General features: G+C 72.0%; 55 protein-coding genes and 1 pseudogene (1 of these 56 cut by a window edge). 22 read left to right on the top strand and 34 right to left on the bottom strand.

Annotated features, from left to right (window positions below; all coding sequences use genetic code 11):
• A protein-coding gene (locus tag AB0E14_RS27570) for a winged helix DNA-binding domain-containing protein (protein ID WP_362423652.1) crosses the window boundary here: on the top strand, positions 1-903 show its 3' portion. It extends 273 nt beyond the left edge of the window; only the last 903 of its 1,176 coding nucleotides appear in the window; its start codon lies off the left edge, out of view; it ends in the stop codon at positions 901-903.
• 106 nt (positions 904-1,009) lie between these two features.
• Here the strand turns inward: AB0E14_RS27570 and AB0E14_RS27565 are convergent, their stop codons facing one another.
• Positions 1,010-2,521: a DUF2079 domain-containing protein gene (locus AB0E14_RS27565; protein ID WP_362423649.1), complete on the bottom strand. Its 1,512-nt coding sequence runs from the start codon at positions 2,519-2,521 to the stop codon at positions 1,010-1,012.
• A gap of 25 nt (positions 2,522-2,546) precedes the next feature.
• Positions 2,547-3,362, bottom strand: coding sequence for an A24 family peptidase (locus AB0E14_RS27560; RefSeq protein ID WP_362423646.1), 816 nt, complete (start codon positions 3,360-3,362; stop codon positions 2,547-2,549).
• A gap of 39 nt (positions 3,363-3,401) precedes the next feature.
• On the opposite strand from AB0E14_RS27560, the gene AB0E14_RS27555 reads away from it, so the two are divergent.
• Positions 3,402-3,821, top strand: coding sequence for a DUF192 domain-containing protein (locus tag AB0E14_RS27555; RefSeq protein ID WP_362423643.1), 420 nt, complete (start codon positions 3,402-3,404; stop codon positions 3,819-3,821).
• 19 nt (positions 3,822-3,840) lie between these two features.
• Here AB0E14_RS27555 and AB0E14_RS27550 read toward each other — a convergent pair whose 3' ends face one another.
• Both AB0E14_RS27550 and AB0E14_RS27545 read right to left on the bottom strand, forming a co-directional pair.
• Positions 3,841-4,992 carry a hypothetical protein gene (locus AB0E14_RS27550; RefSeq protein ID WP_362423640.1) on the bottom strand — a complete coding sequence of 384 codons (1,152 nt, stop codon included), beginning with the start codon at positions 4,990-4,992 and terminating at the stop codon, positions 3,841-3,843.
• A gap of 218 nt (positions 4,993-5,210) precedes the next feature.
• Positions 5,211-5,576: a hypothetical protein gene (locus tag AB0E14_RS27545; protein ID WP_362423638.1), complete on the bottom strand. Its 366-nt coding sequence runs from the start codon at positions 5,574-5,576 to the stop codon at positions 5,211-5,213.
• Between the two features lie 979 nt (positions 5,577-6,555).
• On the opposite strand from AB0E14_RS27545, the gene AB0E14_RS27540 reads away from it, so the two are divergent.
• From AB0E14_RS27540 to AB0E14_RS27530, 3 genes are all read left to right on the top strand, one after another.
• Positions 6,556-7,029: a hypothetical protein gene (locus tag AB0E14_RS27540; RefSeq protein WP_362423635.1), complete on the top strand. Its 474-nt coding sequence runs from the start codon at positions 6,556-6,558 to the stop codon at positions 7,027-7,029.
• Between the two features lie 462 nt (positions 7,030-7,491).
• Entirely contained in the window at positions 7,492-7,968 is a 477-nt protein-coding gene (locus AB0E14_RS27535; protein WP_362423632.1) for an HIT family protein, read from the top strand.
• 156 nt (positions 7,969-8,124) lie between these two features.
• Positions 8,125-8,664, top strand: coding sequence for a GNAT family N-acetyltransferase (locus AB0E14_RS27530; RefSeq protein ID WP_362423629.1), 540 nt, complete (start codon positions 8,125-8,127; stop codon positions 8,662-8,664).
• A gap of 432 nt (positions 8,665-9,096) precedes the next feature.
• Here AB0E14_RS27530 and AB0E14_RS27525 read toward each other — a convergent pair whose 3' ends face one another.
• The 13 genes and pseudogenes from AB0E14_RS27525 to AB0E14_RS27465 all read right to left on the bottom strand — a co-directional run.
• Positions 9,097-9,702, bottom strand: a complete 606-nt coding sequence (locus AB0E14_RS27525; RefSeq protein ID WP_362423626.1) for an OmpA family protein — start codon at positions 9,700-9,702, stop codon at positions 9,097-9,099.
• A gap of 11 nt (positions 9,703-9,713) precedes the next feature.
• Positions 9,714-10,292, bottom strand: a complete 579-nt coding sequence (locus AB0E14_RS27520; protein ID WP_362423623.1) for a hypothetical protein — start codon at positions 10,290-10,292, stop codon at positions 9,714-9,716.
• Positions 10,293-10,312: 20 nt separating this feature from the next.
• A complete protein-coding gene (locus tag AB0E14_RS27515) occupies positions 10,313-10,987 on the bottom strand; it encodes a pilus assembly protein TadG-related protein (RefSeq protein ID WP_362423620.1) in 675 nt (224 codons plus the stop codon).
• Positions 10,987-11,202, bottom strand: a complete 216-nt coding sequence (locus AB0E14_RS27510) for a Flp family type IVb pilin (protein WP_362423617.1) — start codon at positions 11,200-11,202, stop codon at positions 10,987-10,989. The genes AB0E14_RS27515 and AB0E14_RS27510 overlap by 1 nt, the downstream gene beginning before the upstream one ends.
• Positions 11,203-11,352: 150 nt before the next feature.
• Positions 11,353-12,054, bottom strand: coding sequence for a response regulator transcription factor (locus AB0E14_RS27505; protein WP_362423615.1), 702 nt, complete (start codon positions 12,052-12,054; stop codon positions 11,353-11,355).
• Between the two features lie 12 nt (positions 12,055-12,066).
• On the bottom strand, positions 12,067-12,954 hold the full coding sequence (locus AB0E14_RS27500; RefSeq protein ID WP_362423612.1) for a DUF5936 domain-containing protein: 888 nt from the start codon (positions 12,952-12,954) through the stop codon (positions 12,067-12,069).
• Between the two features lie 22 nt (positions 12,955-12,976).
• Positions 12,977-13,918, bottom strand: coding sequence for a type II secretion system F family protein (locus AB0E14_RS27495; RefSeq protein WP_362423609.1), 942 nt, complete (start codon positions 13,916-13,918; stop codon positions 12,977-12,979).
• A gap of 16 nt (positions 13,919-13,934) precedes the next feature.
• Complete coding sequence (locus tag AB0E14_RS27490; protein ID WP_362423605.1) at positions 13,935-15,278, bottom strand: CpaF family protein; 1,344 nt, start codon at positions 15,276-15,278, stop codon at positions 13,935-13,937.
• A gap of 5 nt (positions 15,279-15,283) precedes the next feature.
• Entirely contained in the window at positions 15,284-15,634 is a 351-nt protein-coding gene (locus AB0E14_RS27485) for a TadE/TadG family type IV pilus assembly protein (RefSeq protein ID WP_362423602.1), read from the bottom strand.
• Between the two features lie 167 nt (positions 15,635-15,801).
• Positions 15,802-16,134, bottom strand: a complete 333-nt coding sequence (locus AB0E14_RS27480) for a pilus assembly protein (protein ID WP_362423599.1) — start codon at positions 16,132-16,134, stop codon at positions 15,802-15,804.
• A 48-nt stretch (positions 16,135-16,182) separates the two neighbouring features.
• Positions 16,183-17,478: a P-loop NTPase gene (locus AB0E14_RS27475; protein WP_362423596.1), complete on the bottom strand. Its 1,296-nt coding sequence runs from the start codon at positions 17,476-17,478 to the stop codon at positions 16,183-16,185.
• Between the two features lie 7 nt (positions 17,479-17,485).
• Entirely contained in the window at positions 17,486-18,202 is a 717-nt protein-coding gene (gene cpaB, locus AB0E14_RS27470) for a Flp pilus assembly protein CpaB (RefSeq protein ID WP_362423593.1), read from the bottom strand.
• A 430-nt stretch (positions 18,203-18,632) separates the two neighbouring features.
• Positions 18,633-19,442, bottom strand: a pseudogene (locus AB0E14_RS27465) (hypothetical protein); the annotation flags it as partial.
• A gap of 420 nt (positions 19,443-19,862) precedes the next feature.
• Here AB0E14_RS27465 and AB0E14_RS27460 point away from each other — a divergent pair.
• On the top strand, positions 19,863-21,557 hold the full coding sequence (locus AB0E14_RS27460) for a glycoside hydrolase family 18 protein (protein ID WP_362423590.1): 1,695 nt from the start codon (positions 19,863-19,865) through the stop codon (positions 21,555-21,557).
• A gap of 74 nt (positions 21,558-21,631) precedes the next feature.
• Here the strand turns inward: AB0E14_RS27460 and AB0E14_RS27455 are convergent, their stop codons facing one another.
• On the bottom strand, positions 21,632-22,894 hold the full coding sequence (locus tag AB0E14_RS27455) for a serine/threonine-protein kinase (protein ID WP_362423587.1): 1,263 nt from the start codon (positions 22,892-22,894) through the stop codon (positions 21,632-21,634).
• A gap of 264 nt (positions 22,895-23,158) precedes the next feature.
• Between AB0E14_RS27455 and AB0E14_RS27450 the strand changes: the two genes are divergently transcribed.
• Complete coding sequence (locus AB0E14_RS27450; RefSeq protein ID WP_362423584.1) at positions 23,159-24,496, top strand: M14 family metallopeptidase; 1,338 nt, start codon at positions 23,159-23,161, stop codon at positions 24,494-24,496.
• Positions 24,497-24,570: 74 nt separating this feature from the next.
• On the opposite strand, the gene AB0E14_RS27445 is transcribed toward AB0E14_RS27450, so the two are convergent.
• The 4 genes from AB0E14_RS27445 to AB0E14_RS27430 all read right to left on the bottom strand — a co-directional run bounded on the left by AB0E14_RS27445 (position 24,571) and on the right by AB0E14_RS27430 (position 28,591).
• A complete protein-coding gene (locus AB0E14_RS27445; RefSeq protein ID WP_362423580.1) occupies positions 24,571-26,037 on the bottom strand; it encodes a gluconate:H+ symporter in 1,467 nt (488 codons plus the stop codon).
• A 162-nt stretch (positions 26,038-26,199) separates the two neighbouring features.
• Positions 26,200-26,610 carry a RidA family protein gene (locus AB0E14_RS27440; protein WP_362423577.1) on the bottom strand — a complete coding sequence of 137 codons (411 nt, stop codon included), beginning with the start codon at positions 26,608-26,610 and terminating at the stop codon, positions 26,200-26,202.
• Positions 26,607-27,368 carry an IclR family transcriptional regulator gene (locus AB0E14_RS27435; RefSeq protein ID WP_362423573.1) on the bottom strand — a complete coding sequence of 254 codons (762 nt, stop codon included), beginning with the start codon at positions 27,366-27,368 and terminating at the stop codon, positions 26,607-26,609. Before AB0E14_RS27435 ends, AB0E14_RS27440 begins: the two co-directional genes overlap by 4 nt.
• Entirely contained in the window at positions 27,365-28,591 is a 1,227-nt protein-coding gene (locus AB0E14_RS27430; RefSeq protein ID WP_362423571.1) for a sugar kinase, read from the bottom strand. The genes AB0E14_RS27435 and AB0E14_RS27430 overlap by 4 nt, the downstream gene beginning before the upstream one ends.
• A 167-nt stretch (positions 28,592-28,758) precedes the next feature.
• Between AB0E14_RS27430 and AB0E14_RS27425 the strand changes: the two genes are divergently transcribed.
• A complete protein-coding gene (locus tag AB0E14_RS27425; protein ID WP_362423569.1) occupies positions 28,759-30,057 on the top strand; it encodes an amino acid deaminase in 1,299 nt (432 codons plus the stop codon).
• Between the two features lie 14 nt (positions 30,058-30,071).
• Entirely contained in the window at positions 30,072-31,697 is a 1,626-nt protein-coding gene (locus AB0E14_RS27420) for a D-aminoacylase (protein WP_362423567.1), read from the top strand.
• Positions 31,698-32,221: 524 nt separating this feature from the next.
• On the opposite strand, the gene mptB is transcribed toward AB0E14_RS27420, so the two are convergent.
• Together mptB and AB0E14_RS27410 are read right to left on the bottom strand one after the other, a co-directional pair.
• A complete protein-coding gene (gene mptB, locus AB0E14_RS27415) occupies positions 32,222-33,850 on the bottom strand; it encodes a polyprenol phosphomannose-dependent alpha 1,6 mannosyltransferase MptB (RefSeq protein WP_362423658.1) in 1,629 nt (542 codons plus the stop codon).
• A 53-nt stretch (positions 33,851-33,903) separates the two neighbouring features.
• Entirely contained in the window at positions 33,904-34,365 is a 462-nt protein-coding gene (locus AB0E14_RS27410) for a hypothetical protein (RefSeq protein WP_362423564.1), read from the bottom strand.
• 232 nt (positions 34,366-34,597) lie between these two features.
• Here AB0E14_RS27410 and AB0E14_RS27405 point away from each other — a divergent pair, with 232 nt between their 5' ends.
• Both AB0E14_RS27405 and AB0E14_RS27400 read left to right on the top strand, forming a co-directional pair.
• Complete coding sequence (locus tag AB0E14_RS27405; RefSeq protein ID WP_362423561.1) at positions 34,598-35,809, top strand: pyridoxal phosphate-dependent aminotransferase; 1,212 nt, start codon at positions 34,598-34,600, stop codon at positions 35,807-35,809.
• Positions 35,810-35,988: 179 nt separating this feature from the next.
• Positions 35,989-36,384: a hypothetical protein gene (locus tag AB0E14_RS27400; protein ID WP_362423558.1), complete on the top strand. Its 396-nt coding sequence runs from the start codon at positions 35,989-35,991 to the stop codon at positions 36,382-36,384.
• Between the two features lie 62 nt (positions 36,385-36,446).
• Here AB0E14_RS27400 and AB0E14_RS27395 read toward each other — a convergent pair whose 3' ends face one another.
• On the bottom strand, positions 36,447-36,851 hold the full coding sequence (locus tag AB0E14_RS27395) for a hypothetical protein (RefSeq protein ID WP_362423555.1): 405 nt from the start codon (positions 36,849-36,851) through the stop codon (positions 36,447-36,449).
• A 167-nt stretch (positions 36,852-37,018) separates the two neighbouring features.
• Here AB0E14_RS27395 and AB0E14_RS27390 point away from each other — a divergent pair, with 167 nt between their 5' ends.
• The 5 genes from AB0E14_RS27390 to AB0E14_RS27370 all read left to right on the top strand — a co-directional run bounded on the left by AB0E14_RS27390 (position 37,019) and on the right by AB0E14_RS27370 (position 42,601).
• Positions 37,019-38,140: a hypothetical protein gene (locus AB0E14_RS27390; protein WP_362423552.1), complete on the top strand. Its 1,122-nt coding sequence runs from the start codon at positions 37,019-37,021 to the stop codon at positions 38,138-38,140.
• The gene (locus AB0E14_RS27385) at positions 38,137-39,339 is read left to right on the top strand and encodes a toxic anion resistance protein (protein ID WP_362423549.1); all 1,203 of its coding nucleotides are present in this window, start codon (positions 38,137-38,139) and stop codon (positions 39,337-39,339) included. The genes AB0E14_RS27390 and AB0E14_RS27385 overlap by 4 nt, the downstream gene beginning before the upstream one ends.
• Positions 39,336-40,949 carry a VWA domain-containing protein gene (locus AB0E14_RS27380; RefSeq protein WP_362423546.1) on the top strand — a complete coding sequence of 538 codons (1,614 nt, stop codon included), beginning with the start codon at positions 39,336-39,338 and terminating at the stop codon, positions 40,947-40,949. The genes AB0E14_RS27385 and AB0E14_RS27380 overlap by 4 nt, the downstream gene beginning before the upstream one ends.
• Positions 40,936-41,529 (top strand): hypothetical protein, encoded by a 594-nt coding sequence (locus AB0E14_RS27375; RefSeq protein ID WP_362423543.1) that lies wholly within the window; start codon positions 40,936-40,938, stop codon positions 41,527-41,529. The genes AB0E14_RS27380 and AB0E14_RS27375 overlap by 14 nt, the downstream gene beginning before the upstream one ends.
• 142 nt (positions 41,530-41,671) lie before the next feature.
• Entirely contained in the window at positions 41,672-42,601 is a 930-nt protein-coding gene (locus tag AB0E14_RS27370) for a poly-gamma-glutamate hydrolase family protein (protein ID WP_362423540.1), read from the top strand.
• A 152-nt stretch (positions 42,602-42,753) separates the two neighbouring features.
• Here AB0E14_RS27370 and AB0E14_RS27365 read toward each other — a convergent pair whose 3' ends face one another.
• Entirely contained in the window at positions 42,754-44,580 is a 1,827-nt protein-coding gene (locus AB0E14_RS27365) for a phosphoenolpyruvate carboxykinase (GTP) (RefSeq protein ID WP_362423537.1), read from the bottom strand.
• 193 nt (positions 44,581-44,773) lie between these two features.
• Here AB0E14_RS27365 and AB0E14_RS27360 point away from each other — a divergent pair, with 193 nt between their 5' ends.
• Positions 44,774-45,466: a hemolysin III family protein gene (locus AB0E14_RS27360; RefSeq protein WP_362423534.1), complete on the top strand. Its 693-nt coding sequence runs from the start codon at positions 44,774-44,776 to the stop codon at positions 45,464-45,466.
• Here AB0E14_RS27360 and AB0E14_RS27355 read toward each other — a convergent pair.
• Genes AB0E14_RS27355 through AB0E14_RS27345 form a run of 3 tightly spaced genes read right to left on the bottom strand, consistent with a single transcriptional unit; the run spans position 45,463 to position 47,665 of the window.
• Positions 45,463-46,485, bottom strand: a complete 1,023-nt coding sequence (locus AB0E14_RS27355) for a glycosyl hydrolase (RefSeq protein WP_362423530.1) — start codon at positions 46,483-46,485, stop codon at positions 45,463-45,465. The genes AB0E14_RS27360 and AB0E14_RS27355 overlap by 4 nt on opposite strands.
• A gap of 1 nt (position 46,486) precedes the next feature.
• Complete coding sequence (locus AB0E14_RS27350; protein ID WP_362423527.1) at positions 46,487-47,131, bottom strand: vitamin K epoxide reductase family protein; 645 nt, start codon at positions 47,129-47,131, stop codon at positions 46,487-46,489.
• A 30-nt stretch (positions 47,132-47,161) separates the two neighbouring features.
• Entirely contained in the window at positions 47,162-47,665 is a 504-nt protein-coding gene (locus AB0E14_RS27345) for a DUF5949 family protein (RefSeq protein ID WP_362423524.1), read from the bottom strand.
• 149 nt (positions 47,666-47,814) lie between these two features.
• On the opposite strand from AB0E14_RS27345, the gene AB0E14_RS27340 reads away from it, so the two are divergent.
• Both AB0E14_RS27340 and AB0E14_RS27335 read left to right on the top strand, forming a co-directional pair.
• Positions 47,815-48,231 (top strand): tyrosinase family oxidase copper chaperone, encoded by a 417-nt coding sequence (locus AB0E14_RS27340; RefSeq protein WP_362423521.1) that lies wholly within the window; start codon positions 47,815-47,817, stop codon positions 48,229-48,231.
• Positions 48,215-49,081: a tyrosinase family protein gene (locus AB0E14_RS27335; RefSeq protein WP_362423518.1), complete on the top strand. Its 867-nt coding sequence runs from the start codon at positions 48,215-48,217 to the stop codon at positions 49,079-49,081. Before AB0E14_RS27340 ends, AB0E14_RS27335 begins: the two co-directional genes overlap by 17 nt.
• Positions 49,082-49,138: 57 nt before the next feature.
• On the opposite strand, the gene AB0E14_RS27330 is transcribed toward AB0E14_RS27335, so the two are convergent.
• The 5 genes from AB0E14_RS27330 to AB0E14_RS27310 all read right to left on the bottom strand — a co-directional run bounded on the left by AB0E14_RS27330 (position 49,139) and on the right by AB0E14_RS27310 (position 52,391).
• Positions 49,139-49,408: a chaplin gene (locus AB0E14_RS27330; RefSeq protein WP_362423516.1), complete on the bottom strand. Its 270-nt coding sequence runs from the start codon at positions 49,406-49,408 to the stop codon at positions 49,139-49,141.
• A 302-nt stretch (positions 49,409-49,710) separates the two neighbouring features.
• Positions 49,711-50,223, bottom strand: coding sequence for a hypothetical protein (locus tag AB0E14_RS27325; protein WP_362423513.1), 513 nt, complete (start codon positions 50,221-50,223; stop codon positions 49,711-49,713).
• Between the two features lie 407 nt (positions 50,224-50,630).
• The gene (locus AB0E14_RS27320) at positions 50,631-50,894 is read right to left on the bottom strand and encodes a hypothetical protein (protein ID WP_362423511.1); all 264 of its coding nucleotides are present in this window, start codon (positions 50,892-50,894) and stop codon (positions 50,631-50,633) included.
• Between the two features lie 266 nt (positions 50,895-51,160).
• The gene (locus tag AB0E14_RS27315) at positions 51,161-51,892 is read right to left on the bottom strand and encodes a hypothetical protein (protein ID WP_362423509.1); all 732 of its coding nucleotides are present in this window, start codon (positions 51,890-51,892) and stop codon (positions 51,161-51,163) included.
• Between the two features lie 259 nt (positions 51,893-52,151).
• The gene (locus AB0E14_RS27310) at positions 52,152-52,391 is read right to left on the bottom strand and encodes a chaplin (RefSeq protein ID WP_362423506.1); all 240 of its coding nucleotides are present in this window, start codon (positions 52,389-52,391) and stop codon (positions 52,152-52,154) included.
• A 382-nt stretch (positions 52,392-52,773) separates the two neighbouring features.
• On the opposite strand from AB0E14_RS27310, the gene AB0E14_RS27305 reads away from it, so the two are divergent.
• From AB0E14_RS27305 to AB0E14_RS27295, 3 genes are read left to right on the top strand one after another with little or no spacing between them, the layout of a single operon-like run.
• On the top strand, positions 52,774-53,835 hold the full coding sequence (locus AB0E14_RS27305; RefSeq protein WP_362423503.1) for a DUF3344 domain-containing protein: 1,062 nt from the start codon (positions 52,774-52,776) through the stop codon (positions 53,833-53,835).
• Position 53,836: 1 nt separating this feature from the next.
• Positions 53,837-54,964 carry a glycosyltransferase gene (locus AB0E14_RS27300; protein ID WP_362423500.1) on the top strand — a complete coding sequence of 376 codons (1,128 nt, stop codon included), beginning with the start codon at positions 53,837-53,839 and terminating at the stop codon, positions 54,962-54,964.
• A complete protein-coding gene (locus AB0E14_RS27295) occupies positions 54,961-55,308 on the top strand; it encodes a hypothetical protein (protein WP_362423660.1) in 348 nt (115 codons plus the stop codon). Before AB0E14_RS27300 ends, AB0E14_RS27295 begins: the two co-directional genes overlap by 4 nt.
• Positions 55,309-55,351 lie beyond the last annotated feature (43 nt).

The raw sequence follows: 55,351 nt of genomic DNA, 5'->3' as shown, positions 1-55,351 counted from the left end.
GCCGACCTGCCGATGTGGACCGGCGCCCTGTCCGCCGTCCCCACCGGGGCGAACCCGATGCCGCCGGACGTACGGATGTCGGAGGAACAGACCGAACAGGTCCTGGCGGCCATCGCCGACGCGCTCATGGACACCGAACTCACCGTGGACGAGCTGACCGACGCGATCGTGGCCCGCACCGGCCCCTGGGCGGGCGACCGGGTCATGGAAGCCTTCCAGGACAAGTGGCCGCGCTGGCGGCAGATCACCCACCTGGCGGCCCACCGCGGAGTGCTGTGCTTCGGCCGGGACCGCGGCCGGAAGGTCACGTACACCAACCCGGGGGTGCGCCGGGCGGAGGGGACGGCGGCGCTCGGCGACCTCGTGGAGCGGTATCTGTACGCGTACGGCCCTGCGGTCCCCCGGCACTTCGCCAAGTGGCTCGCGGCGCCGGTCGGCTGGGCCACCGAGCTGTTCGCCTCGCTGGCCGGGGCCGGGCGGATCGAGGAAGTGGAGTTCGAGGGGGCGCCGGGGTGGGTCGTCGCCGGGGACACCGAGTTCCCGGACGAGCGGCCGGCGCGCGGGGTGCGGCTGCTGCCCTACTTCGACGCCTTCACGATCGCCTCCCAGCCGCGCGAGGCGCTCTTCCCCGGGGAGGCGTACGGCCGGGCGCTGGCCGGCGGCCAGGCCGGCAACTATCCGGTGCTCCTGATCGACGGCACGGTGGCGGGCGTCTGGCACCAGCGCCGCTCGGGCAAGCGGATCACGGTGACCGTCGAGCCCCTGAAGACTCTGAAGAACCTGAACCCGCCGAGCGCGACCCGTCTACGGGCCCTGGAGGCCCAGGCCGCCCGCGTCGCCGCGGTCCTCGAGGGCCGGGCGGAGCTGGTGGTGGGCCCGGTGACGGTGGGCCCGCACGCTTGACGGGTGGGTGGGTGCGTGGGGGTGCGTGGGTGGGCGGGTGCTTGGGTGGGTGGGGGTTGCGTGGGTGGGCGGGTGCGTGGGTGGGGAGGGGCGGGGCGGGGTGCGGCTAGGAGGCGGTGCGGCGCAGGAGCGTCACGCCGTCCCGGGCGGCCACCACTTCGTACCCGTGCCTCTCCCGGGCCGCCCGCAGCTCGGCCTCCTGCTGCTCGGCGGGGTAGGGCCAGGGTCCGCTCTTCTGCGGCCAGGCCTCCGGAGGTACGGAGTCGTAGACGATCCACTCGGCCGTCGGCGCGGGCAGCGGGCCGGTCTCCCGACGGTCGAGGCGGGCGTCCACAGGGAACGTGGGAAAGACGACGACCTCGCAGCGCGAGGTGAGCTGAGGGGCCAGCCGGTTGGAGGCGGCGACGGTCGCGCCGTCCGGGACGCGCGCGAGCAGCGCACGGGCGGCCTCGATATGGGGCGTGGTCCGCCAGGTGGTGCGCTGGACGAGCTGGGCCAGCGGGAACGACGGAAGCAGCACGACCGTCACGACGAGAACCGTGGCCAGCGAGGCGCGCACGTTCCGCGCGGACCTCTCCCGCGCGAGGACGTCGATCAGGCCGGCGAGGACGACGGGCATGAGGATCGCGCTGTAGTGGTACGCCGTGCCCCAGTGGAAGGGGTTCTCGGAGACCATCCGCCACGCGAGCGTGGGGACGGCGATCATCGCGAGCGGCGAGCGCAGCGCGAGCAGCGCGGACGGGGCGAAGACCAGGATCAGGGTCAGCGCCTTCACGTCGGGGCGCAGGACGTCGAGCGGCACGTGGGCCAGGGTGGAGAGCAGCGAGCCGTGGCCGTCGGCGAGGTTGCCGCCGTGGGCGTAGTCGCCGCCGGGGTTGAAGGCGGGCAGCAAGAACTTGATCTCGACGAGCGCCCCGAGCAGCCCGACGGCGGCGGTCGTGATCCCGAGCCGCCGGGGCCCCTTGAGCGCGACGTAGACACCGACGGCGGCGACCGTGAGCCCGAGGTCCTCCTTCACGAGCAGGAGCGGCGCGGCCCAGACGACGGCGGCGCGCCAGCGGCGGTGGGCCAGCGCTTCGAGGGAGAAGGCGAGGAGCGGTACGGCGAGGGCGACCTCGTGGAAGTCGAAGGCGGCGGCCGAGGCGATGCCCCAGCTGAGCCCGTACCCGGCGGCGACGGCGTGCGCGGCGCGCACACCGAGCGCCCGCCGGGCCCAGCGCGCCAGGGGGACGACGGCGAGGGCGAGGAGGGCGGACTGGGCGACGAGCAGGCAGAGGGGCGAGGGCCAGAGGCGGTAGAGGGGCGCGAGGGCGGCGAGAAGGGGGTGGAAGTGATCGCCGAGGAGGTTGAAGCCGGGGCCGCGCAACGGGACGACGGGGGCGCGGAGTTCCGCGTAGGCGCGTACGGCCTGCTCGAAGATGCCCAGGTCGTAGCCGGTGGTCCGGAGGAGCTGGTGGCGGCGGACGGCGACGGTCGCGTAGAGCAGGCACAGGCCCGCGGCCCACGCCCAGGGGAGGACGGCGGGACGACGCCGGTACCAGGGGGCGGGGGCCCGCTCCTCCCTGGACGTGTCCGACGCGGCGAGTTCAACGGGCATATTGTCACTGATTGTCCGCATGTGCCGGAATGCTAGGTCGCGAACCTCAAGGGGAGGCGGAGAGCGCGCCGAGGAGCAGCCCCAGCAGCGCCCCACCGATCATGAACGGCCCGAACGGAATCGCCGACTTCCGGCTCCCGCGCCGGACGAGGACGAGACCGAACCCGTACAGCGAGCCGAAGAGGAAGCCCGCGAACGTCCCGGCGAAGAGAACACCCCAGCCGTACCAGCCGAGGGCCGCGCCGAGGGAGAGCGCCAGCTTGACGTCCCCGAAGCCCATCCCGCTCGGCCGGATCAGGTGCAGCACGAAGTAGCCGCCCCCCAGGGCGAGTCCGCCCAGCAGCGCTTGAACCCAGGAACCGGCGTCGTACGGGAGGAGTTCGGCGCCCAGGAGGAGGAGCGGGACGGCGGCGGCGAGCGGGAGCGTGAGCAGGTCGGGCAACCGGCGCACCCGCACGTCGACGGTCGCGAGCAGAACGGCGAACGGCGCGCAGAGCAGCCACACGACAAGCTCGGGCCGGGGCCCGGCCGCGGCGGCGAGCAGGGCGCAGGAAAGGGCGGTGAGGAGGACGGGGGTGAGGGAGGAGGTGAGGGAGGGGGCTAGGGAGGGGGCGGGGGTGAGGCCAGAGGTAGGGGCTGAGGTGGGGGCTGAGGTGGGGAGGGGACGTGGCCGGCGGGGGCAGGCCGGGCAGCCTGGGGCGCCGAGCCAGCCGCGCGCCGGGCCGGCCAGGACGTGACCGGCCTCGCAGGTGTCGCGCCACGGCTCCTCCGGCTCGACCGACAGCCGGTACGCGGCGCGCGGCACCAGCAGCCCGGTCGCGGCACCCCAGAGCGCGGCGACGGCGATCAGCGTGGCGAACACCCGCCGACCCTACCCAGCCGCACCGCTACCGTCTCCCCCATGGGGAGACCGGGGAAGTGGCGTGACGGTACGGGGAGCTTGCTCGTCGGGGACGATCACAGTTCAGGGACCAAGCCGGCCTGCCCGACCCCACCGATCCCACCGATCCCACCGCTCCCATCCATCCCGTTGGAGATCGCGGCCTCCTACCGGGCCCGGCGGCGCGGCCTGCTCGGCCGGGACGGCATCGACGGGGCGATGCTCATCACCCCGACCAACAGCATCCACACCTTCGGCATGCGCTTCGGCCTGGACGTGGCCTACCTGGACCGGGACTTCACCGTCCTCGACGTGGTGACCATGAAGCCCGGACGGCTCGGCATGGTGCGCCCGCGCGCCCGGCACGTGCTGGAGGCGGAGGCGGGGACCATGGCGGGCTGGGGGCTGCGGAAGGGTGTACGCGTAGGAGTACGCGTGTAGGAGTACGCCTACGTGCAGATCACGGAGGTCCAGAACCCAGCAGCGTGAAGGCGCCGTAGGCGCCGGAGGCGAGCGCGAGCCCGGTGAGTACGAGGACCTGGTTGCGGGGCCGGAGCCGTACGAGCGCCACGGCCGGAGGGAGGAGGAGCCCGAACGCGGGCATCATCAGGCGCGGCCGGGAACCGAAGTACGCGGCGCCGATGAGCGAGATCACCACGACCGCGATCGTGTACACGAGGAGCGGCAAGGGCTGCTTCTGCCGTACGCAGAGGGCGATGAGCCAGCCGAGCAGGGTGAGCGCGGCGACCAGACCGAGCGCGGCGAGCGGCGGCAGGCCCCAGATGAACCGGGCGAGGGCGACCCCGCCGTCGATGGAGTTGCCCCAGGCGGCCTGGACGTCGAAGTAGGCGGTGGCGCTGCCCTCGCGGACGCCCACGTAGACGACGTACGCCAGCCAGCCCAGCGGCGCGAGGAGAACACCGGCCGCGATGCGGGCGGGCAGCTTCCGTTCGCGTACGACGGTGACGACCGCCGTGATGCCCAGCGCGGCGATGAGCGCGGCCGCCGTCGGCCGGGTGAGCCCGGCGACCGCGCACAGCGCACCGGCGAGGATCCAGCGCCCGCGCAGCACGGCCAGGATCGACCAGGCGGCGAGAGCGGTGAAGAGCGTCTCTGTGTACGCCATCGACTGGACGAACGCCGTCGGGTACACGCCCCAGAGGACGGCAAGCACGACCCCGGCCCGCTGTCCCGCGACATGCGTGCCGACGGCGTAGATGCCCCAGGCGGCGGCCAGCGAGGCCGTCCAGGAGACAAGCAGCCCGGCGGTCGCCGCGTCGACGGGAAGGACGGCGGACAGGCCTCGTTCGAGCGCGGGGAGGAGGGGGAAGAAGGCGAGGTCGGAGTGGACGCTGCCGTTGGGGAGGGTGACCTGGTGGCCATAGCCGTTCTCCGCGATACGGACGTACCAGACCGAGTCCCAGCGGCCGCTCAACCGGTGCAGCCCGTCCTTGCCGGTCGCGACGGCGGCGAGAGCGAGGATCGCGAGGCCGATGGCGCGAGTGGCGGCGTAGCCGAGGAGCGCGAGGGTGGGGGTGGGGGTGCGCGTGGCGGTGGGGGTGCGCGTGGCGGTGGGGGCGGGCGCTTCGACGGATCGGCGCGCGTCGGGCACGTCGCTTCCATCGGGCTCAACGGGTGGACGGGGCCGGTCTGGGGACATGCGCTCGATTATGTCCGGCGGGCGGAGGGGGTCCGGGAGGGCGGTCCGGGGGGCGGGGGCGAGGGGACCGGGTTCGGGGGGCGGGGTTCGGGGGGCGGGGTTCGGGGGCCGGGTTCGGGGGCGGGGTTCGCGGCGCGGGCCTTCGGGGCGCGGGCCTTCGGGGCGAGCTGTCAGCCGCCGGGGCGGATGCGGACGAACCGTGCCGCCATGACCGGGCCGAGCTCCTGGACGATGGCGTACCCGGGCTCGTGCGGGTACGGCAGGTCGTTGAGGAACGAGGTCACGATGACCTCGTCGACACCGAGCTCACCGCGCGCACTCTGCTCCTCCAGGAAGTCGAGCGTGCGCCGCCAGTCCGCCGCGGCCGGATCCTCCCCGAGGAAGGAGCGCACGCAGTTCTGGACGACGTCCCAGAAGAAGACGTGCGGCAGCACACCGCCCTGGCTGAAGACATGGGACTCGTACGCTCCCCGGAACTCGGGGATATGTGTCACGAGGTCGCTGACCAGCCGAACGCTGGGTGATGTGGTCGTCATCGGCAGTCCACTTCGGTGCGGGCCCTGCGCCCGTTCGCACCAGGATGCGGCATGACGGCAGGAGTTATCCACAGGGGGTGCGAATAATCCCCCGTCCGTGGATCGTTGAGACATGGCGGGAGAGACGGAGGAGTTGGTGAGGGTCGCCCGGGGCGGGGTGCTCCTCACGGTGTGGGCCTACGAAGCGGGGTGGCCGACGGGCGGCGGTCAGATCGGGAGACAGCTGCGCGCGGAGGGCTGGCAGCGCATCTGCCGGGGCGCGTGGGCGGCCCCCGGCAAGGACGTCGACTGGCGCGTCCGCGCCCGCGCCCACCAGCTGCTCCGCCCGGAGCTGGTGTGCAGCCACGGCACGGCGGCGACACTGCACCGGATCGAGGTACTCGGGGGTTGGGGGGAGGGGGTGGGGGTGGGGGGTGGGGACCCCCCGGGAGCAGGTGGCACGCCGGACCGGCCGAACGGCAGGGGCGGCGTGGGTGGGGCGGGTGGCCCGCGTGGACCGGGTGGCTCAGGCGGACTCGGCGGACCGGGTGGACTGGGCCCGGTGGGTGGCCCGGGTGGGCGTGGCGGCCCCGGCGTTAACGGCGGCCGAACCGGCGTCGGTAAGGCTGGCGGCATGGACGGTGCGCGCAGCACGGGCGGTCCGAGCGACGCGAACGGTTCCGGCGTCGCGCACGGTTCAGGCGGCTCTGGAAGTTCTGTAAGGTCTGGCGGCTCTGGCAGATCCGCTGGTTCTGGCGGTTCTGGTGGTTCTGGTGGTTCTGGTGGTTCTGGTGGTTCTGGTGGTTCCGACGGCGCGGATGTCGTCGAGTTCACCGTGAGCCGCCCGCATTCCTCTCGGTCCGTCGAGGGCGTGCGCGTGTACTCCACGGAGTACTTGGCAGATGCGGACTGCGTCATGCGCGCGGGTCTCCGCACGACGGGTCCGGCGCGCACGGTCGGCGATCTCATGCGGAGGTGCGGGACGCGTGAGGCGGCGGTCGTGGTTGCGGACTCGGCGCTGTCCCAGCGCACGGTCCGGGGCGTCCGCCGTGAACCGCTCGTCCACCACGCCCAGCTCGTTGCCGAACTGTCGGCGCCCCGCCCCGGCGCCGCCCTGGCCCGGAGGTGGCTGAAGTTCGCGGACCCGGCGTGCGGTTCTCCGGCGGAGACGGTCGCCCGCCTCCACATGCGCGACGCAGGTCTGCGCCCCGAGTCCCAGCCGCTGCTCGGGTCACGCTCCGGCCGAAGGCTGCGCCCGGACTTCCTGTTCCGGCGGGCTGGCCTGGCCGTCGAGATCGAGGGGTACGCCTACCACGGCACCCGCCAGGCCCACGATCGTGACGTCCGCCGCTACAACGACCTCGCCGACTGCCCGGAGGTACGCCGGGTCCTGCGCTTCACGGCTCAGGACGTCTTCCGTCGCCCGGACGCCGTGGTCGCCACGATCCGCGCGACGCTGGGGCACTTGACGTGAGCGTCCCACGTAAGCCTCTGGCACCGGCCGCCCTCTCTCCGAGCGTGGCGTTCTCCGGCGGGCCCTCAAGGGCGCTCCTTCGTCGCGTCGCTACGCGATGGGCTACGCCCACCCTTGACCGCCCACCTCCGCACGCCCTTTGACACTCGGAGGGCGGCCGGGGTGGGGGCCGGGCGCGGCTGCTCGGTCCGGGGCGCGGCACCGTGGGCGGGTTCGGGTCAGAACTGCGCCAGTGGAATGGGGCGGTGACGGCCGGCTTCGCGTACGACCGTCGGCGGCGGGCTGGACCTCATGCCCCGCTGCCTGGCTTTGTTCATGGGAACGACTTCTGGCTCAGGTCCCGCGATATGTCCACGTTGATCATGGTGAGTGGCGATTGACCCGCCCTGCCGGCCTTCCGGATGGATGCTGCCCGAAACCGATCAGTGGATTCTCAGTAGGACAGTTCTACGATCTCACTCCATGACGGCGCCTGACTGCTACGTATGCGGCAAGGAAGCAGAGTTCGACGACCTTCCACCGCGCGACTGCGTGGCCTACGACCAGCACTGGCGGGTCGTCCACGCCTTCGACACAGCGTTGCCCGGCTGGCTTGTGCTGGTGCCTCGGCGCCACGTCACCGCGGTACACGACCTCACCGACGCTGAGGCGTCCACCCTTGGGGTGTGGCAGGTCAGGCTCTCTCGTGCTCTTCGGGACATGGTCGGGTGCGCCAAGACGTACGTCGTCCAGTTCGCCGAGGCCGAAGGCTTCGGGCACGTGCACTTCCACATCGTTCCGCGCATGGAAGATCTGCGGCCGGAGCATCGTGGGCCGGGGATCTTCGGACTGCTTCGGCGGCCGGAGCAGGAGCGAGTGACGGCTGACGAGGCAGACCGAGTCGCCCACTCACTCCGCACTCGACTTCACGGAGCCGGCCGGCCCCTGCCCGGTGGGTGAAAGCGGGCCGCGGCGACGTGCGCGCAGCGAACTCCCGATGCGAGGGTGGGCGTACGTTGCGGACGGCGCGCCGCACCCCCTCTCTCTTCGAGTAGGTCGCAGATACGGCCGAACTGGGGCGCCTGCACGGTCAGGGGTGGGTGGCATGATCGCGGGATGGCCCCTGTGCTCGCCTTCCAGCAGCTCACGTCTCCCGGCGACGCGACACCGCGGCTGCGGCGCGCGCTCACCGCGTGCTGGGTCGAGGTGACGAATGCGGGTGGAGCGGCGGGCTTTCCCTTTGCTCCCGTCGACGTCGCGACGGTGGCTCCGGCTCTCGATCGCATGGCAGATCTGCTCTCACCCGATACGAGTCGGCTGCTCCTGGTCACCCTGGACGGGGAACTCGGAGGTTGGCTCAATGTCCGTCGCGACGCGTTCGAGCTGATCGCGCACTGGGGCACTGTCCACCATGTTCAGACTCGGACGGCTGTACGCGGGCGGGGCGTCGGACGTGCCCTCATGACGGAGGTGCGCAGGGTCGCCAAGGAGGAGATGGGGCTGGAGCAGTTGCATCTCGCCGCTCGGGGCGGTGTGGGCCTGGAGGGTTTCTACGGGCAGTTCGGGTGGCGGGAGGTCGGTCGGTGGCCCGGCGCTCTGCGGCTCGCCGCCGGCGACGACCGCGATGAGGTCCTCATGCTCCTCGCCCCGCTCTGATCCGCCCGGTCGTCCGCCGCTTGCCGCTGGCCGTTTGCCGCTCATCGGACCGTCACCAGCGGAGTATGAGCTCCTGCAACCCGCCCGGCGTCGCGCGCTGAGCCGGGCCGGGCCACCCCATTCCGCTGCCGCGCCGTTCTGACCCGCAGCCGCTGCACCGCGGCCTGGGCACTGGACGGGCCTCCGCGCGGCCCCCGCCCCGGGCCGCCCTCCGAGTGTCCAAGGGCGACCGGAGGTGGTGGGTCAAGGGTGGAGCGGAGCGGAATCGGCGGAGCCGACGCGACGGAGGAGCGCCCTTGACGCACCGCCGGAGGTTGCCACGCTCGAAACGAGGGCGGCCGGCGCCAGAGACTCGCGTACCTGGCCGGCCGCAGGCAGCCTCTCCTCGCCGAGGCCGTGTCGCATGCCGACGGGCGAAACCGCGCAGTTCCGTCAACTACTCGTCGTTCGGGGGAAGGAGATCTCGACGCGGCGGTTCTTGGTGCGGCCTTCCTCGGTGGCGTTGGACGCGATCGGGTAGTCCTCGCTGTAGCCGCGGATGTCGAAGGTCTTTCCGGGGTCGAGCGTCTTGGCGAGCTCCTGCTGCACGGCGTCGGCGCGCTGTTTGGAGAGCTTGAGCCCGTGTTCGTACGTCCCGAGGTCGTCGGTGAATCCGAAGACGCGGACGCGGCTGGAGTTCTGCTTGTTGATCTCGACGGCGATGGCTGCGATTCGGGCGGTGGCGGCGGGGCCGAGTTTGGCGCTGTCCTTGCCGAAGAGCACCTCGGCCTGCAGGGCGAAGGTGACGTCGACGTTGGTGTCCTCGCGCCGCTGTTCGCCGCCCTCTTCCTCGACGACCTGTTTGATGTCGAGGACCTTGGGCGCGGCGAGGGTGGCTCCGTCGGGCAGCATCAGCTCGGGCGAGTTCGCGTCGATCTCGGGGGGTGGGGAGGCGCTGGAGGTGGAGTTGGGGGGATCGTCGGCGAGGACGGGGCCTGCTCCGGTGGCGTAGAGGAGGAGGGTGAGGGCGGCGAGGGGGGCGAGGCGGCGGGGTGTCATGGCGGCGTCCGTCAGGAGAGTTTGATGGTGCCGGGTTCGAAGGTGGGGAGCTGGAAGGAGACTTCGGTGGTGCCGGCGGGGGGTGAGGGGAACTGCATGAAGACCTCGGTGGAGCTGTCGGCCGCCAGGAGGCTGATACCTGTGGTGGTGAGAGGCCGTCCGTCCGTGTCACGCAGCACGTAGTACCGCTTCTTGCCTACCGCATCCACGAGGGTGGCGCCGCCGAGGGAGCTTCCGTGCTTCAAGACCTCGGTTTCATTTCCACTCGTCTGGGACGAGACGACAGCTGAGGCATCCGATGTGTTCCTCAGGCTGCCCTTGATGGTCAGAAAGCCGCCTGCATCACGCTCCGCCGAACCAACGGTGAGTTCGAGCCCGTTCGGCCCCTTGAGGACCGCCAGCGTCTCGGACGGCTTCTCTGACTGCGGCTGTGTGCTACCCGTGTTCTTCGGCGCCACAGAACTCGCGGAGGACTTGCCCGTCGGGGGCTCGTCGCCGCTGCCGCAACCCGCTACGCCAAGGACCAGGCCGGCCGCGACAGCTCCCACGACCCACCTCCTGAGGGCCTTCGTTGCGTACCGAACACTCATGAACGGGATTCCTTCACTTGTCAGTCGGCCAGTCGCACGGTGAAGAGATCGGCGGCGCTGGGGAGCTCCGGCCGGTCAGGGTCGATCGTCCAGGGAACACCGTCGCATGCGAGACCGACGATGGGTGCGGGTTCCGTGGGTGTGGGTGACGGCTCGGGATTGGGATCCGGGGTCGGTTCCTGTTCCGCAGGCGGGTCGGGTTCGGCGGTTGGTTCGGGAAGCTCGAACGTACAGAGCGGCTCGATCACTGCCTTTGCCGTCGCCCTGGCGTGTCGGTCCTCGGTGCCGGGGACCACCGAGACGCCAATCGCGGCCTGGGTGAGTACTTCCACCCGGAAGCCGTGCTCGCCGGTGGAGAGACGGACGCAACCGTCACCCGAGAGGTTCGCACCGTTCTTGGCAGCGAAGGCAGCCGCACGTTGGCAAGCGACGGCGTCGTCGTATTCCTCCCCCGCGAGGAAGTCTCCCCACTGTGCCGGGTCGAGGATGACTCCAAGCCATCCTGTCCGTAGTTGGTCGCGAGCGTCCTGAGCCGCAGCCAGAGCCGCAGCATCGGCCGCAGTCTGAGCCCCGTTCCGGGTCGCCGCAGCCTGACCGACTACGAAATAGGCGAACGCAAGGAAGAGCAGGCCCGCAACGACGGTGATGTAGACAGGAAAGGCCTGACCCGCATCTCTACGTTCGGGGCCTTGCACTACTTGGTCACGGCAGCGATCTTCGCCGTGATCGCGTCCTTGATCGTCTTGCCGATGTCCGTCCCGCTGATCGCCACCACGATCGCCACGACCACCACGATGATGCCCAGGTACTCGACCGCCGTCTGGCCGCGGTCGTTGGTCGTCCTCGTGCGGGTCCAGGTGTCGAAGTGCAGTTTCGCCTTCGTCGCAGCCTTCAGCATGAGGTCGCTCATGGTCGTCGTCCCCTCCGGATTCGTACATCCCCGTGCCGCTGCCGAGTTCGGCACGGGCACGGTACGTCAACACCACCTCCTCCCCACAGGGCCCGTAGGCCCAAACACGGGCCCAGGGGTTCTTGACGCTGGTTTCGCCGGTGTCGGCCGTCATGAGGCTGCCCTTGTTCCCAGCCAGGCTGCTATGGCTTCGCTTCGCGAGGTGGCGTGGAGTTTGGCGAAGATGCGGTTGATGTGGTTCTTGACGGTCTTCTCGCTGATGAAGCATGTGTCGGCGATCTGCCGGTTGTTGAGGCCCGATGCGATCAGCTCCATCACCTCCCCCTCCCTCACGCTCAATCCAAAGCGTGCCACAGTTGGTTGCAGCTGCGAAGGCGTTAGGGGAAATGTGCGGGGAGTCGAGACAATTGGCCGTACGCCGACGTGTGCAGTCGCACCGCGGACCACGCCGACCAAGGCGTTCGCCGCCGTCGGTGTGAAGCGGGCGCGGCCCGCTCGTACGTCGCGGACCGCCGTGACCAGTTCTTCGGCGGTGAACTCGCCGTGGACCAGGTAGCCGCCCGCTCCCAGGCGGAGGGCCTCTTGGACGATCTCCGTCGCCACGGTGTGGGTGAGCATGAGGACGGGGGCCACGCGCACGAGGTGCGGGAGGGCGGTGAGGCCGTCGACGACGGGCATGCGGACGTCGAGGAGCACGACGTCGGGGCGGGTGCGGCGGGTCTCGTCCATCGCGGTGCGGCCGTCGCGGGCCTCCGCGACGACCCTGATGTCGGGGGTCGCGGCGTCGAGCAGGGCGCGCAGGCCGGCGCGGACGACCGGGTTGTCGTCGGCGACGAGCACTCTGAGCGTCATCGGGTCGTCACCTCACTCCCCCGTGATCGAGCCGAGGTTGGTGCCCGAGCCGAGGAACAGGCCCGCGCCGAGCAGGATCATCGTCGCCGGGACCATGAGCGTGGTGATCACCATCGTGGCCTTGGGGACCGCTTTCGCGGCCTTTCTGCGGGCGTTCTGGGCGTCGGTGCGGCGCATGTCGTTGGCGATCTGTATCAGGGTCTCGACGATCGGCGCACCGAGTTCCTCGCCCTGCTGCAGGGCGGTGACGAACTGGGCGACCTGTTCGCTGTCGTTGCGGCGGCGCAGTTCGTCGAAGGCCTGGCGCCGGCTGACGCCCATGTCCATCTGGCGGAGTGTGATGCGCAGTTCGTCGGCCCAGGGGCCTTCGTACTTCTCCGCGACGCGGTCGAGGGCCTGGCGGAAGCCGAGGCCGGCCGAGACGACGACCGCGAGGACGTCGAGGAAGTCCGGGAGGGTCCGTTCGATCTGGTCCTTGCGGATGCGGATGGCCGACCAGATGCCGACCTCGGTCCAGAACGCGCCGAAGGCGAAGAGCAGCAGCGCGACCAGGACGTCGCCGTCGGAGAGCATGATCAGGCCGCCGAAGCCGCCGAGGAAGCCGTAGACGGCGCGCCGGGCGCCGTACCGGTCGATGGTCAGGCCGCCGGGGTTTCCGGCGAGGTCGATGCGGCGGCGGACGGTGGCGACGCGCTTGGGGCCCATGGCCCGCAGGACGGCGGCTGAGTAGCGCATGCCGAGCCGGTCGACGACGGAGTAGACGGCGCCGGTGCGGGTGGAGCCGATCTCCAGGGCGAGTTGGAGGTCGTCGGGGAGTCTGGCGTCGGCGCGGTAGAGCCGGATGCCGTAGAGGATGCCGGTGACGGACAGGGCGGCGGCCAGTGCGAGGAGGAGGTCCATGGTGAGTTCCGGTTCCGGTCCCTTATACGTCGATCTTCGAGAAGCGGCGGATGATCACGAAGCCGACGACGTAGAGCGCGAACGCGGCGACGACGGCGACCTGGCCGAGGCCCGAACCGGTCATCCGGTCCAGGGCGCCCGGCTGCATGTTGTCGATGAGGAGGAGGGAGCCGATGCCGATCACCGGGACCGCGTACGCCGTGAGATTCACCTGGGACAGTTGCGTACGGACTTCCCTGCGCGTCTCCTTGCGCTCCTCCAGGGTCTCGGTGAGGTTGCGCAGGGAGGAGACGACGGTGCCGCCCGCCTTGTTGGCGAGGACGAGGGTGGTGACGAGGACGACGAGTTCGCGGGACGGGAGGCGTTCGGCGAGTTCGCCGAGCGCGTCGTCGATGGACGTGCCGACGGCGAGTTGCTGGGCGACCTTCTCCAGTTCGTCGCCGGCCGGTGCGTCGAGTTCGTCGGCGGCCATGCTGAGCGCCATGCGCAGGGCGAGTCCGGCCTGGGTGGCGTTGGCGAGGATCCGGGACAGTTCGGGCAGCTGGTTGATGAACTTCTCGATGCGCTTCTGGCGCTGCCAGTTGAGGAAGCCCAGGGCGACCCAGATGCCGACGAGGCCGCAGATGGGGCCGAAGAACGGGGAGAGGACGGCCTGGCCCGCGATCCACAGGGCGAGCACGAGCACCGTCATGGCGGCGACGAACTCGCCCGGTGTCACGTCGAGGCCGGTGGCGGAGATCCGCAGGTCCAGCTTCCGGCCGAACGCGGTGCGCCGTAGCCGCCGGTCGAGGGAGCGGAAGCGGCGCCTGCGCCGGCCGGTGTCCTGCGCCTCGCCGCTCTGGGCGAGCCGGGCGACCAGGGCGGCGCGGTCGGCGGTGCCGCGCGCGTACGTGTGGATGCCGAGCACCCCGAGGACGCAGGCGAGCAGCACGATGCCGGTCACCGGCCACGTCGACGAAAGCATCTGTGTGCCCTCTCTCCTACTGCGCTTCTCGGGTGGTCAGCTGGTCGTCGGACGTGGCGACGCCGAAGGCCTGCGGGACGGGCTGGCCGGCCAGGTAGAGCCGGTCGGCGACGCGGCGCGGCAGCGGGTGGTAGGCGTACGCGCCGTACACCCGGCCGTCGGCGGCGAGCGGCTGGGCGCGGAAGGAGCAGACGGTCGCGAGGGTGAAGCGTTCGCGGCCGCGGGAGGCGAGGACGGCGATCTCGGTGACGCGGCGGGTGCCGTCGGGGTGCCGGGTGAGCTGTACGAGGACGTCGACGGCGCTGTTGATCTGGTCCCTGAGCGCCTCGAAGGGGACTTTGACCTCGGACATCGAGGCGAGGGTCTGGAGTCGCATGAGGGCGTCCTCGGCCGAGTTGGCGTGGACGGTGGCGAGGGAGCCGTCGTGGCCGGTGGACATGGCCTGGAGCATGTCGAGGGTTTCGCCGCCGCGGACCTCGCCGACGATGATGCGGTCGGGGCGCATGCGCAGGGAGTTGCGTACGAGGTCGCGGATGGTGACCGCGCCGCGGCCCTCGATGTTCGGGGGGCGGCTCTCCAGGCGGATGACGTGGGCCTGACGGAGCTGGAGTTCGGCGGAGTCCTCGATGGTGATGACGCGTTCGCCGTCCGGGATCAGTTCGGAGAGGGCGTTGAGGAGGGTGGTCTTTCCGGTGCCGGTGGCTCCGGAGACGATCACGTTGAACTTGGCCTGGACGAGTCCCGCGAGCAGCAGCACCATCTGTTCGTCGAGCGAGCCGAGGCCGACCATCTCGCGGAGCGTGTACGCGCGCGGGAAGCGGCGGATCGTCAGGGTCGCCCCGGTCAGGGAGAGCGGCGGGATGATGACGTTGACGCGTTCACCGGAGGGGAGCCGGGCGTCGACCATCGGGTTGGACTCGTCGACGCGGCGGTTGACGGTGGAGACGATCCGCTCGATGGTCTGCATCAGCTGTTCGTGGGAGGCGAAGCGGAGCGGGAGGAGTTCGACCCGGCCGGCGCGTTCGATGTAGATCTGGTCGGGGCCGTTGACCATGATCTCGGTGATGGAGGCGTCTTCGAGGAGCGGTTCGAGGACGCCGAGGCCGAGGGCCTCGTCGACGACGCGGCGGATCAACTGGGCGCGTTCGGCGGTGGAGAGGACCGGGCCTTCGCGGCTGATGATGTGGCCGAGGACGCGTTCGAGGCGGACGCGCCGTTCGGTGGCGACGAGCGCGGACATCTCGGTGAGGTCGATCTCCTCCAGGAGCTTGGCGCGGAAGGTGGCGACGAGGTGGCCGTCCTCCCTGGCTCCGCCGACGCCGCTGTCGTCGGGGGTGCTGATCCGGGCTCGCAGACTCATGGCGGCTACTCGCCCTCCTCGGGCACGGGCATGGTGGCGCTCTTCGTGATGTTTCCGAAGTCCCAGAAGGGGACGACGGACGGGATGTCCACGGTGACGGTGGCGATGGCCTCGCCGCCGCCCTCGCTCACCCCGACGTCCGCGGTGAGCCAGTCGCTCATCGCCGACCGGCCGGCCGTCTCCGGGGCGACCGTCGCCTCGTCGTGACCCGCTGCCCGGGCCGCGGCGCGGGCGCCCGTACCGGCCTGCTGGGCGGCGTACGCGGCGATGCCGAGCTGGATGCCGGCGAGGGCGACGAGGAGGAGGACGGGGAGGAAGCCGAGGTACTCGACGGCGGCCTGCCCGCGATCGCGCACGCCGTCGCGCCCGCCGTCACGCACTACGTCGCGCCCACCGTCTCGCACTACGTCAGGCACGCGGTCGCGCACGCCGTCACGCACCACGTCACGCACACGGACGCGCACACCGCCACGCACGCGGTCGCGCACGTGGCCCCTTCGTGTGCCGGTGTCCTGTCGTCGGGTCATCCCCCGTTCTCCTTCTCCCATACGGCTCCGGCCTCGCCGGTCACCGAGAACGGGAACGAGACGGTGCCCGGGACGAGGACCGGGACCTTGAGCTTCACCGTCGCCCGGGCCAGGTCTCCCGAACCGGGGCAGCTGACCCGCGCCGACCACGCCTCGCCCACGTGCCGTCTCCCCGCCTCCCCGTAGTCGCCGCCCACCGCGCAGACGCGGGCGGCCTCGTCGGCCGCGTTGGCCGCGAGCGTGAAGGTGTAGCCGACCAGGACGCACTGCCAGAGCAGGACGAGCGTGATCAGGATGAGCGGGACCATGCCGAGGAACTCGACGGCCACCTGCCCCCTGTCGTCGCCCCTCCACGTGCGCCTCGACGCCGGCATGGCTCAGCGCCCGCCCTTGCCGCGGGTCAGCCGTGCCAGCTGCCTGCCGGTTCCGGCCTGCTTGCCGTTTCCGGCCTGCCTGCCCGGTCCGAGCGCGGGCCGCTGGTCGGCGGCGGCCGCTCCGGGCGGCGGGCCGACGAGGCCGAGTTCGCCGGCGAGCGACCACAGGGCCTGCTTCACGGTCGACCGGGCGTCGAGTTCGTGCAGGCGGCCCGCGTCGACGACGCCCTGCAGCTCCTTGAAGTGGGCGGGGACGACGACGCCCGCCATCCGCGTCCCGGTGATCTTCTGGATGAGGGCGGGCTGGATCTCCGTGCCACGCGTGTGCCGGTTGACCAGGACGGTCGTCTCCTCCGCCTTGCGGATCTGGAGCCGGTCCCACATCCGTACGGTCCGCTTGGCCGCGCGGACGGCGACGACGTCCGGGGTGGTGACGAGGACGGCCGTGTCGGCGGTCTCGACGGCCGCCGCGTTGGCGCCGTTGAGGTAGGTGCCGCAGTCGACGACCACGACGTCGTGGCGGGCGCGCAGGGCGCCGATGATCTGGCGGGCGGAGCGGTCGGCGACGTCCTCGCCGCGCTCGCCCTCGGCGGGGGCGAGCAGGAGCGCGAGGCCCGTCTCGTGGACGTACACGGCCTCCTGGAGGACGCGGGGCGAGATGTCGTCGACAGCGGCGAGGTCGGCGACCGAGCGGCGGAACTGGACGTCGAGGTAGGAGGCGATGTCGCCGCCCTGGAGGTCCATGTCGACGAGGGCGACGTCGCGGCCGGAGGCGCGGGCGGCGAGGGCGAGCTGGACGGCGGTGACGGTGGTGCCGACGCCGCCCTTGGCGCCGCTGACGGTCACGACGGTGCCTCCGGGTCCTGCGAACGCGTCCGTTCCGCCGCCGAGGTGGCGGCGGACGCCGACGGACCACTGGGCGGCCGCCTGGACGCGGCTGGCGAGCTCCTCGTAGCCGAGCGGGAGGGTGACCAGGCCGCGGGCGCCGGAGTCCATGGCGGCGGAGAAGAGGACGGGGCTCGCGTCGGCGGTGATGAGGACGACGCCGACGGCGGGGAAGCGGAGGGCGACCTCGCGGACGAGTTCGAGGGCCGGGACGGGTCCGATCCGCTCGTGGACGAGGACGACTTCGGGGAGTTCGTCGAGAGACTGGGCGGCCAGCCGGGCGAGGGTGTCGACGAGCTGGGTGGAGTCGGCGACGGGCGGGGCGGGTTCGGCGCCGGGGAGCTGGCTGAGCAGGCTGATGACGGCGCGGGCCGCGTCGGGGTCGGCGACGGCCGGCAGGATCCTGGTGGTCATACCGGCCTCACTTGTCCTTGTCGAGCGTGTAGGTGCGGTCGTCGGGGGTGAGGGTGGACTCTCCGCCGGGAGTCGTTCCCGGGGCGACGAGGGCGAGTCGTACGTGCTCGGCGAAGGACTCGGCGTAGGCGACGCGCTGGGTGTCGAGCGTGGAGAGGGCGAAGGTGATCGGTACGGCTTCGGTGGGGCCGTTGCTGCGGTCGTTGCGGTCGGAGATGGGGGTGAGCTTGCCGACGTCGATGACGCGGGCGTTGCTGACGATGACCTTGGACTGGGCGGCCTTGCCGCCCTTCTCTCCGGCGAACGTGGCGTAGATGTTGACGGTCGAACCGGCGGTGATCTTGCCCGCGACGCCCGTGGCCGCGTCGATCATGATGGCGATCTCCTGCTGGCCGGGCTGAAGCGCGGGCCGCTGGACGATCATGTCCGTCTGGAGGAGGGAGCCGGCCTTGAGCGTGGTGACGGCGACCTTCCCGCTGATCTGGTCGAGGCTCGTCACGGCGGTCCTGGACAGCCAGCGTTCCGGCATCGAGACCTCCTCGAACTGCCCCTTGCTGAGCGGGGTGTGGGGCGCGACATCGCCCTTGACGCGGTACGCGGTCACCTCGGGCCCGACCTTGGAGTTGACGTCGTCGATGACGGAGAGGACGCCGGCGAACGCGGCGAGGGCGCACAGGACGGACAGCAGGAGCAGGATGACGCCACGACGCTGGCGGGAGTTCATTGCCGGACAACCTCGATCGGGGGTACGTGTGGCTCGGCGGACGGGTACGTGGGCTCGGCGGACGGGTACGGGTGGCTCAGCGGACGGGGTACGTGGCGGGCGGGATGTCGCCGGGCGGTGGCGGTGACGGCGTCGACGGCCAGGGGGCTGCCCCGGGTGCCGTCGGCGGCGCGGGTGCCGTCGGTGCCGTAGGTACCGAGGAGGCCGCGGGTGCCGTTGCTGCGGCAGGTTCCGTCGGTGCCGAGGAGGCCAGCGCGCGGGGTTGGCGGGCGGCGAGGGACCGGTCGGCTTCCGGCGCCGCCGGCGCGACGGACCGCGTGGTCGCGGGCGCGGCCGTCACGGCCGTCGCGGCAGCCGGGGTCTTCGCGAACGCCCGGGTCTTCGCGAACGCCGGGGCCGCCGACGGCGCGGCGGGCGAGAGCGCGGTCCAGGGCGCGGAGCAGAAGCCGCAGCGGTCGCCGATGAGTTCCATCCGGCACCAGTGGCAGGTCTCGCGGCGTACGGAGGCGACCAGCCGGTGGAGTACGGCGATGTCGGGGAGGTACGCGGTGAACTCGACGAGCCGCCCGGTCCCCCACCAGCGGGGCGACTCGGCGGGAAGCGGCGCCTCGTGGACGGCCTGGACCTGCCAGGTGGGGGCGAGGGTGCCGGTGGGCCAGTCGGTCTGGAGCTGGCCGCGGGCGACGAGGAGCTGGGTGGCGAACTCGGGGCCCGCGGGCGGTGCGACGCCGGGGCCGATCCGGAGGAGCTGGGGGACGGGCGCGGCGACCACGGCGAACTGGGCGCCCGGGAGCCAGCCCTTGACGTGCGACTTCAGGGTGACCGGGACCCGGTCGAGCTTGGCGACGGAGCCGAGGACGGCGCCGGCGTAGATGTAGTGGGTGAGCAGCCGGGCCGCCGAGGCGATGACGCCGGGGCTGAAGTCGCAGGCGGAGAGCTGCCGCAGCTGCCGGGCCAGTACGGCGGTGCCCAGGGGCGGCAGATCGGTCTTGACCAGGGCGATCCGGTCGCTCTCCAGGAGGGAACGGACGGCGTGCAGCCGCTGCTCGGCGGCCTTGGGCAGGGAGGTCGGGCAGAGGACGATCACATGCCCGTAGCGGTCGAGGAGGAGCTGGAGGTCGGCTACGGCGGAGGCCAGGGGCTGGGTCTCCAGTGCGGGCAGGACGGCTGCAGTGGGCGTCTGCTGGTCGGTCGGTGGCAGCACCAGGTCGGCACTGGTGACCGCGATCGCTGTCGGCACGTCGGGCTCCCCGTCCCCAAGTCCCCATGTCCCATGGCGCAGCACATCGCCATGACTCACTGCGTTCACCGCGTTACTGCACAGCGCGATGCTGTGCACTTTATCCACGACCTGTGGGCTGGTGAACACACAATCCGGCAAGCGCAACGTGAAATCTGGGCCCGGATGGGCCTTGTGGTGGGTCCGGGGCTGGGCCTCGCGTTGGGCCTGGCTCTGGGTCTCGGCGTGGGCCCAGGAGTGGGTCCGCCGTGGGTCCTGAGACCCACTCGCCCAACTCCCCTTCCGCGCCAGAGGTCTTGACAACTCGATTGGTCTGGACCAGCTTGTTGCCCCAACGGTGGCCACCGTGACCTACCTCCCTCCCTTTCCCCTCCCCATCTCCCCTCTCCCCTCCCCCATCTCCCCCACCGGAGGCAGCAAGTGGACCGCACCACCACACGCTCGCGCAGATGGATCGGCGGCGCCCTCGCGCTCGCCGTAGGCTCCGGCCTCGGCCTCGTCGGCGGCACCGGCACGGCCCAGGCCGCCGACGTCAACGTCGCCAGGAACGCGGGCTTCGAGTCCGGCCTGTCCAACTGGAGCTGTACGGCGGGCAGCGGCGCCGCCGTGTCCTCGCCCGTACGGACCGGGGCGGGCGCCCTCAAGGCGACCCCGGCAGGCCAGGACAACGCCCGTTGCAGCCAGGTCGTCACCGTCAAGCCCAACTCGACGTACACGCTGAGCGCCTGGGTGCAGGGCGGGTACGCCTACCTCGGGGCGACCGGCACCGGCACCACCGACGTCTCCACCTGGACCCCCGACAGCCCGTCCTGGAAGCAGCTGACCACCTCCTTCACCACGGGCGCGAGCACCACCCAGGTGACCGTCTACACCCACGGCTGGTACGGCCAGGCCGCCTACCACGTGGACGACGTCTCCGTCTTCGGCCCCGACGGCGGCGGCCCGGTCGACCCCGACCCGGTCGTCCCGGCGACCCCGGCGGGCCTCGCCACCGGCTCGATCACGTCCTCCTCGGTCGGCCTGAGCTGGAACGCGGTCTCCGGCGCCACCGGCTACAAGGTGTACCGCGACGGCTCGCTCGCGCAGACCGTCTCCGGCACCTCGGCCACCGTGACGGGCCTCGCGGCCAACACCACGTACCAGTTCCAGGTCTCGGCGACCAACGCCGCCGGCGAGTCGGCCAAGTCGACGGCCGTATCGGGCCGTACGACCAACCCGGGCCCCGGCCCGTCCGTCCCGAAGCACGCCCTGACCGGCTACTGGCAGAACTTCAACAACGGCGCGACGGTCCAGAAGCTGCGGGACGTCCAGGCGCAGTACGACATCATCGCCGTCTCCTTCGCCGACTCGACGGCCACGCCCGGCCAGATCGTCTTCAACCTCGACCCGGCCGTCGGCTACGCCTCCGTCGCCGACTTCAAGGCGGACGTCGCCGCGAAGAAGGCCGCGGGCAAGTCGGTCATCATCTCGGTCGGCGGCGAGAAGGGGAACGTCACCATCAACAGTGACGCCTCGGCGACCGCCTTCGCGGACAGCGCGTACGCCCTGATGCAGGAGTACGGCTTCAGCGGGGTCGACATCGACCTGGAGCACGGCATCAACTCCACGTACCTGACGAAGGCGCTGCGCCAGCTCTCCGCGAAGGCCGGCTCCTCGATGGTCCTGACGATGGCCCCGCAGACCATCGACATGCAGAACACGGGCACCGAGTACTTCAAGACCGCGCTGGCTGTGAAGGACATCCTCACGGTCGTCAACATGCAGTACTACAACAGCGGTTCGATGCTCGGCTGCGACGGCAAGGTGTACAGCCAGGGTTCGGTGGACTTCCTCACCGCGCTCGCCTGCATCCAGCTCCAGGGCGGCCTCGACGCCTCCCAGGTCGGCCTCGGCGTGCCGGCCTCGACACGGGGCGCGGGCAGCGGCTACGTCGACCCGTCGATCGTGAAGAACGCGCTCGACTGCCTGGCCCGCGGCACCAACTGCGGCACCTTCAAGCCCTCGCAGACCTGGCCCAGCCTGCGCGGCGCGATGACCTGGTCGACCAACTGGGACGCGACGGCCGGCAACGCCTGGTCCAACGCGGTCGGCCCGCACGTCCACAACCTGCCGTAGTCACCGGCACTCCCCGCGACACCGATCGGACCGCGGCGCCGTCACCCTCCGGTGGCGGCGCCGCGCCCTGTCCGTCAGGCGGGCAGATAGCGGCTGAGGACCAGGTCCAGGTCACGCTCCCACGCAGCGGCGCGCTCGGCGCCGCGGCCGTCGACGTCGCAGCTGTAGGTGGAGCCGTCGTACAGCGTGACGGTGACGGCGAGGCGCCGGCCGCGCCGGGTCCGGGTGTACGTCACGGACCCGATCTCCTCCCAGCCGAACTCCGCCTCGACGTCGGCGATCACGAAGACCACGCCGTCGGCGTCCACGGCGATCCCCGACGACCCGTCGGCGGCCTCGAACGTCGGGGCGGGCCCGGGCGGAGCCGCGGGCGGCGGCGGTACGACGACGGTGGGCCGCGCGTGTACGGGTACGGCGTCCTGGACACCGCCGACCGAAGCGGCCGCGGGCACGGCGTCCTGCACGGCGTCACCCGCGGCGGGTGCGGGCACCGACACGACGGTGGGCGTCGGCGTCTCCCGTACCGGCACCGACTCCCCCGCACCCGTGCCCACACCCGCACCCACACCCGCCAGCGCGTCGAGCAGTTCCGCGGGGGTCGGGCGCTCGGCCGGGTTCTTGGCGAGGCAGCGCCCGACGAGCCCGCGCAGCGCCTCCGGTACGGCGCCCAGGTCGGGTGCCTCGTGGACGGTGCGGTACATGAGCCCCATCGGGGTGCCGTCGCCGAACGCCCGCCCGCCCGCGGCCGCGACGAGGACGCCGCCGAGGGCGAACACGTCGGCGGCGCCGGTCACCTCCTCGCCGAGGGCCTGTTCGGGGGCGAGGTAGCCCGGGGTCCCGAAGGCCGCTCCGGTGGCGGTGAGCCGGGTCGACTCCAGGGCACGGGCGATCCCGAAGTCCAGGACGCGGGGGCCGTCGGCGGCCATGACGATGTTGCCGGGCTTGAGGTCGCGGTGGACGAGCCCGCAGCCGTGGATGGCCTCCAGGGCCTCGGCGAGCGCGGCGCCCAGCGCGCGCAGCCGCCGCTCGTCCATGGGGCCCTCGGCCGCCACGAGGCCGGCGAGGGTGGGGCCGGGAACGTAGGCGGTCGCGAGCCAGGGCGCCTCGGCGTCCGGGTCCGCGTCCACGACCTGCGCCGTGTGGAAGCCGCCGACCCGGCGGGCGGCGACGATCTCGGCCCGGAAGCGCTCACGGAACCCGGGGTCGGCGGCGAGTTCCGGCCGGGCCACCTTGACGGCGACGGCGCGGCCGCCGCGTGAGCGGGCGAGCCAGACGGTCCCCATGCCGCCCTCGCCGAGCTTGCGTTCGATCTCGTACGTGCCGATCAGCGTCCCCACGCGGCACAGTATCGCCGAAGGGCCGCTCTTTCGGCCTTTTCGCCTTCCGATGTGATCTCCTGTCAGCCCGGTCGCGGAGGCGACCGCGGCGGTCGTGGCCGAACCCCACTCTTGACCCGTCCATGTCATGGCCTCACCATGTGCCCGAACACCCGCACAGCACACCCGCACAGCACACCCGAACAGAGCATCCGCACCGCAACACCCGCACAGCGAACCCGCACAGCCTGTCGCACCCCCCACCCTCCCCACCCAGGAGACAGCATGCGACTTCGAACCCGCGGCAGAAGGTCCGCCGCTCTCGCGGCCCTTCTGGCGCTCGCCCTCGCGGCGCCGCTCTCGCTCGGCGCCCAGCAGGCCGGCGCCGAATCCGAGCCGACCCCCGCCGCCGAGGAAGTGATCCGCCAGTACGAGATCCACGGCCCGTCCACGGTCGTCGAACGCACCGCGCTCGCCGCCACCGGCGTCTCCATCGACGAGGCCGACGACCACAGCGTCGTCGTCAGCGCCAACGCCGCCCAGCTGCGCAAGCTCCGTGCCCTCGGCCACCGCCCGGAGGCGCTTCCCGCGCCGCCGGACCGCTCGGTCAAGGGCCTGGCGGTCGAGCCCTTCGACTTCCCCTCGGCCGACTCGAAGTACCACAACTTCGCCGAGATGAACGCGGAGATCGACCAGCGCATCGCCCAGTACCCAACCCTCATGAACAAGCGGGTCATCGGCAAGACCTACCAGGGCCGGGACATCGTCGCCATCAAGGTCAGCGACAACGTGGGCACGGACGAGGCCGAGCCCGAGGTCCTCTTCACCCACCACCAGCACGCGCGCGAGCACCTGACCGTCGAGATGGCGCTCTATCTGCTGCGCGAGCTCGGCGCGGGCTACGGCACCGACAGCAGGGTCACGAACATCCTGAACAACCGCGAGATCTGGATCGTGCCGGACCTCAACCCGGACGGCGGCGAGTACGACATCGCCTCCGGCTCGTACCGCAGCTGGCGCAAGAACCGGCAGCCCAACGCCGGCTCGTCCTACGTCGGTACGGACATGAACCGGAACTGGGACTACAAGTGGGGCTGCTGCGGCGGCTCCTCGGGCACCAAGAGCTCGGAGACCTACCGGGGCACGGCTCCCGAGTCGGCCCCCGAGGTGAAGGTCGTCGCCGACTTCGTCCGCTCGCGTGTGGTGGGCGGCAAGCAGCAGATCAAGGCCGGCATCGACTTCCACACGTACAGCGAGCTGGTGCTCTGGCCCTACGGCTGGACCACCGCGAACACGGCGCCGGGCATGACCCAGGACGACCGGGACGCGTTCGCGGCGGTCGGCGGGAAGATGGCGGCGAGCAACGGCTACACGCCCGAGCAGTCCAGCGACCTCTACATCACGGACGGGTCGATCGACGACTGGCTGTGGGGCGCGCAGAAGATCTTCGGGTACACCTTCGAGATGTACCCGGCCTCGTCCTGGAACGGCGGCTTCTACCCGCCCGACGAGGTGATCGAGCGCGAGACGAGCCGTAACCGGGACGCCGTCCTCCAACTGCTGGAGAACGCGGACTGCATGTACCGCTCGATCGGCAAGCAGGCGCAGTACTGCACGAGCTGACGCCCGGTACCCCGTACGCGTACGAGGAGGGCGTCCCCGCCACGGCGGGGACGCCCTCCTCCACGTTTTCCGGGCTACACCACCAGGCTGAGCGCGGCGGCGACGGCGAATCCGGCCAGGGACAGGACGGACTCCAGGACGGTCCAGGACTTCAGGGTGTCCCGCTCCGTGATGCCGAAGTACTTCGACACGATCCAGAAGCCGCCGTCGTTGACGTGCGAGGCGAAGATCGAGCCGGCCGAGATGGCCATGATGACGAGGGCGAGGAAGGCCTGCGAGTGGTCGCCGCCCTCGACCAGCGGCAGGACGATGCCGGCTGTGGTGACGATCGCGACCGTCGCCGAGCCCTGGGCGACGCGCAGCACGAGCGAGATCAGGTAGGCGAGGACGATGACGGGCAGGCCGACGTCGTTGAAGGTGTCGGAGAGCGCCTGGGCGACACCGCTGGCCTTCAGTACGGCGCCGAAGACTCCACCGGCGCCGACCACGAGCAGGATGTTGCCGACCGGCTTCAGCGAGGACGTGGACACCTGTTCCAGGGACTTGCGGGTCCAGCCGCGCCGGATGCCGAGCAGGTAGTACGCGAGGACCAGGGCGATCGTCAGGGCGACGAACGGGTTGCCGAAGAACTCGATCACGGAGCGGGCGGTCGACTCGTCCAGGGCGATGGAGGAGAACGTGGCGGCGAGGATGAGGACCAGCGGCGTACCGATGATGAGGAGCACGGTGGTGAGGGAGACCGGGGCCTCGGAGGCGCCGTCCTTGCGCTCGGCGGCGACCTGGGCCTTGGCGTCCTCGGCGGCCTCCAGCATGTCCTGCGGGACCTCGACGAAGAGGCGCTTGCCGATCCAGGCGGCGTAGGCCCAGGCGGCGAGGACGGCGGGGACGCCGACGACGACGCCCATGAGGATGACCCAGCCGAGCGAGACGTGGAGCAGGCCCGCGGCGGCGACGGGGCCGGGGTGCGGCGGCAGGAAGGCGTGGGTCATCGACAGGCCGGCGAGCAGCGGCATGCAGTAGAGCAGAATCGATTTTCCGGACCGCTTGGCGGCGGCGTAGACGATCGGCGCGAGGACGAAGATGCCGACGTCGAAGAAGACGGGGATGCCGAAGATCAGGCCGGTCAGGCCCATCGCGAGCGGGGCGCGCTTCTCTCCGAACAGGCCGAGGAGGCGGGAGGACAGCACCTCGGCTCCGCCGGAGACCTCGAGTATCGCGCCGAGCATGGTGCCGAGGCCGATGATGATCGCGACATGGCCGAGGATGCCGCCCATGCCGTTCTCGATGACCGAGGTGGCGGCGGACTTCTGGACCGTGCCGAAGAGTTCGGTGACGGAGAGTCCGGCGGCGAGGCCGACGCTGATGGAGACGGCGAGCAGTGCGACGAAGGGCTGCAGCCTGACCTTGATGATCAGGAAGAGGAGGAGGGCGATGCCGAGGGCGGCGACGGTCAGCAGTCCGGCGGTGCCGGGGGTGAGGAGGAGCAGTCCTCCGGTGTGGGGTGGCGCCTCGGCGGCGGGGGATGCGGCGGCGAGCAGCATGGCGGTGGCCTCGTTTTTGGGTAGGGGGGAGCGCGGCACGGCGTCCTGGGGACGGACGCCGTGCCGTGAAGCGGCGATCTCAGCGGAATCAGCTCAGGTGGTGGGGGGTGTGGTGGCGCGGGCCCGGGCGGCTCCGGCCCGGGCCGTGCATCCGGTGTGGGCTCAGGAGAGGACGGCGAGGGCGTCGATCTCGATGAGGAGCCCCTTGGGCAGGCCGACGTAGACGGTCGTACGGGCCGAGGCGGGGGCCTTGAGGCCCTGCTCCTCGAAGTACGCGTTGTAGATCTCGTTCATCTCGGCGAAGTGGTCGACGTCCGTGAGGTAGACACGCATCATCATCACGTCGTCCCAGCTCGCGCCGCCCTCCTCCAGGATCGCCTTGACGTTGGCGAAGGTCTGCAGGGTCTGCTCGCGCAGCGTCGGCCCGGCCGGCGTCGGGGGCTGGCCCTCCACCGCGGGCAGGAAGCCGACCTGCCCGGCGACCTGCAGGATGTTGCCCTTCTTGACGCCGTGCGAGAACTTCGCGGGCGGGGCGGTGTGGGTGGCGGGGGTGAGCGCGATCTTCTCGGTCATGTCCGGTCCTTGGTAGGGGTGTTGCCTGAATAGTCCCGGCTGATGGCGTCGGCGGTGCGGCGCACCAGCGGGAGCAGGGTGAGGAGTTCCTCGGCGGTCACGACCACATTGGGCGCCGAGACCGACATGGCGGCGACGACCCGGCCGTCGGCGCCTCGGATGGGCGCGGCGACACAGTTGATGGACTCCTCGTGGCCGCCGAGGTCGGTGGCCCAGCCCTGTTCGCGTACGGTCGCCAGCTCCTTGAGGAAGGCGGCGGCGTTGGGGGTCGAACGGGGCGTGTACATGGGGTAGTCGAGCTTGCCGGCGATGGCGCGCCGCTCGGGCTCGGGGAGGTCGGCGAGGAGCAGCTTGGCGACGGCGGCGACGGTGATCGCGACGGGCTTGCCGATGCGGGAGTACATCCGCACCGGGTAGCGGCTCTCGACCTTGTCGATGTAGAGGACCTCGCTCTCCTCGTAGACCGCGAGGTGGACGGTGTGTCCGATCTGCTCGTTGAGCGCGGTGAGGTGGGTGTGCGCGATCTCGCGGATGTCGAGGTTCTCGACGGCTTCCTGGGCGAGGGCGAAGAGGCGGGCGCCGAGGCGGTAGCGCTGGTCCTGCTGGCGGTAGACGAGACCGTGTTCGTGGAGGGTGCGGAGCAGGCGCAGGGCGGTGGACTTGTGCACCCCGAGCCGGTCGGCGACCTGGCCGAGGTCGGCGGGTCCCTGGGCGAGCAGCGGCAGGATGCTCAGTGCGCGGTCGACGGTCTGGCTCATGGTGTGCGTACCTCCTGGTCCTCCCCCGTCCACCCGGGGCCGAGGTGCAGTGTCTCCCAGGCGGCGTCGTCGAGGGCGACGAGCCGGTCGGCGTGGTCGCGGGCGGGAGGGGCGGCGAGGTCGCCCGGCACGGTGAGGGCGGCGGCGGCCGTCAGGTGCCCGTGCCGGATCCGCTCCCGCACGGACAGCCCGCGCAGGGTCCCGGACAGAAACCCGGCGGCGAACGCGTCCCCGGCCCCGACGGCGGCGACGACGTCGACCCGGGGGGCGGGGACGGCGGTCACGGTGTCGGGGGCGGGTGCGGGGGCGGGGGCGGGGGCGGGGGCGTGCGGGGGGCCGCTGCGCGGGGCGTTCCGCCACCCAGCCCCGCTGGGGGTCCCCCCATGCCCCTGGGCGTAGGGGGAGGTAGAGGCGCGGGGGTCCGGGGGCAGGGCCCCCGGTTCGGGAAGGGGCGGGGTGGGGGAGGAAGCCGCGCGGCGCTCGAAGACGACGGCCCCGGCCGCCCCCCGCTTCACCACGACCACACCCGGCTCCGGCAGCGCGTCCCGGATCGCGTCGAGGCCTTCGAGCCCCCATGCCTCCTCGGCCTCGTCCTCGCCGACGAACACCAGGTCGGCCCCGCGCGCGAGCTCCAGCAGCACCCGCCCACCGGCGGCGGCGTCCCGCCACAGCCCGGCCCGGAAGTTCACGTCGAAGGAGACGACCGGCCGGCCCACCCGCGGACCGGTCAGCGCGCGCATCAGCGCCAGGCTGTCGTCCGACAACGCGGCGGTGATCCCCGACAGATGCAGGATCCGTCCGTCCGCGACGGAGGAGTACGGGACGGTCGCCGGTGACATCGCGGAGGCGGCGGACCCGGCACGGTAGTACGCGACCTCGTGGGCGGCGGTCGCCCGGTCCGTGGCCGTACGGAAGTAGATCCCGGTCGGGCGCGAGGCGTCCCGCCCGACCGCCGTCACGTCGACCCCGTACGCCCCGATCGCCTCGACGAGGTGGTCGCCGAAGCCGTCCGCGCCGACCCGGCTGACCCACTTGGCGCGGTGGCCGGCCGAGGCGAGCGCGCAGGCGACGTTGGACTCGGCGCCGCCGATGGCGCGGGCGAAGGCCGGCACGTCGGCGAGGCGTCCCGGCCGGGAGGGCAGGAAGGTGACCATGGACTCGCCGAGGCAGACGACGTCCACGGATGGCGCGTCCACGGTCGGTCGGTCTCCGTCCACGGTCACCTGTGGGCTCCTTGTCGATCATGGGGGTCCATTGACCCGGCGTTGGCCCGGATGTTAGACACCATTGAGCGATATACGCAATGACCGTTGCGCATGATGCAACGCCGCGATGCCTGACGATGGAACACCACGCTGCAACCCCCGCAGCACCTCGACGAGGAGGCCCCATGCCCGCCGACCGGCCCACCCCTCAGCAGGCCACCCCCCAGCTGGCCACCGAACGCGTCGACCACCGCTTCAAGGCCCTGCCGCCCGACGCCGAGGGGCTGACCGTCGGTGAGCTGGCCGCCCAGCGCCGCAACCTCTTCACCGGCGGCTTCACCACCCCCGTCCTCGCCCTCTCCGCCGAGTCGCTGGAGCACAACCTGCGCCTCCTGGAGGCCTACGCCGAGCACCACGGCCTGGCCTTCGCTCCGCACGGCAAGACCTCCATGGCCCCGCAGCTCTTCGACCGTCAGCTGGAGCACGGCGCCTGGGGCATCACCGCGGCCGTCCCGCACCAGGCCCGGGTCTACCGCGCCCACGGCATCGCCCGGATCTTCCTCGCCAACGAACTCGTCGACGCCCCCGCCCTGCGCTGGCTGGCCGCCGAACTCGACGCCGACCCCGACTTCCGCTTCATCTGCTACGTCGACTCGGTCCGCGGGGTCGAGCTGATGGACGCGGCCCTCACCGAGGCCCGCGCGGCCCGCCCGGTGGACGTCGTCGTCGAGCTGGGCGCCGGCGAGGGGGCCCGTACCGGAGCCCGTACCGAGGCCGACTGCGCCGCCGTCGCCGACGCGGTCGCCGCGACGCGCACCCTGCGCCTGGTCGGCGTGGCGGGTTACGAGGGCGAGGTCCCGAAGGCGGACGTCGAGCGCGTCCACGCCTGGCTGCGCCGACTGACCTCGCTGGCCGCCGAGTTCGACAAGGCGGGCCGGTTCTCCGCGGAGGTCGGGGAGATCGTGGTCAGCGCGGGCGGCAGCGCCTGGTTCGACGCGGTCGCCGACGTCTTCGCGGAGATCCCCGAACTCTCGCTCCCCGTACTGAAGTTGCTCCGTTCGGGCGCGTACGTCTCGCACGACGACGGCCACTACCGCAAGCTCACCCCCTTCAACCGGGTCCCCGAGGAGGGCGCCCTGGAGCCCGCGTTCCGGCTCTGGACGCAGGTCGTCTCCCGCCCGAGCGCCGAGCAGGCCTTCACCAACGGCGGCAAGCGGGACGCCGCCCACGACCTCGACCTCCCCGAGGCGCAGGTCGTCCGCGACGCCCGCACCGGCGCCGTCCGCCCCGCGGCCGGTATCACCGTCACCGGTCTCTCCGACCAGCACGGCTGGCTCCGTACGGAACCGGGCGCCGAGATCGAGGTCGGCGACTGGCTCGGCATGGGCCTCTCCCACCCCTGCACGTCCTTCGACAAGTGGCAGCTGATCCCGCTGGTCGAGGCGGACGGCACGGTCGTCGACTACATCCGTACGTTCTTCTAGAGGAGCCGGCCACCATGGACCTCGTCATCCGCGACGTGGACGTCATCGACGGCTCCGGCGGGGAGTCGTACCGCGCCGATGTCGCCGTCGACGGCGGCCGTATCGCCGCCATCGTCAAGGAGGGCGCGGCGGCGGGCTGTCAGCGCCCCACCGCCCGGCGCGTCCTGGACGCCGGGGGCCTCGCCCTGTCCCCCGGCTTCATCGACATGCACGCGCACTCCGACCTCGCGCTGCTGCGCGACCCCGAGCACACCGCGAAGGCCGCGCAGGGCGTGACGCTCGAAGTGCTCGGCCAGGACGGCCTGTCGTACGCCCCGGTCGACGACCGCACGCTCGCGGAGGTCCGCCGGGCGATCACCGGCTGGAACGGCGACGGTTCCGACATCGACTTCGACTGGCGCACGGTCGGCGAGTACCTGGACCGCCTGGACCGCTCGCACGGCGGCCGGGGCATCGCGGTCAACGCGGCGTACCTGATCCCGCAGGGAACGGTCCGGATGTACGCGGTCGGCTGGGACGACCGCCCGGCGACCGACGCCGAGCTGGACCGGATGCGGCGGCTCGTGGCGGAGGGCCTGGAGCAGGGGGCGGTCGGCATGTCGTCCGGCCTGACCTACACGCCGGGGATGTACGCGAAGGACGCCGAACTCAGCGAGCTCTGCAAGGTCGTGGCGGAGTACGGCGGCTACTACTGCCCGCACCACCGCTCGTACGGAGCCGGTGCGCTCCGGGCGTACGAGGAGATGGTCGCCCTCACCCGGGACGCGGGCTGCGCGCTGCACCTGGCGCACGCGACGATGAACTTCGGCGTGAACAAGGGCAGGGCCCCCGAGCTCCTGTCCCTGCTCGACGAGGCCCTGGCGGGCGGCTCCGACATCACCCTGGACACGTACCCCTACACCCCCGGGTGCACGACCCTGGTGGCGATGCTGCCGAGCTGGGCGGCGGAGGGCGGTCCGGAGGCGCTGCTGGTCCGGCTGAAGGACGACGGGACGGCGGAGCGGATCCGCCACCACCTGGAGGAGGTCGGCTCGGACGGCTGCCACGGGGTGCCGATCGAGTGGGACACGATCGAGATCTCGGGGGTCGGCGACCCGGGCCTGGCGTCGTACGTGGGCAGGACGATCGCACGGTCCGCCGAGCTGCGCGGCGAGGCCCCCTGGGCGACGGCCCGCCGTCTGCTGATCGACGACCGGCTCGGCTCGACGATCCTCCAGCACGTCGGTCACGAGGAGAACGTCCGCACGATCATGCGCCACCGCGTGCACACGGGCGGTTCGGACGGCATCCTCCAGGGCTTCAAGCCCCACCCGAGGGCGTACGGAACGTTCCCGCAGTACCTGGGGAAGTACGCGCGCGAGGAGGGCGTCCTCACCCTGGAGGAGTGCGTGGCCCACCTGACCTCCCGCCCGGCGGCCCGCCTGCGCCTGCCCGACCGCGGCCTGGTCCGCGAGGGCTACGTCGCGGACCTGGTCCTCTTCGACCCGGCGACGGTCGCGGCGGGCTCGACGTACGACTCCCCGCGCGCGCTCCCGGTGGGGATCCCGCACGTCCTGATCGACGGCCGGTTCGTGATGGAGGACGGCCTGCGCACGGACGCCCTGGCGGGCCGGGCGATACGCCGGACGCCGACGGGCTGACGCCACGGGGCGACAGGCGGTGGGGCGGGGGGGTAGCGCGGCTGGGCGGGTGGGCGGGTGAGGCGGCAGGGCGGTGGGTCCGTGGCGCGGCTGGGCGGGTGGGGCGGCAGGGCCGTGGGGCGGTGGGGCCGTGGGCAACGGCGCGAGGCTTCCCCCACCCCGCCCCTCCCCGAAACCCTGACGGGACCGGGGGCTCCGCCCCCGTCCCCCCGATCCCGCGGCGCTTCGCGCGCGGGGGTGGGGGGAAGTCCGGGGCGCGCGTGGGGGCGGGGGAAGCCTCGCGGACGAGCCGTCCCGCCCGTCCCGCCCCCACGTGGGCAGTCACCCAGTAGGCCTGGGCCCCGGGGTTCTCGGGCCCTGTGGGGCACGTGGGCCGCCGGGCACGCGGGGCGGCGCGCCCACGGACACCTGCCCCCAGGGGTTCTCGGGCCCAGTGAGGCCCCCGAGCCCCCGCGCACGCGGGGCGACGCGCCTACGCACACCTGCCCCTAGGGGCCCCCGCGCCCCCACGGAGCGCGCCGCGCCTACGGGCGCGTCCGCTCCAGGGCACCGCCCGCCGCGGGCACCGCGCCGTCCACCTGGGGGCGCTCCCACGGAGCGCGCCGCACCCACAGGAGCCCCGCCGCCAGGACGACCCCGCCGACAACGAAGCCGTACCAGGGCGTCGCCCCCGACGGAGCCGTCTCGTAGACGAGTGCGGCCGACAGTACGGCGAGCACCTGCCCGGCCCTGGCGTCCCATGCCACGGCCGCCACCGCGCAGACGCCCCACAGCAGATACCAGGGCTGCACCATCGGCGAGAGGGCGACGAGCGCCACCAGCGAGAGCCCGAGGCCGAGGACCGGGTCGATCCGGCCCTTCCACGCCCGCCGGGCGAGCTCCAGGATGATCGCCACGGCCAGCACGAGCCCGAGCTTCTGCACCAGGCCCTTCGCGGGCTCCGGACCGTCCCCGAGCAGCAGCCCGAGCCCGAGGCCCACGTCGCTCGTCAGCGACAGCGCGGTGTGGATGGCCCCGGCGACGCTCTGGGTGCGCAGCCAGCCGAAGCCCGTCCCCGCCAGGAGCGTGGCGCCGACCGCGATCGCTCCGGCGACGAGCCCGGGCAGTGTCAGGCCCTTGACGACGCCCCGTACGCCGCCGTGCCGCCGCGCCACCATCACCCCGATGAAGAGCAGCGCCACCGCCGCCGGCGACTTGATCATCATCGCGAGCCCGACGAGCACGCTCCCGAGCACCCACCGCCCCCGGGTGGCCAGCAGCACGCCGCTCAGCATGAGGCCGATCATCAGCCCGTCGTTGTGCATCCCGCCCACGACGTGGATCAGCAGCAGCGGGTTGAGCGCGGCCAGCCAGAGCGCGCCCCCGGCCCTGCCGGAAAGCCCAGGCCTGCCGGACTCCCCAGCCCCGCCGGAGTCCCCGGCCCCGCCCGAATCCTCGGCCCCGCCCGAGCCCCCAGCCCCGCCGGGGTCGCCGACCCTGCCCGAATCCTCGGCCCCGCCCGAGCCCCCAGCCCCACCCGAATCCCCGGCCCCTCCGAGGCCGCCGGAAGACCCGGCCGCTCCCGCGAGCCCCCGTACCGCCCACACGATCAGCGCGAGCGCGCCGAGCGCGAGCAGCCGCATGCCGAGCACGGCAGGGACGATCTCGCCGCCGGTCGTCTTCACCACGGCCTGCGCGAGGACCAGGAAGACCGGCCCGTACGGCGCGGGGGTGTCCGTCCAGTGCCCGCCGACGCTCGCCGCCGCGTCCGCCCCGAGGGCCCCGGGGCCCAGGACCGACGGACCGGCCCCGTACACGTCGTACCCCTCCAGGACCATGGCGCCCTGGGCGATGTAGCTGTAGACGTCCGCGCTGTGGAGCGGCGGCGCGAGCACCAGGGGCGCGCTCCACAGGACCAAGGTCGCGAGGACCCGGTCGCGGGCCTCCCGCTCTCCGCGCGCGAGCAGCGTCCCGTACCGCAGCCAGGCCGCGACCAGCACCGTGAGGCCCAGGTACGCCAGGACCGCGCCGGTCACCGTCGTCGCCGTGCCCCGGACGGCCCACAGCCCCCACGGCTCCGGCTGCTTCGGCAGGGTCCCGGCCGCGTAGCCGCCCACGGCGACGGCGAGCGCGCCGAGGGCGCCCAGCAGGCGGCACCCGGCGGCGCTCCACAGTCGCGTCCACGGACCGCTCCCCGCGCGGTGCCACGACGCCACGACCGCCGACCTCACCTCGGACGCTTCGTCTGCCCGGGAGCCACGCCCGACTTGCCGGGCCCGTCGCTCCCGGAGTCCCCGGTCGCGTCGGGGGCGGCGGTATCCGTCGCGGAGGCGCTCGCCGACGCGGACGCCGAAGCCGATGCCGACGTGGACGCGGACGGCGACGCGGACCGGGGCGCTGCGGACGAGGAGGGCGCCGGGTCACCGGTCGCGTCCCCGTTCCCGTCGCTGTCGCCGCCGTCGGAGGGATCGGCCTGGATCAGCGACGGCACCCCCAGCCGCCCGTCGTCGCCCGTCGGCGTACCGCCGGTCTGGCCCGACCGGAACGCCCCGGAGACGACCGCGACGAGCAGCCCGATGCCGACGACACCCGCGCCCGCCAGCAGTCGGCGCGGACCCGGGGTCCGCCGCTTCGTGGCATGACGGCGTCGGCCTGGGGCGTCTGCGGCTCGGTCGCGCTGGTGGCTCATGGCCGCGCATTCTACGGAGCGCACGGCGAGCCGGGTCGCGCCAGGTCACCTCCCGGGCACCCACCAGGACACCCGCCCTGACACCCACGCGGAATCCTGCGTGGGCACCCGCCCGCACACCGCCGCGAGGGCGGCTCCGGAGCGCATGTCCCGCGCCCCGGGCGTGCTCCGTTCTGCCCGACGTGTCCCAAAACACGAGGCGCCTCGCGCGAGCCCGCCGTAAGCTCTCGACATGCAGGTGATCCAGTCCACGAAGCTCGCCAACGTCTGTTACGAAATCCGGGGCCCGGTGCTCGAAGAGGCGATGCGGCTTGAGGCTGCCGGTCATCGCATCCTCAAGCTGAACACCGGAAACCCGGCCGCCTTCGGCTTCGAGTGCCCGCCGGCGATCCTCGAGGACGTCCTGCGCAACCTGGCCGACGCGCACGGCTACGGCGACGCGAAGGGCCTGCTGTCCGCCCGCCGCGCGGTGATGAGCCACTACGAGACCAAGGGCATCCCGCTCTCCGTCGAGGACATCTACCTCGGCAACGGCGTCTCCGAGCTGATCCAGATGTCGATGCAGGCGCTGCTCGACGACGGTGACGAGGTGCTGGTCCCCGCCCCCGACTACCCGCTGTGGACGGCGGCGGTCTCGCTGGCCGGCGGCACGGCCGTGCACTACCGCTGCGACGAGCAGTCGGACTGGATGCCGGACCTCGCGGACATCGAGCGGAAGATCACCGACCGCACCAAGGCGATCGTGATCATCAACCCGAACAACCCGACGGGCGCCGTCTACGACGACGAGATGCTCCGTTCCCTCACGGAGATCGCCCGCCGGCACAACCTGGTCGTCTGCTCGGACGAGATCTACGACAAGATCCTCTACGACGGCGCCACGCACACGCCGACCGCCGCCGTCGCCCCCGACCTCCTCGTCCTCACGTTCAACGGGATGAGCAAGAACTACCGGGTGGCCGGCTTCCGCTCCGGCTGGCTCGCGGTCTGCGGCCCGAAGGCGCACGCCTCCTCGTACATCGAGGGCCTCACCATCCTCGCCAACATGCGACTGTGCGCGAACATGCCGGCGCAGCACGCGGTGGCCGCCGCCCTGCAGGGCAGGCAGTCGATCGAGGACCTGGTGCTGCCGGGCGGGCGGCTGCTGGAGCAGCGGGACGTGGCGTACGACCTGCTGACGCAGATCCCCGGCGTGACCTGTGTGAAGCCGAAGGGCGCGCTGTATCTCTTCCCGCGGCTCGACCCGAGCGTCTACAAGGTCAAGGACGACCGTCAGATGGTCCTCGACCTGCTGCGGGCCGAGAAGATCATGGTGGTCCACGGCACCGGGTTCAACTGGCACGAGCCGGACCACTTCCGGATCGTCACGCTGCCCAACGCGACCGACCTGGCGGACGCGGTGACGCGCATCGGCACGTTCCTGGACGGTTACAGCCAGCCGTAGCGACCCCGCCCCGCAGGCCGCACAGCAGGGCGTCCCGCACGCCGCCCCGCTGGGCGTCCCGCACGCCCCCGTACGCCGTCCCGGACGCCCCCGCACGCCGTCGCGGACACCGGACCACACTCAACTTTAGATTGAATCTAAGCTAGGATGGATCCCGAGCTACTCAGGAGGCCATCCCCATGTACGAACCGATCCGCACGAAGTCGGTCCACCGGATGGCCGACGACGACCAGAACGCGTACCCGCACCGCTCCCGCGAGGAGGAGCTGGACATCCAGCTCGCCGGACACCTCGCCGCCCTGCTCGCCGTCACCGACGAGCTCGGCGACACGGAGGCCGGCGATCTCATCGCCCGCCAGGTGGCCCGCCTCCGCGGCGCACCGCCGGCCCGGCACGCGGGGCTGAGCGGCTCGAAGGCACCGTCGCTGCACGAGCGCGCCCACGCCCTCGCGGGCCGCGCCCTGGTCGTCGCCGCCTCCCGGGCCGACACGGCCGCCGCGATCCTCGCCGCCGAGCGCATGGACGCGCACTCCGAGGCGCTGTCCGCGCCCGAGCCGCTGGTCACCACCCCCTGACGGCCCCGGTCCGCGCGTGCCAGGGCCGCGCGGACCGGGCGCCACCACGGCCCGCCCGCGCGCTACGGCGAGACGGCCTCCTCGGGCCCCGTCTCCACGGGGTCCGCCGCCTCGAACTGCGCGTCCACCACCTCGCACCGCGGCTCACCGTCCCCGAACCGCCGCACCCCCACGACGGCGGCCCGTCCCGTCGCACCGGGCGACAGGTCCTCGACCATCACGGTTCCGGTCTCGACGAAGCGGCCTTCACGGCCCTGGAAGTCCACCGTCACGGTGTACGTGCCCTTGACGGCCGCCCGACTGGTGACCGTCACCTCCGCGACCGGGTGCCGCGTCACGGGGTCCACCGCGCACAGGGCCACCGTCACGTCGTCCGACGGGAACCGCATGTCCTTGTGGTTCTCCCCGTACGCGTAGATGAACAGCCCCAGCCCGACCAACGGCACGAGCACGACAGCCGACCCCATGACCACCAGCAGAACGACCACCCAGCGCGGCACCGCGCCACCCCCTCCCCGGAGGCGCTCACCGTACATCGGGCGTTCCGGGCACCCGCCCCCGTGACAGCTCTCCGCCCCTCCGGTTCCGTACCGGGATCACCCCTTCACCCTCCGTACACCCAACTCCCCCTGGAATGTGGGCCTCCGCGAGCAATCTCCCCTCCGTGAGACGCATCCTGGGAATCGTCCTCGCCGTCCTGCTCCTGGGCGGTGTGGCCGCCGTCCTCGTAGTGGGCGGCGACAAGGACAAGGGCACGGCAACGAAGACCGTGCGAGGAGTGATCGGGTCGGAGAAGGCGGAGTTCTTCGCCGACCCCAAGGTCGTGAAGGCCCTGGCCGACGAGGGCTTCACCGTGCAGACGGAGACCTCCGGGTCCTGGGACATGGAGGAACTGCCCCTCAAGGGCTACGACTTCGCGTTCCCGTCCTCCAAGGCACCCGCGGACGAGCTGCGCGCCAGGAACGGGGTGAAGGCCTCCCCGCTGCGGCCCTTCTACTCGCCGCTGGTCGTCGTCGCCCACCGGGGCGCCGCCGAGGTCCTCGCCGACAACGGCCTGGTGTCCTTCAGCCCGGGGGGCCAGACCGGCACCCTGCGCATGGAGCCGTACCTGAAGGCCGCGAAGGCCGACCGGACCTGGCAGCAGTTCAAGGGCGCGGCCGGGCGGCCGGAGCTGAGCGGCACGGTGTTCATCACCTCGACCGACCCCGTCGCCTCCAACTCCGGCGCGCTCTACCTCGCCGCCGCGAGCTTCGTCGCCGACGGCGGCAAGGTGGCCGGGGACAAGGCGGCCGTGCGCCGCACGGCGCCACTGATGCGCAAGCTGATCGAGGTCCAGGGGGCGCAGCAGTCCAGCTCCGACGCCCCGTTCCGCGACTTCATCAGCGGCGTCGGCAACCAGCTGGTGCTCGTCTACGAGTCCCAGGTCGCCTCCCAGCTTCTGGCGAAGCGGCAGATGGGCGACCTGGTGGTGCTCTACCCGGACACCACGGTGATCAGCGACCACACGGTCGTGCCGCTCACCGACACCGGTCGCGAGCTGGGTGAACTCCTCACGAACGACAAGGAGTTGCGCGAGCTCGCGGTCCGCCACGGCTTCCGTCCGCAGGGCGCCGCCGCCGAGTTCACGGCCGCGACCGCGTCGCTCGCGGACCGCCTCAACCAGAATCTGACCGGGGTCCGTCAGGCGCCCGTGCCCACCAGCGAGGTGCTGCACGACATGGCGCGCCGGGCCCGCAACCAGGGGGACACCGCATGACCACGCCCGACCCTCGCATCAGCCCGCCCCACGACCCCGCCACCGCCCAGCTGGTCCTGACGCCGCCGGAGCCGGTGCTGCCGGTCCGCGCCGAGCAGGCCTCGGGGCTCGTGCCGCTGGAGGAGTCCGTCCGCACGGAGATGAGCCGGCGCGCGGTCGAGTACGTCGACTCGCTCGCCGGGCTCGACACCCGCTCGCCCGAGTTCGCGGGCCGCATCGGGGAGATCGCTGCCCTCGGGGCCGGCGAGATGCGCAGCGCGGCCGCCCAGTCGAACCGGATGCTGGAGCGCACGGTCCGCTCGCTGGGCGAGGGCGGCGGCGACGCGCAGTCCCGGGTCGGCTCCTCGCTCGTGGAGCTGCGCCGCACGGTCGAGGACCTCGACCCCCGTGACACGCCCGCCAAGGGCGCGAAGAAGTTCCTGTCCAGGCTGCCCGGCGGCAACAAGCTGCGCGACCATGTCGCCAAGTACGCCTCCTCGCAGGGCACGTTGACGAAGATCGTCGGCACGCTCCGCGGCGGCCAGGACGAACTGCGCCGCGACAACGCGGCGTTGCAGACGGAGCGGGCCCGGCTCTGGGAGACCATGGGCAAGCTCCAGGAGTACGCGGTGCTCACGGAGGCCCTCGACGCGGCCGTCGAGGAGCGGATCGCGCTGACCCCGGACCCGGTGGCGGCGGACGCGCTCCGCTCCGACGTGCTCTTCCCGGTCCGCCAGAAGCACCAGGACCTGCTGACCCAGCTCGCCGTCTGCGCGCAGGGATACCTGGCGATGGACGTGGTGAGGCGCAACAACGACGAGCTGATCAAGGGCGTCGAGCGGGCGGCGACCACCACGGTGTCGGCGCTGCGCATCGCGGTCATGCTCTCCTCCGCGCTGGAGAACCAGCGCAAGGTGGCCGAGCAGGTGAACGTGCTCCGCTCGACGACCGAGGACCTGATCCGCGGCAACGCGGAGATGCTGGCGACGCAGAGCGGCGAGATCCAGCGCATCGCGGCCGATCCGGCGGTGGGCGCGGAGACGCTGCGCACGGCGTTCCAGCAGATCTACCGGACGCTCGACGCGATCGACACGTACAAGGTCCAGGCGACCGAGTCGATGGCGGCGACGGTCGAGTCGCTGACCGCCGAACTCCGGACGGCGAGCGCCCATCTGGACCGTACCCGCCGCGCGAGCGCGCTGGAAGGCGGCCTCGAATGAGATCACTCCGGCACGGCGCGCGCCCGTCGCGGCGCCGCGCGGCCTCCGCGCTCGCCCTGCTCGCCGCCCTGGCCCTCGCGGCCTGCGACAGCGTGGGCGGTTCCGGCGGGACGACCGGCGGGGAGGGCGGCGGCAAGGGGGACGCCGGCGCCCCGTACACGCTCCGGGTGCTGGCCTCCTCCGAGCTCTCCGACATGGAGCCCGTCCTCGAAGAGGCCCGGAAGGAGACCGGGGTCACCGTCAGGCCGACCTATGTCGGCACCCTGGACGCCGTCGAGCAGATCGCGTCCGGTGCCGCGGAGCAGTCGTACGACGCCGTCTGGCTCTCCTCCAACGACTATCTGCGGCTGCGCCCCGGCGCCGCGAAGCGGATCACCGCCGAGACGCCGATCATGACCTCTCCGGTCGCGCTCGGTCTGCGCCCGGAGAAGGTGCGGGCGCTCGGCTGGGATCCGGCGAAGGTCACCTGGTCGCAGATCCACCAGGCCGTCATCGAGAAGAAACTCGGCTACGGCATGACCGACCCGGCCCGCTCCAACTCCGGTTTCTCCGCGCTGGTCTCGATCGCCTCCGGGCTGTCGGGGGCGCAGTCGGCGCTCACCCAGCAGAACGTCGCCGAGGCCACGCCGAAGCTGACGGAGTTCTTCGCCGGGCAGAAGCTGACGTCCGGCTCGTCCGGCTGGCTGGCGGCGGCCTGGTCGCGCCGTACGGACGTCGACGCGCTGATCAACTACGAGTCGGTGCTGCTCAGTACGGGCAAGGAGCTCACGGTCGTCCGCCCGGCCGACGGGGTCGTCACCGCCGACTACCCGTTCACGCTGTTCACGGCGGCGGGCCCGGAGGCCAAGCAGGCCGCGGCGCGCCTCACCGCCCATCTGCGCACACCCGACGCCCAGCGGCTGATCACGAACCGGACGCTGCGCCGCCCGGTCGTCCCGGGGGTGGAGCTCGCGAAGCCGCTCACCGCCGACCAGCGCCGCGAACTGCCGTTCCCCGGCAGCCGCGCCGTCGCCGACGGTCTCCTGGACGCGTACGAGAACAAGCTCCGCCGGCCGTCGCGGACGGTGTACGTCCTGGACACCTCGGGCTCCATGGAGGGCGAGCGGCTCGCCCGGCTCAGGTCGGCGCTCGCCGAGCTGACCGAGGACTTCCGGGACCGTGAGACGGTCACGCTGATGCCCTTCGGCACGTCGGTGAAGCAGGGCGAGGTCCGCACGTACACGGTCGACCCGGCCGCTCCGAAGAAGGCGATCGGCGCGATGCGCGCCCAGGCGAACGGGCTGTCCGCCTCGGGCGGCACGGCGATCTACTCCAGCCTGCGGGAGGCGTACGAGCACCTGGGCGGCGGCCCGGCGGCGGGCGACGCGTTCACCTCGATCGTGCTGATGACGGACGGCGAGAACACCGACGGAGCCCCGGCGCCGGCGTTCGACGCCTTCTACCGGGACCTGCCGCCCGCGCAGAAGCGGACGCCGGTCTTCCCGATCGTCTTCGGGGACTCCGACCGCGCCGCCCTCGACCACATCGCGGACCTCACCGGCGGCCGGCTCTTCGACGCCACCACGGGATCGCTGGACGGCGCCTTCGAGGAGATCCGTGGCTACCAGTAATCCGGTCGTGCGGTACCTGGAGTCCCGCAAGAACCTCACCGGCAGCGCCTGCGGCATCGCGGGCCTCGCGCTGTCCTTCACGGGCGCGGCCGGATCGCTGTGGCCGCTGATCGTGGTGGCCCTGTACGCGGCGGGGGCGCTGATCGCCCCGCCCGAGCGGACGCCGCCCCCGCCGTTCCCGAACGCGGAGGAGCAACTCGACGCGCTGCGCTCGGACTTCGTGACCCTGCGCGGCTATCTGGCCGAGATCGAGCTGCCCGAGGGCGCGGCCGGCCGTCTCGCCGAACTGGACACGCTCGTCGACGCGCTCCTGGAACCGGGCTGGGTCAGCGACCCGGAGCACCTGCACGTGCTGGCCCGCGCGGTGCGCCAGGACATCCCGGAGGCGGTGGACACCTTCGTACGGACCCGGTGGTGGAGCCGGGTCGCTCCGGGGGCGGTGCCGCCCGAGCGCCATCTGGAACGGCAGCTGGCCGCGCTCCACGAGGAGGCGGGGCAGATCGCGGCCGCCCTGCAGGACGCGGAGGCGATCCGGCAGGAGGCGCACACCCGCTACCTGGAGGAACGCGGGAAATCCTGACGGTCCTGGGAGTCCTGGCCCGACGGGCGGGGCTGGGAGTCCCTGGCCTGACGGGCAGGTCGGACGGGGCATGCGGCGCGGGCGGGGCGTGAGGTCCGGGAAAGATCCACACCGCACGCTCATGATCGGTTACGTTCGAATCATGACCACGGATCACCCTTCCACCCCCCGCACCGCCTCCCGCCGCACGGTGCTCACCGCGTTCGCCGCGGCGGCGACGGCCGGCACCCCGCTCCTGGCACAACTGGGCTCCGCCACGACCGCGCACGCGGCGACGGCAGCGGCGGCGGCCGATGTCGAGTACGCCTCGAACACGGTCCTGTACCGGGAGCTGGCCGGCCAGGAAGGCACCACCTTCAGCCGTCGCTTCCGCCGCCACGAGCAGTTCGACACCTCGATGACCGCCGTCGCCCCGTTCCGGCGGACCGCGATCCTCGCGCTGCACGGCGGCGGCATCGAGATCGGCACCAGCGAACTCTGCCTGGGCATCGCCGGATACAGCCCGGGCGACGCCGTCGGCGCCCCGATCCTTCCGACCGTGCACGACTACTGGATGTTCGAGGGCCTGCTCTCCTCCGGCAACAAGGACCTGCACGTCACCTCGAAGAACTGCGACGACCATGTCGCGCTCGCGACGGCGGCGAGCCATCTCAACGTCCTGAGCCTGCACGGCTGTACGTTCGACCAGCTGCGGCTGCCCACCGGCAGCTACCCGCCGGCGGGCGACCGCCGGGTGGCCGTCGTCGGCGGCCTCAACAAGGCCTTCCGTACCGCGCTCGTGACGGAGCTGAACGCGGCGGGCTTCCCGGCGATCGACTCCCTCGCCCCCGCCTGGGCCTCGCTCCTGTCGGAGTACAACGGAGACCACGCCGACAATCCCTGCAACCGGACGATGCTCCGCATGGGCGCGCAGCTGGAGCTCACGACCGAGCTGCGCAAGAGCCTGTTCACCGACCCCGACAGCCGGGGCGGCCGGGCGGCCACCTGGGACAAGAACGGGGAGTTCGTGAAGTTCCGCGACGCCTGCCGCCGCGCCATCGAGACGGTCGAGGCGGGTCAGCCGCTGCTGTAGGGCCGGACATGCACCGGCCCCCGGAGCCGTGAGGGGGCTCCGGGGGCCGGTGTGCATCGTGCCGAGCCGTTCGTGACCCCACTGGTCAGGGCGGCGTTTCGGGGCGACCCGGCACGAGTTTCGAGGCCGGCGCGGTGGCCGGCGCGGGGCGACTAGCCGAGGCGCTCGACCAGCGCGCGGTACTCGTCCCACAGCTCCTTGGGCGTGTGGTCACCGAAGGTGTTCAGGTGCTCGGGGACCAGGGCGGCCTCCTCGCGCCAGACCTCGCGGTCGACCTTGAGCAGGAAGTCCAGGTCCGCCGCGGGCAGGTCCAGGCCCTCGGTGTCGAGCGCGTCGGCGGTCGGCAGGATGCCGATCGGGGTCTCGACGCCCTCGGCCTTGCCCTCCAGGCGCTCCACGATCCACTTCAGGACGCGGCTGTTCTCGCCGAAGCCGGGCCAGACGAACTTCCCGGCCTCGTTCTTGCGGAACCAGTTGACGTAGTAGATCTTCGGGAGCTTGGCCTGGTCCGCCTCGGCGCCGACCTTGATCCAGTGCGCCATGTAGTCGCCCATGTTGTAGCCGCAGAACGGCAGCATGGCGAACGGGTCGCGGCGCAGCTCGCCGACCTTGCCCTCGGCGGCGGCGGTCTTCTCGGAGGCGACGTTCGCGCCGAGGAAGACACCGTGCTGCCAGCTGAAGGACTCGGTGACCAGCGGGACCGCGGAGGCGCGGCGGCCGCCGAAGAGGATCGCCGAGATCGGCACGCCCTTCGGGTCCTCCCACTCCGGGGCGATGGTCGGGCACTGGCCGGCCGGGACGGTGAAGCGGGCGTTCGGGTGGGCGGCCGGGGTCTCGGACTCCGGCGTCCAGTCGTTGCCCTTCCAGTCGGTGAGGTGGGCGGGCTCCTTCTCGGTCATGCCCTCCCACCACACGTCGCCGTCGTCGGTGAGCGCGACGTTGGTGAAGACGGAGTTGCCCCACAGGGTCTTCATGGCGTTGGCGTTGGTGTGCTCGCCGGTGCCGGGCGCGACGCCGAAGAAACCGGCCTCGGGGTTGATCGCGTAGAGGCGGCCGTCCTCGCCGAAGCGCATCCAGGCGATGTCGTCACCGATGGTCTCGACCGTCCAGCCGGAGATCGTGGGCTCCAGCATGGCGAGGTTGGTCTTGCCACAGGCGGACGGGAAGGCGGCGGCGACGTACTTGGCCTCGCCCTGCGGCGGGGTCAGCTTGAGGACGAGCATGTGCTCGGCGAGCCAGCCCTCGTCACGCGCCATGACGGACGCGATGCGCAGCGCGTAGCACTTCTTGCCGAGCAGGGCGTTGCCGCCGTAGCCGGAGCCGTAGGACCAGATCTCGCGGGTCTCGGGGAAGTGCGAGATGTACTTGGTGGAGTTGCAGGGCCACGGCACGTCCTCCTGGCCCTCTTCCAGGGGGGCGCCGAGCGTGTGGACGGCCTTGACGAAGAAGCCGTCGGTGCCGAGCTCGTCCAGGACGGCCTGTCCCATGCGGGTCATGGTGCGCATGGAGACGGCGACGTACGCGGAGTCGGTGATCTCGACGCCGATCGCGGAGAGCGGCGAGCCGACGGGGCCCATGCAGAAGGGCACGACGTACATGGTGCGGCCCTTCATGGAGCCGCGGAAGATGCCCTCCTGACCCGCGAAGATCTCCTTCATCTCCGCCGGGGCCTTCCAGTGGTTGGTCGGGCCCGCGTCCTCCTCCTTCTCGGAGCAGATGAAGGTCCGGTCCTCGACGCGCGCGACGTCGGACGGGTCGGAGGCGGCGTAGTACGAGTTCGGGCGGAGCGTCGGGTCGAGCTTCTTGAAGGTGCCCTTGGCGACGAGCTCCTCGCACAGGCGCTCGTACTCGGCCTCGGATCCGTCGCACCAGACGATGCTGTCCGGCTGGGTGATCCCGGCGATCTCGTTCACCCAGGCGACCAGTTCCTGGTGCCGGGTGGGGACTGCGGTGGTGGGAGCCGCGTTGTCGCGCGCCACGATTGCTCCTTGATGAGGGGTTTAAGTTGTCTGCCCCGTGGGGGCTGCGACCCGGATGCGTCGTAGCTGCTCATCCGGTGCCGACCACACTCATTTGATCATCCGACGCATGCGCCCATATGTCCAGAGGGCCGCACACGTGAGCATCGCCACTCATATCGGAGACCTACGGACGCGTAGGTAGCATCGACCCATGACTTCAGCCGCGCCGGACGCGACCCGGACAGAGCCCACCACGTCCCCTTCGCCGCACGGCCTGAAGCCCCGGCTGAGGGGCTGGCTGCACGCCGGCATGTTCCCCGCGGTGATCATCGCGGGCCTGACCCTCGTCGCCCTCTCCGACTCGCCCCGCGCGCGGATCGCCTGCGGGATCTACGTCCTCACGGCCTGCCTGCTCTTCGGCATCAGCGCGCTCTACCACCGGGGCAACTGGGGCCCGCGCGGCGAGGCCGTCCTGCGGCGCCTGGACCACGCCAACATCTTCCTGATCATCGCGGGCACCTACACCCCGCTGACCCTGCTGCTCCTGCCCGACTCGACCGGCCGCCCGCTCATGTGGGCGGTCTGGGTCGCCGCGGCGGCGGGCATCGCCTTCCGGGTCTTCTGGGTCGGCGCCCCTCGCTGGCTGTACACGCCCTGCTACATCGCCATGGGCTGGGCCGCCGTCTTCTTCCTGCCCGACTTCATGCGGGCCGGCGGCATCGCCGTCCTGGTCCTCGTCATCGTCGGCGGGTTGCTCTACAGCGCGGGCGGGGTCATCTACGGCATCAAGCGCCCGAACCCGTCCCCGCGCTGGTTCGGCTTCCACGAGGTCTTCCACTCCTTCACCCTCGCCGCCTTCATCGTCCACTACGTCGGCATCTCGCTGGTCGCCTACAACGCCTAGGGCGTCGGCCCCAGCACACCCCTGACGACCTCGCCCGACTCCGGATTGTCCGCGCACCCCCACACCCCGTGGGGGCAGTAGTCCGTGAACGTCTGGTAGACCGGCCGGTGCCGCGCGAACCAGTCGAGCATCCCGCGCACGTACGCCGGGTTGTCGCCGTTGCGGAACAGCCCCCACTCCGGATACGAGACGGGCTTGCCGTGCGCCGCCGCGAACCGCACATGGTGCGCGAGCCCGAACTCCTCCGTCACCTGCTCCTCGAAGCCGAGCCCCTCGGGCTGGTCGTAGGCGTCCAGCCCGATGATGTCGACGTACGCGTCGCCGGGGTAGCAGCGCGGCCACTCCACCGCGTCCCGCCCCCGGCTCGCCGTGAAGTCGAACCGGAACCGCTGCCCCGGAACCGCCCGCAGCACCCCCACGACCCGCTTCCAGTACGCCTTCCACGCCTCGGGGTCGGGGCCGCAGCGATGGCTGTAGGTGGTGCCGTTCATCTCCCAGCCGAGGACCAGGACCGCGTCCGGAAGCCGGTGCGCGACGAGCCGCTCCCCCAGCGTGCGGAAGTGGGCGTCGAACGCGCCCGCCGCCCCGCTCCGCAGCCCCGCCCTCACCTCCGCGTCCGGCAGCCCGGCCTCGCTGCGGTCGAGGAGCGGCACGTTCAGGACGAAGAGCCGCCCCGGCCCCTCCTCCATCCACCGCGCCCACGGCTCGAAGAGCTCCGCGTGCCCCTCGATGTTGGACCACCGGTCGCCCGGGAGGTAGGTGTGCCCGACGGTCAGCGACGCGTCGCCGCCGAGCCAGCGCTGCACCTCGGCGATCCGTGCCACCCCGGCCGCGTCGGAACCGGTGAAGAACCCGGACGGAACGTTCCACCGCTCCGGTACGGCCCCGGGCTCGGCCCCCGACCCGGCGTCCGGCGCGGGACCTGGAGGCGCGATCCGCCCGGCGGGCAGGACGACGAGCGCGAGAACGGCCGCGAGCAGCACGGTCAGTGCGGCCCGCGGCCAGGAGAAGAGGGTCACGTCAGCTGGTCCAGAAGTCCCACCAGCGCGTCAGGATCAGCATGCCGATGATCCCGACGTGCAGCACCGGCAGGGCGAAGGTGAACTCCTCGAAGAACCCCTTCACCGCCGCGGGCGCCGGCAGCACGCCCGTACGGACGTTGTGCGAGGTCACGTACCAGAACATGACGAGGGTGGCGACCCAGGCGAGGCAGCACCACAGGCAGAGCGCGTTGATCTCGTACAGCGACTGGTACATCAGCCAGGTGCAGAACCCGACGCCGAACAGCATCCCCGCGTTGAGCCCGAGCCAGAACCAGCCGCGGTAGCGCGCCCCCGCGAGCACCCCGGCCCCGATCGCGACGACCATCGCGTACGTCACGAGACCGAGCATCGGGTTGGGGAAGCCGAAGACCGCCGCCTGCTCGCTCTTCATGATGTTGCCGCAGGACACGACCGGGTTCAGGCTGCAGCCCGGCTGGAAGTTCGGGTCCTCCAGGAGCTTGAACTTGTCGAGCGTGATCACCCAGCCGGCCAGCACCCCGGCCGCCCCGGTGATCATCAGGAGCACACCGAGCGCCCGGCTCGCGCCGACCGCCCCCGGCGTCTCCCGCGACTCCTCCTGGCGCTGCCCGGGCACCGTGCCCCGTACGTTCACCGTCGCCATGCCGCCACCCCCTTCTCCTTCGCTCCGGACTCAGCCCTGCAGGCTCCGCACCGGCAGCAGGACGTGCGCGGCGGCCGCCACGACCTGGTCGTCGGTGACGAAGGACTTCAGCTTCTCCTCGGTGAGCGCCTCTCCGGGCACGGCCTCCGGCCAGGGGCGCACGGAGACGATCAGGTAGGCGTGCCCGTTCTCCTTGACGGCCGCCTCCCACTCCGCGGGCACCGGGCACTGGGCCTTCATGAACGGCAGCGTGAGCACCGCCCGCTGCGCCTCGACGAGCAGATGGGCGCCGGTCCCGCGCTCCTGCGAGGCGTCGACGACCCGGCCCCCGATCGGCAGACCCATGCCCTCCAGGGCGGCCCGCATCCCTTCCTCGCCGGCCTCGGGGCCGTCACGGCCGTCCCCGAGCGAATACACCATCAGAAAGGGGGTGACGGGGGTGTCGGCGGTGGGACCGATGGTCCACGGAACGACGGTGAGCGTTCCCAGCGGATTGTCGCTGCGCGCCGCGGAAACGACGTTTGGAGTGGTCATGCATCCGGATGCTAGGGGCGAACGGCCGCCCGCCCGAGCCGAATTCACTCGATCGGCCGACATTCCTTCCCACGGCATTTCGCTCGAAACAAAGTCGGGATTCCATCGTTGTGCCCTGAGGGCATTCTCCGACCGTTTGGAGACCATTCATGATCGTCCCGCGCCGTGTCGCACTGCGGTCCCTCTTCACCGTGGCCGTGGCCGCCTTCACCGGCGGCGCCCTGGCCCGCATCGCCGCCACTCCGGGCGACCGCCCCGCCCGAGCAGCGTCGCCCGACGGCTTCGACGGCTTCGACGGCTTCGACGAGATGTACCGGGGGCGGCACATCCGGGGACTGGCCGGGCCCTCGGGCGAGCCGCTCGTCCTCGTCGACGGGCGGCCGCTCCATGTGATGCGCCGCGCCGACGGCAGCTGCCTGACCCCCATCGACCACTACGAGTCCCATGCGACACCGCTGGCGGCCACCCGCGCGGCCGTGGACGAGCTGGGGTCCGCCCCGCTGACCCGCTACGCCGCCGCCCACGGCGTCCATCCGGGAGGGAGCCCGCGTGGCCTACACACGTAAGAACCAGCGCGATCTGACGAGCGCCGAGCGGAAGCGGTTCGTCTCGGCCGTCCTGGAGCTCAAGCGCACCGGGGTGTACGACGAGTTCGTCCGTACGCACATCGACCACTACGTCGCCGACGGCGACAACAAGCTCCGCGTCGCCCACATGACGCCCAGCTTCCTGCCCTGGCACCGCAAGTTCTTGCTGGAGTTCGAGCGCGCGCTGCGCCGGATCGACCCGAGCGTCACCGTCCCCTACTGGGACTGGACCGAGGACAACACCCCGGCCGCCTCCCTCTGGGGCGAGGACTTCATGGGCGGCAACGGCCGCCGTGCCGACCTCCAGGTGACGACCGGCCCCTTCGCCTACGCGGGCGGGCGCTGGACGATCAAGCACGCGATGACCGAAGGCGCCTTCCTGACCAGGGACTTCGGTCGCCCCCAGGACCCGATCACGCTGCCGACACGGGCGCAGCTCGACGCGGTGATGCGGGAGACGGTGTACGACGTCGAGCCGTGGAACTCCACGAGCCGCTCGGGGTTCCGCAACACGCTGGAGGGCTGGGCCCCGGGCCGCGGCAACGAACGGTTCCGGATCCACAACCGGGTGCACCGCTGGGTCGGCGGCCTGATGCTCGGCGGCGCCTCCGTCAACGACCCGGTCTTCTGGCTCCACCACTCCTTCGTCGACCTGGTCTGGTCGCGCTGGCAGGCCCGCAACCCGCGCGCCGGCTACCTCCCGGCGGAGCCTCCGCAGCTGGGCGAGTCGCAGTACCGCCGGATCGCGGCCCGCGACGAGAAGATGGGCCCCTGGGGAGTCACGCCCGCCTCGCTGCTCGACCACAGCGCGATCTACCGGTACGCATGACGCGGACGTCCCCCCGGCCGACGGGCCGGGGGGACGTCAGGTCCTGGTACGGAAACCTCAGCCGCCGTAGCCGCCGTCACCGTGGCCGTCGACGTTGGCGCAGGTGTTGCCGAACGCCGGGTTGATCAGGCCGATGACCGTGACGGTGTTGCCGCACAGGTTGACCGGAACGTGGACCGGGACCTGGACGGCGTTGCCCGAGGCGACGCCGGGCGAGTGGGCGGCGACGCCCTGGGCGCCCGAGTCGGCGACGGCCAGGCCGGCTCCGCTGAGGGCAACGGCACCCGTGCCGGCGAGAACAGCGGCAGCCTTCGCGATGCGAGACATCAAGAACTCCTTGGACGTGGAAAGACAGCCGCGAGAATCACGGCCGACATTCCCGTTCAACGCCGAAACGGCGCACGGGTCACGGCCTTTGGGCCGTACGGGACGAAAGGATGGAGGAAAGGCGAGGGAAGGCCCGCAGAACCGGTGGACCGCCCGCCGTCGGATACGACGGAACGAGCCCGGGGAACTGCGGGCCACGGCCATGCGACCAGCCTTCAGTTGTAACGAACAACGACCCCTCGGGTGGCGGGGAAGAATCGTGTCTTCACCCGCCGGGTCATTGGTCGTACAAACGAACGCGGTCAGGCCGTCGGCTGCGCCAGACCCAACTGCGAGCCCAGCGCGCCGCGCAGTGCCGGCGCGACGACCCCGACCTCCGGCACGGCGAGGTCCGGCAGCCCGAGCCGGTCCCCGCGCGGCGCGACGACCGGGTTGCCGACGGTGGCACCGGGGGTCGCGGCCGCCATCTCCGAGCGCGGGGTGGTGAACAGGGCCTTGCCCGGCTCGCTGCCCTCGACGACCTCGGGCAGCTGCGCGGCGAGGACGGTCTCGGGGAGCGTGCTGGTGAACGGCACCCGCGGCAGGCTGACGTCCGGCAGCAGCCCGGCCTGACCCTCCTGGAAGCCGGTCGGTCCGCCCGGAACCGGCAGCGGGACCCCGGTGGCCACCGTGGGGGCGTCCATCGGGATCACCGGCTCAAGTCCCTGGAGCGGGACGACGACCGGCGCGTCGGCGGCGACGGCCGGGGAGGCCATGGCTGCGGAGGCGAGAGCGGTCACGAGGATTCCCATGCCGGCGTGAGAGCGCAGATTCATGGCTGCGTAGGCCCTTCAGAGCAGGTGTCGACGGTACAGAGGTACTGCGCCCTGAGAACGAGCCCGACGGAGCGAACGTCGCGAAATTCCCCTGTGTGCAGCAACGCGAAAACCCCCACCGGTGAGGGTGGGGGCCTACGTTGACGCTTCGTCCGCCCGGGGCCGGGTCGGCCTTCCGGTGGGGTCGGCGAGGGCCTCGGGAGCGGCACACTGCGGGAGCCGGAACCCACACGACAGTCGATCCGAATGTCATTCAATCGGACGATCGCTATGGGTAGCGGTATGCGCTCGGCGCGAACAGCCACCCGGGCCGGGCGGGGCGAGGGGTCCATCCAGGGGGTCGGGACCGCGTGGGCGGTCCGCCGCGCTAGGGAAGTGCGCGGTGCGGCACTGCCGCTGTGGAGGCGTCAGCCACCGAGGGGGAGGCCGCCGAGCAGGGGCGCGCTCTGGGTCGTCTGGTTCAGCTGGTCCGCGGTGTCCCCCACGGTCTTGACCACGGAGCCGTCCGTCGTGCTGCTCAGCGCGTCCGTCTTCAGGCCCTCGCTGGCGAGGGTCGAGAGGCCACCGTTCAGGCTGGTGGGGGTCATCGTCTCGGCGGCCATCGCGGGCGCGGCGGCACCGAGGGCCATCACAGAACCGGCTACGACCGCGGCGACCTTGGTGGGCTTCATGAATTCGAGTCCTTCCTCTGGGGCGTCATGGCGCAAGCAAGTCGCTTGCCGTACAGGCCTCTTGGCCGATTCCTGCACGTGGTTGTGTCTTCTGTAACGAGAGGTGCGCGCCCCGGAAACTCCGGGAGGAGGGATTTCTGCTCACTGCACTCGAATGACTGGACGCGGTGCTATTTGCGGACCGGGCGGGGCCGAACAGCCGAACGCCGTGCCGTCCGGCGGAAGGCCGGGCGGCACGGCGCGGGCGGCACGGCCGGGGGCCGTGGCTACCTGACGGGCAGCGAGGGCGGCGTGACCGGCAGCTCGACGGGCGGGTCGACCGGGACCTCGGGCACCTCGACCGGGAGGGTCGGCAGCGCCGGCAGGCCGGCGAGGTCCGGTGCGGGCAGCCCGCTGCCGAGGACCGTGGCGACGACGACGTTGACCAGGGCGGTCAGGGTCGCGGTGACCTGCGGGACGACACCGGCGGCGTTGCCGGAGGTGACCGCGGCGAGCAGCGCGGCGACGGCCTTCTCCACGGTGGCGAGGGCGTCGGCGACGATGTCGGCCGGAGCGGCCTTCACGTACCTCGCGCCGGCCGCGCCGACCGGGAGGGTCGGGGTCTGGACGGCCGGCGCCGGCACGGCCGGGGCCTGCACCGCGGGGGCCTCGACCGCGGGGGTCTCCGGCAGCGGGGCCGGGACGGTGCCCTTGGCTTCGGCGATGGCCGCCGCGATCTTGGTCTTGAGCGCCTCGGCGTCGGCGGCCGGGAGCTGGCCGTTGTCGGCCTTGAGGACGGCCTCGAGGAGCTCCGTGACCGGGGCGGTCACCGAACTCATGGAGCCCAGGGCCTTGGTCTGGGCGAGCAGCGCCGCGGCGTTCGGCAGAGGTACCTGCGCGGCCGGGGCGGTGACGCGGGACGGGCGGTGGTCGTCGGCGAGGGCGGGTCCCGCCGTGCCGAGGGTGATGGCGGCGGATATCGCCAGGGCGGTGATGCGGCTGAGAGCCAGGGGACGCATATTTGTTCCTTTTCCGTATGCGTCGGACAACAACTCCACCACCGTGTCCTGCTCACATAGCGCTCAGCAACCGGAAGACTACGGAGCGCCACCCCCTCCGTTCGGGTGAATCCACTGCGCTGACCTGCCCCTCCGAGGGGCGTACGCCGTTGCACCGGACGGCGCACGAGGGTGCGTCCGAACGAGCAGAAGGCCGGCGCGCCGCCCTGGAATGGGGCGTCGCGCCGGCCTCGGAAGGACCACGATCCGGCGTGCGAGATCAGGCGTTGACGCAGGTGTTGCCGAAAGCCGGGTTCAGGGCGCCGATGACGCTGACGGTGTTGCCGCACAGGTTGACCGGCACGTGCACCGGGACCTGGACGAGGTTGCCGGACAGGACGCCCGGGGACTTCACGGCCGCGCCCTCGGCGCCGGCGTCGGCAAGGGCGACGCCGGAGGCACCCGCGACGGACGCGGCGACACCCACGGACAGGACTACAGCCTTCGCGATACGGGACATGGAGAAGCGCTCCTCGATTGTTGACAGACCAGTGAGACGGCGCGGACGGAATCGCCCGGCTCCTTCAACAACGCCTCGGCAATTCATCGGTTGCTCTCCCGAACGGGTGACGTTCAACCGATCTTTGGGCCATAAGAGGGTCGTTCGAGCATGTGGCCGAGAAACGGCGCAACACGCTCAACGAGGAAACTGCCGACCGGGTACGGGAGTTAGCGTTTCCGAGCATCTAATGCTTACTATCACCCGGCGTCGGGGTTATAACGTTCCCGAACGTTGCTTCCGGTCCAGCCGCGCGTTGACGCTTTACACGCGGTCGACATCTCCCTCTCCCCCGGTCTTCACGGGTGTTCCCTTGCTTCTCTCATCAAAGCGGAGAACCTCTATGCGGAATTCAGCGGTTCGTGCTGTGCGCCGCGGCCTGTTGTGCGCGCTGTCGTGTGCGGCCCTGTCCGCCGCGCTGCCGGCGGCCGCCGCGCCCCAGCCCAAGGAAGCCCCCCGCGTCCCCTTCGCCCAGCGCTACCAGGCGGTCCAGCACGGCGGGATCGTCCGTGCCGCCAACACCTCGGCCACGGCCGCCAAGGACGCCACGAGCGCGGGCACGCGCAACGACGGCTTCGCCATCGGCTACGTCGACGTGGACAGCGACCCCAACACGTACAACTCCAGCAGGGCCGAACTCCGGGTCCCGGCGGGCTCACGGGTGAGCTACGCGCGGCTCTACTGGGGCGGGAACCTGCGCGTCGGCGAGCAGAAGCCGCACAAGGACAACGGCCGGGTGCTGATCGCCGAGCCAGGGGGCCAGTACAAGGCGGTCCTCGCCGACACCACGATCGGCCACCGTACGGCGGACGGCGCCGACGCCTTCCAGGCCTCGGCGGACGTCACCGAACTCGTCCGCTCGGCGGAGCCGGGGATGTGGACGGTGGCCCAGGTGAATGTGGCCATGGGGCGTTCGGCGGTCGGCGGATGGGGTGGCTGGACGCTGGTCGTCGCCTACGAGAACGCGGCGGAACCGCTCCGCCGACTGGCTCTCTGGGACGGTTTCGAAACCATCGGCCCCAAGACCGGCGCACTGCGCGTCGGACTTGCGGAAACGGCTGTTCCGAAGGGTGCTTCGGGACAACTCGGAGTGGTCGCCTATGACGGCGACAGGGGCACTACCGGGGATTATCTCGCGGTGGAAACGAGCCGGACGAGGAGTGTCCTGATCTCGGATTACGCCAATTCCGCCGACGACGTGATGAACTCCAGCATCACCGATTTCGGCGCCGGTCGGACGGAACGACTTCCGGCTCATCAGAACACCCTGGGGTACGACTCCGACGTCTTCGATCTGGGGGGAGCGCTGCGCCATGGGGCCGACCGATTCCACGTCCGCTTCGGCGCCCGCAAGGACACCGTCTGGCTCGGCGCGCTCTTCATCCAGGCGGACGTCCGGCGCTGACGTGCCGCCGTTCTCCGTACTGCACGCGGTCCAGCCCGGCGAGGGCGGGGTCGCCCGGGTCGTCGTCGACCTGGTGCGCGCCCAGCTCGGCGCGGGCCTTCGGGTCGCCGTCGCCTGCCCGCCGGGCACCGCGCTCGCCGAGGCCGTACGGGCCGAGGGAGCCGCGCTGTTCGACTGGCGCGCCGGGCGCGACCCCGGGCCCCGTCTGGTCCGGGAGACCCGGGACCTCGCGGCGGTGATCCGTACGGTCCGTCCCGCCCTGGTCCACGCGCACAGCGCGAAGGCCGGCCTGTGCGCCCGACTCGCCCTGCGCGGGCGGGTGCCGACGGTGTACCAGCCGCACGCCTGGTCGTTCGAGGCGGTGGACGGCGCGGTCGGCGCGCTGGCCCGCCGCTGGGAAGTGGGGGCGGCGCGCTGGACGCACCGGATCGTGTGCGTCAGCGAGGCCGAGCGCCGAACCGGCGAGACGGCCGGTGTCCGGGCGCCGTGGTCGGTCATCCACAACGGGGTCGACGTGGCACGGTTCGCGCCGGACGGTCCGGTGGAGGCCGCGGCCGCGGAGGGCGCCGGGCCCGTCGTCGTCTGTGTCGGGCGGCTGTGCCGGCAGAAGGGGCAGGACGTCCTGCTCTCCGCCTGGCCGGCGGTCCTGGAACAGGTGCCGACCGCACGTCTCGTCCTGGTCGGCGACGGCCCCGACGGGGAGCGGCTGCGGGCCGCCGCTCCGCCGTCCGTGCGCTTCACCGGAAACGTCGACGACACCGCGCCCTGGTACCGGGCGGCCGATCTCGTCGTCCTGCCGTCCCGTTGGGAGGGCATGGCGCTCGCGCCGCTCGAGGCGATGGCGGCCGGACGGCCCGTCGTGGTCAGCGATGTGGACGGGGCACGGGAGAGCCTCCCGCCCGGCCACGAACCCCTGTGTCTGGTCCCGCCCGAGGACCCGGACGCCCTCGCCGCCGCCGTCGGCCGCCTGCTGGGCGGTCCTGAGCGGCGGCGGGCCATGGGCCGCGAGGCCCACGAACACGTACTCAGCAGATTCGATGTGCGGCGCACCGGCGCGGCCGTCGCGGACGTGTACCGCGAGCTGGCCGGAGTGCGGTGCACCGAGCACAGAGAGCCGATTTCGTCGTGACAACGGAAAGCACCAGCGTTCCTCCTTCGCCGGGCCCCTGGCCCTCGGCGGGCCGGGGCAAGCGCCCCGGACTCGCCTCCCTCGCGCCGCAGCGCGCCGGTTCCGACCGGCTCGCGCTGCCGCCGCGCCGTCCCGCGCCGCTGCGGTTCGCCGCCGTGCCGCTGATCACGGCGGACGTCCTGGCCGTACTTCTCGCGGTCGGGCTGCTGCCCGAACCGCAGCGCGGACTCCGGCTGTTCCTGCTGGTCGCCGGGTGCGTCCTGGTCCTGGACGCGGCCGCGGGGCTGCACCGGCCGGGCACATCGCGGTCAGCGAGGCCGAGGCGCATGTGCGCCGGCTCGTGAAGCTGGGCCGCGCGGAGGCCGTGGCGGGTACCGATCCGGTGAC

The organism is Streptomyces sp. NPDC047981, from assembly GCF_040653315.1.
GTDB lineage: Bacteria > Actinomycetota > Actinomycetes > Streptomycetales > Streptomycetaceae > Streptomyces.
This window is presented reverse-complemented; position numbering and strand designations above follow the sequence as displayed.

Excerpts from the sequence above, each read along its gene's own strand:
- AB0E14_RS27315 (WP_362423509.1), bottom strand. The coding sequence starts at position 51,892 with ATGCGTCCCCTGGCTCTCAGCCGCATCACCGCCCTGGCGATATCCGCC.
- AB0E14_RS27490 (WP_362423605.1), bottom strand. The coding sequence starts at position 15,278 with ATGAGTCTGCGAGCCCGGATCAGCACCCCCGACGACAGCGGCGTCGGC.
- AB0E14_RS27310 (WP_362423506.1), bottom strand. The coding sequence starts at position 52,391 with ATGTCCCGTATCGCGAAGGCTGTAGTCCTGTCCGTGGGTGTCGCCGCG.
- AB0E14_RS27380 (WP_362423546.1), top strand. The coding sequence starts at position 39,336 with ATGAGATCACTCCGGCACGGCGCGCGCCCGTCGCGGCGCCGCGCGGCC.
- AB0E14_RS27320 (WP_362423511.1), bottom strand. The coding sequence starts at position 50,894 with ATGAAGCCCACCAAGGTCGCCGCGGTCGTAGCCGGTTCTGTGATGGCC.
- AB0E14_RS27565 (WP_362423649.1), bottom strand. The coding sequence starts at position 2,521 with ATGCGGACAATCAGTGACAATATGCCCGTTGAACTCGCCGCGTCGGAC.
- AB0E14_RS27545 (WP_362423638.1), bottom strand. The coding sequence starts at position 5,576 with ATGACGACCACATCACCCAGCGTTCGGCTGGTCAGCGACCTCGTGACA.
- AB0E14_RS27400 (WP_362423558.1), top strand. The coding sequence starts at position 35,989 with ATGTACGAACCGATCCGCACGAAGTCGGTCCACCGGATGGCCGACGAC.
- AB0E14_RS27495 (WP_362423609.1), bottom strand. The coding sequence starts at position 13,918 with ATGCTTTCGTCGACGTGGCCGGTGACCGGCATCGTGCTGCTCGCCTGC.
- AB0E14_RS27395 (WP_362423555.1), bottom strand. The coding sequence starts at position 36,851 with ATGGGGTCGGCTGTCGTGCTCGTGCCGTTGGTCGGGCTGGGGCTGTTC.
- AB0E14_RS27360 (WP_362423534.1), top strand. The coding sequence starts at position 44,774 with ATGACTTCAGCCGCGCCGGACGCGACCCGGACAGAGCCCACCACGTCC.
- AB0E14_RS27305 (WP_362423503.1), top strand. The coding sequence starts at position 52,774 with ATGCGGAATTCAGCGGTTCGTGCTGTGCGCCGCGGCCTGTTGTGCGCG.
- AB0E14_RS27450 (WP_362423584.1), top strand. The coding sequence starts at position 23,159 with ATGCGACTTCGAACCCGCGGCAGAAGGTCCGCCGCTCTCGCGGCCCTT.
- AB0E14_RS27530 (WP_362423629.1), top strand. The coding sequence starts at position 8,125 with ATGGCCCCTGTGCTCGCCTTCCAGCAGCTCACGTCTCCCGGCGACGCG.
- AB0E14_RS27525 (WP_362423626.1), bottom strand. The coding sequence starts at position 9,702 with ATGACACCCCGCCGCCTCGCCCCCCTCGCCGCCCTCACCCTCCTCCTC.
- AB0E14_RS27345 (WP_362423524.1), bottom strand. The coding sequence starts at position 47,665 with ATGACCACTCCAAACGTCGTTTCCGCGGCGCGCAGCGACAATCCGCTG.
- AB0E14_RS27390 (WP_362423552.1), top strand. The coding sequence starts at position 37,019 with ATGTGGGCCTCCGCGAGCAATCTCCCCTCCGTGAGACGCATCCTGGGA.
- AB0E14_RS27385 (WP_362423549.1), top strand. The coding sequence starts at position 38,137 with ATGACCACGCCCGACCCTCGCATCAGCCCGCCCCACGACCCCGCCACC.
- cpaB (WP_362423593.1), bottom strand. The coding sequence starts at position 18,202 with ATGAACTCCCGCCAGCGTCGTGGCGTCATCCTGCTCCTGCTGTCCGTC.
- AB0E14_RS27370 (WP_362423540.1), top strand. The coding sequence starts at position 41,672 with ATGACCACGGATCACCCTTCCACCCCCCGCACCGCCTCCCGCCGCACG.
- AB0E14_RS27440 (WP_362423577.1), bottom strand. The coding sequence starts at position 26,610 with ATGACCGAGAAGATCGCGCTCACCCCCGCCACCCACACCGCCCCGCCC.
- AB0E14_RS27505 (WP_362423615.1), bottom strand. The coding sequence starts at position 12,054 with ATGACGCTCAGAGTGCTCGTCGCCGACGACAACCCGGTCGTCCGCGCC.
- AB0E14_RS27330 (WP_362423516.1), bottom strand. The coding sequence starts at position 49,408 with ATGTCTCGCATCGCGAAGGCTGCCGCTGTTCTCGCCGGCACGGGTGCC.
- AB0E14_RS27445 (WP_362423580.1), bottom strand. The coding sequence starts at position 26,037 with ATGCTGCTCGCCGCCGCATCCCCCGCCGCCGAGGCGCCACCCCACACC.
- AB0E14_RS27325 (WP_362423513.1), bottom strand. The coding sequence starts at position 50,223 with ATGAATCTGCGCTCTCACGCCGGCATGGGAATCCTCGTGACCGCTCTC.
- AB0E14_RS27510 (WP_362423617.1), bottom strand. The coding sequence starts at position 11,202 with ATGAGCGACCTCATGCTGAAGGCTGCGACGAAGGCGAAACTGCACTTC.
- AB0E14_RS27435 (WP_362423573.1), bottom strand. The coding sequence starts at position 27,368 with ATGAGCCAGACCGTCGACCGCGCACTGAGCATCCTGCCGCTGCTCGCC.
- AB0E14_RS27520 (WP_362423623.1), bottom strand. The coding sequence starts at position 10,292 with ATGAGTGTTCGGTACGCAACGAAGGCCCTCAGGAGGTGGGTCGTGGGA.
- AB0E14_RS27420 (WP_362423567.1), top strand. The coding sequence starts at position 30,072 with ATGGACCTCGTCATCCGCGACGTGGACGTCATCGACGGCTCCGGCGGG.
- AB0E14_RS27410 (WP_362423564.1), bottom strand. The coding sequence starts at position 34,365 with ATGAGCCACCAGCGCGACCGAGCCGCAGACGCCCCAGGCCGACGCCGT.
- AB0E14_RS27555 (WP_362423643.1), top strand. The coding sequence starts at position 3,402 with ATGGGGAGACCGGGGAAGTGGCGTGACGGTACGGGGAGCTTGCTCGTC.
- AB0E14_RS27425 (WP_362423569.1), top strand. The coding sequence starts at position 28,759 with ATGCCCGCCGACCGGCCCACCCCTCAGCAGGCCACCCCCCAGCTGGCC.
- AB0E14_RS27405 (WP_362423561.1), top strand. The coding sequence starts at position 34,598 with ATGCAGGTGATCCAGTCCACGAAGCTCGCCAACGTCTGTTACGAAATC.
- AB0E14_RS27475 (WP_362423596.1), bottom strand. The coding sequence starts at position 17,478 with ATGACCACCAGGATCCTGCCGGCCGTCGCCGACCCCGACGCGGCCCGC.
- AB0E14_RS27500 (WP_362423612.1), bottom strand. The coding sequence starts at position 12,954 with ATGGACCTCCTCCTCGCACTGGCCGCCGCCCTGTCCGTCACCGGCATC.
- AB0E14_RS27535 (WP_362423632.1), top strand. The coding sequence starts at position 7,492 with ATGACGGCGCCTGACTGCTACGTATGCGGCAAGGAAGCAGAGTTCGAC.
- AB0E14_RS27350 (WP_362423527.1), bottom strand. The coding sequence starts at position 47,131 with ATGGCGACGGTGAACGTACGGGGCACGGTGCCCGGGCAGCGCCAGGAG.
- AB0E14_RS27340 (WP_362423521.1), top strand. The coding sequence starts at position 47,815 with ATGATCGTCCCGCGCCGTGTCGCACTGCGGTCCCTCTTCACCGTGGCC.